The sequence below is a fragment of the Bacteroides faecis MAJ27 genome, from assembly GCF_900106755.1.
Classification (GTDB): Bacteria; Bacteroidota; Bacteroidia; order Bacteroidales; family Bacteroidaceae; genus Bacteroides; species Bacteroides faecis.
The window spans coordinates 1-57671 of record NZ_FNNN01000015.1 but is presented as its reverse complement, the minus strand read 5'-3'; the positions used below and the strand labels follow the sequence as shown (position 1 = coordinate 57671).

The window sequence follows — 57671 nt, the reverse complement described above, 5'->3', positions numbered from 1 at the left end:
AGACTTTCAGCATGGTCCCTTTGGGATAAGTAGCAGCCGGATAATGATAAAGCTCACCGAACAGCCCATACGAGTCGGCTGAATAAGAAACAATAGTCGAACCGTCGGTAGAGGCATTTTTGCCGACAATCAGGTTCGTACAAGCGAAAGAATTCGCAAGAGCCGCCAAGGAGAGGACAGCAGATAGAATGATTTTCTTCATATATGATACATTTTATTAGTTTACCAAACAAAAGTCTCTTTCGAAACGGTCTGATTTCCACAAGCATCCGTAACGGTCATTTCTACGATATGCTTACCGCCTTTCTTCACATGCTTCGGGTCGAGTACACATTCCCAATAGGACTTAACAATATTAGGACGTCCGAAAAGTGCATATTCACCGTCAATCGTTCCATGATAGGAAGCAATCCCCGTTCCTTCATCTTTCAGTCGATAGACGATCTTCCCGTTTCGCCCCCACAGATTCTTATTAACAGGTATGATTTCCGGAGGAACCGTATCTACAGCCACCGTATAAGTTCCCAGTTCACGAATAGATGCTTTCATAAATCCATCTTCGTATGTTCCTCCTACACTGTATTTAGTCCCTTTCGGAGTCACGCGTGCCACATAATATTTCGTAGTATCCGCCACTGGCTTACGCCGCAGTCCGATTCGCAATTCACAGCCTGCGTGCAGTGAAACCGGCTTATCATTCAGCTGATAAGTAAATGCGACAGCCCCACTATCTGCTTTCACCTGATATTGAAGAGGCACATTGTCATATAGCATTCCTTTCGGAACAACGAGACTCAATCCCGGTTCCTGCAGATAATTTGTCTTATCCCAGGCAAAGTAATACTTCTCCCGATGATTTAACGGTTCAACCGGCTGTTTCTTGCCACGTACCGTAAAGTGATAGCGGGAAGTATTGCCAAAGGCATCCTTCAAAGTATACTGAAACTGATAATCCCGTTCTTCATCAATCGTAATCAGGCCCCGATTATTGTTCGACGCCTTCAACAGCCGCAACGTATTTCCCGGGTCGATAAACGATTTCATGTACTGGCCATGCGTCCAAGAGTTTATCATTCGGTTTTCTTCCTGCGAAAAACGGTCTACCGTACTTCGGAATACTTCGGTTCCATCCACCTCAAGCACTACAGAATATACTCCATAATGATTGCTTACCCCGTCCATATAGTCATACGCCTTGATGCCCGCACCGATGATTCCCCACGCTTCCACGGGCCGTTCAGTATTTGGAAGAATTGTTTTATTCTCCTGACTTCCGCTGACCACTCCTTTCCCCGGTTGAGGAAAAAGCATGATGCCATCCGCTTTCGGCGCACGGGTATCTTTGAGATTCTTTTTAAAGAAAGGCATCGGATCGATATAATCTCCCGTCTCTGTTTCGAACACATCCAGATGGAGATGCGGACCGAATGAATATCCGGTATTTCCACTTAAGGCAATCTTCTGTCCCGCCTTCACCGGATATTCACCGGGTTCGGGAATAATCTCCACCTCCCAGTTCTCATTTTCATATTGAAGTTTCTCTACCCTTTCGGCAATGGGAGAAAGAAAAGCGCTCAGATGGCGATTGATAGTAGAATAGCCGTTGTCGTAGCAAACATCAAGCACATAGCCCGAACCGTTGGTGACACGTACACGAGAAATATACCCGTCAGCAAGCGCCCGAACCGGTTTGCCGATCGTTCCTCCCGTCTTAAAATCTAATCCGCCATGAAAGTGATTGGAACGAATTTCTCCGAAGTTTCCACTCAATGTAAGGGGAAAGTCAAAAGGTGGCACAAAAGCAGTCTGCTTTGTTTCCTGTGCATACCCCTCCACGCAACAAGCCAACAAGAAAGCAGCAATATATCTTTTCATTATCTTCTTCACTTTTTTACTTCCGCAAATGTACATTATTCCAACTAGATTACGAAATATCCGGGAGAAATGATAAGCTAAGAAATGTTTTCAAACGACATTCTGCTCTAAAACATCTGTTGATGAATAACAACCTAAAGGGATTATTCGTACATTGGACCATGTTAAACTCTTAATATATAGCAATATGATCATCGGAGTACCCAAAGAAATCAAGAACAACGAGAATCGGGTAGGTATGACGCCTTCCGGAGTTGCCGAGGTGGTGAAGCAAGGTCACCAAGTATATATCCAGCATACCGCGGGTATCAATAGTGGTTTTCCGGATGAAGCGTATCTGTCTGCCGGTGCACAAGTGCTTCCGACAATAGAAGATGTCTATGCCACGGCAGATATGATTGTAAAGGTAAAAGAACCTATCGCCCCCGAATACAATCTGATCAGAAAGGGGCAGTTATTGTTCACTTATTTCCACTTTGCATCCGATAAGGAACTGACGCTGGCCATGATTGCCAACAAGTCCATCTGCCTTGCATATGAGACTGTAGAAAAAGCGGACCATTCATTACCTCTGCTTATCCCTATGAGTGAGGTAGCCGGACGCATGTCCATTCAGGAAGGAGCACGCTTTTTGGAAAAGCCGCAAGGAGGAAAAGGTATCCTTCTGGGAGGAGTCCCCGGTGTGAAGCCTGCCAAAGTATTGATTCTCGGAGGTGGTATTGTCGGAAGTAATGCAGCGCAGATGGCTGCGGGGATGGGTGCGGATGTTACAGTTGCAGATATTAATCTGTCACGCCTCCGCTATCTCAGCGAGACATTACCGAAAAATGTCAAGACACTGTACGCATCCGAATTAAGGATAAAGAAGGAATTGCCGGATGTTGATTTGGTCATCGGTTCCGTGCTGATTCCGGGGGATAAAGCACCTCATCTGATAACCAGAAAGATGCTTGCGATGATGCAGCCCGGTACGGTACTCGTGGATGTAGCAATAGATCAGGGAGGATGTTTCGAAACGTCTCATCCTACGACTCACAGTGCGCCTACTTATGTGATAGACGGTATCGTTCATTACGCCGTAGCCAATATTCCGGGAGCGGTACCTTATACTTCTACACTGGCTTTGACCAATGCTACTCTCCCTTATGTCATTGCTTTAGCAAATAAAGGATGGAAAAAAGCTTGTAAAGACGACCCGGCACTAGCACTCGGACTGAATGTAGTGGAAGGAAAAGTGGTATATAAAGCAGTAGCGGATGTATTCGATCTAAAATATGAACCTATAAACTGATTAAGCAGCCAACTTTCTGAAGTAGTTAAGTTCTGAAGTAGTTAAGTTTTTCCAAATCCGACTGCTTCAGAACTTCTTTTTCTATACATATTTCTTTTCCGCTGCCCGCTGCATAGCCTCCACCAATTCATTCATGACTTCCGCTACTGATTGCTGACGGGAAACAATAGCCGACACCTGCCCTATCTCCAGTTCACCTTCTTCCAGATCCCCTTCAAATATTCCTTTCTTCGCACGGCCTCTCCCAAGCAAAGTCCGCAACTCTTCGGCAGAAGCCCCACTATCTTCAGCTTTCTCCACAGCATCCCGGAAATTATTCCTTACGAGACGTGTCGGAGCCAGTTTCTTCAGTAATAATTTAGTATCTCCTTCTCCCAGGCTCAGACAGTATTCTTTAAAGACCGGACTTGCAGAACTCTCGTCTGTCAGTGCAAAACGAGTACCGATTTGTACTCCTTCCGCTCCCAGCACCATTGCAGCTAATATACCTTCTCCCGTACCGACGCCTCCCGCAGCGATCAAAGGCAAAGTGGTCGCATTGCGTACCGCAGGAATCAGACAGAAAGTGGTCGTTTCTTCACGTCCGTTATGTCCGCCGGCTTCGAAACCTTCAGCAACTACCGCATCCACTCCTGCCTCTTCACACTTCACCGCAAAACGGGAAGAGGAAACGACATGAGCCACGATAATTCCACGTTCGTGCAACCATCCGGTCCATGCCTTAGGGTTTCCGGCAGAAGTAAAAACGATCTTGACGCCTTCTTCCGCCACAATCGCCATAATCTCTTCTATCTGGGGATACATCAAAGGAATGTTTACGCCAAAAGGACGGTCTGTAGCCGCACGACACTTACGAATATGTTCGCGAAGAGTTTCCGGATGCATAGATCCTGCGCCAAGCAGTCCCAATCCTCCCGCATTACTTACCGCGGAAGCCAGACGCCAACCGCTGCACCACACCATACCACCTTGAATAATAGGATACTGAATACCGAAAAGAGAAGTAATTCTGTTCATAAATGAATCGTTTTTCAATGTGTTAATTCGCTAATATGGAACATGACACATGTCCACATTTAATAAAACAATTTCAACGGGCAATCTGTTCAATGGGACGGTTTATCAATACAGTTGTCGAATCTCCATAAGCTCTCAACACTTCCAGCGTACGTTCCCGACGCTCTTTTCCTTTTTTATCCCAGAAGTTTTTGGTGAAAACCGCCATCAGGTCAAGTCCGCCTATTGTTCCTCCATTTATATATACGCCGCTGCCTCCAAACAAAGGAATCGGACTATCCATCACCACCGAATTAACCATCATTCCGTTTGCCCGTTCGGTCAACTGGCGGAAACGCACCCCACTCGCCCGTATCTCTTCCAATGACTTACGGACACCACCTGCCATCGGGTTACGCGCCCAGTTACTGTATGATCTCTGGTGACGCATTTCGTAGTGAGGATCTCCACGCCATGTATTCTTATCCATTCTTATTTTCTTCTGAAAAACAGGGTCCCAATTATAAGGAGTGTTCGCTTTATAAGGCATCAGGCTCAGCACGACTTTCGGTTTGGGCAATGCTTCGGGAAGAGATTCGTCGGGCAGCATCCATTTTTTCTCCACCGACATGCGGGGCGTACCTACGGCACTGCCAAAATCAATCTGCTTGACCACATCCTGATTCAAATGCAGCTCCCGGTCACTGTCCAGCAACTTCCTCAGACGCAAGGAATCTTCCTTTGTCCATTCCTGCGCATATGCCAGCAAAGCTGTCAGACACAGTACGGTAGCTGTAATAAAACGTTTTATCAATTCACTCATCTTTTCACCTCTGTTTTCTATATTCCTCACGTACACTTGCTGTGCGTGCACGCATTCGCTTCTTTTTGGACATGGCACGCCCCCTGTCAGTAGTCCGAAGACTACTGATACAAATAAACGTTGCCTCATGTTTTTTAGTTTTTACGCCCCGAAGTTTTTTTCTTTTTTTACCACCATCGGTATCCAGTGCCACAGAGCGGTTCGTCATAGCACGGATCGATTGTCCAGGATGTCTTCGGATATTTCCGGCCTTCCCACCATCGGCGATAGCAGGCTGCTGCGTCCAGCACTTCGTCATCGGTCAGAAAAAAGATTGCTTCGTAATTGTCGGCATTTGCCAGTACCATTCTGCAACCCAATGACGGGGCTGTCCCCTGACGGATAGACTCTATTACCCAAAGCATACATTCGCCTAAACGGATTTTACCGTTATTGGTATTATAGACTGAGGGGAAAGAAGGAATAATAGTCAGATCTTCCGCATATTTCAATAGTTCGGGAATGTCCTCTTCTGTAAAGTGAGGAACTTCCACCACTCCTTTTTCATTCTTCATATTATATGTGCCTGCCTTCAACTGTTTCACAAAGAGGCTCACATTGGGATTTTCATAATCCATTTCTTCGCTGGTGCATCCTGCAAAGGATACTACCATCAGGCTAACAGCCATCCATAGCATTATAAGTGTTTTTTTCATTTTCATAAGGATTAATACGTCATACGAAGTCCGCAAAGTAAATTAAAGTTAGTTGGCCGTTTCGTGCGTACCGTAGCCAGTTTCGAATCTGTCTTGAAATGATGGGAAACACCTGGCTCGGCAAAAACTGCCAGTCGGTCATTAATCTTATAAGTGATTCCGATGCCGGCAGTCACTGCCAGCTGGATAGGCTCCTCTTTAAAACTGTTGTCCGGCGCACCGGCTATGCATTTATCTGCCACACCGCCTACTGTAGCGTAGAGATCGACTTTCTTCGTGTCCATCAAAGTGACGTTGGCTTTTAGCGGAATGCCCAGATAGTGCAGATGTTGTCCGGCTGAACGCAGGTTTGAATAGAGCAATCCGGTTTCTATTCCCAGATAGTCGTTCAGTTTCCGCTCTACAGTCACTCCCGCGGAAACAGGCATCTTGTAAGTACCGTCCTCAGCCGGAAGTGCGGTCCCCATCTGTGCTTTCAGAGCCCAGCGATGTTTCTTTACGTTTTTCACCGGAGCAGACATATCGGCCGTATATTTTTCTCCTTGCGCGTCAGCTGGTTCTGTGTTACCATTATTCGCCTGCCAGTAACCGTTGTGGCCCTGGTTACCGTATCGGTTACCATTCCCGGTAGTAGTCGTTGCCGAGAAGGAGAATGACATGGAGAATGAAATGGAAACTGAATCCCCTTCTTCCGGATACTGTGCTAACAATCCGAATGATTTAGGTGCCGGTTTCGGCAATACAGGTTCCATTGCCGTCGGCAATTGATTGGCACGTACCCCATCTCCATCCATTCTTCCGCTGTTTGCCACCACGATTTTGGTAAATGCCTCCTCCATCTCCTCCTTTGGAGAGAAATACCAGAAAGTAGCCGAGGATGCAGCCAATACCAGCAACACAGATGCTGCCGCTGCCACACGGAAGAATATCAACCGACGGCGATGTTGGCAAGCCACAGGGATGTCCTGCGAAAGCTCTTCCCAAAAGCCGTCCCGAACAGCCATCCCGGCATCAGCGAGACGTGTGCGAAACAGATCGGTTATTTCATCATTTTCTTTCTTCATGATTTCTATACTCTTTAATTCTTTTTGCTAACAAATACTTGGCCCGGTGCAACTGCGAAGTAGACGAGTGCTCTTTAATGTGAAGCATCTTGGCTATCTCCTTGTGCGGTTTCTCTTCAAACACATAAAGGTTGAAAACGGTTCGGCACCCATCCGGCAATTCGGCGACAAACGCCATTAATTGTTCTTCGGAGATCCCTACTCCTCCTCCCGACGAGGAAATATCCGGTATATCGGGAAGCTGCTCTTCATGCACTACCAACTGACTGACTCGTTTCTCCCGTCTCAGATAGTCGAGTGACTGTGTCACCATCACCCGCGTAATCCACGTACAAAGCGAGGATTCTCCCCGGAACGAAAAGTTGGTAAAAATCTTGATGAAACCGTCATGCAGTACATCGTGCGCCGCATCCATATCGCCCGTATAGCGGAAGCAAACCGCCAACATTTGTTTGGAATAGAGGGTATAAAGTTCCTTTCGGGCCGAATCCTTTCCTGCCCGACAGCCCTTTATCAGTTCTATCTCGTTTTCCAATGTCAATTGTCTTTTTAATCGAACGTATGTCTGCGCCGTTTGTCCTTTAGACGCAAGAATGTGAGGAATGCTGCAATGAATATTGCTAAAAGAAGTTAAAGAAACGATGATTCACAAAAAAGAAACGGTGAACACCTGCAGCACGATAGCAACAGTACTGTTCACCGCTTATTTTTAATCATTCATCGTTTGTGCGATCAGCATGCCTTGAAACTCATATCCAGTCCTTTCACCGAATGAGTCAAAGCTCCTACAGAAATAAAGTCTACACCACATTCGGCATAATCGCGCAGTGTATCGAAGGTAATGCCTCCGGAAGACTCGGTTTCATATTTACCGGCTACCATGTCAACGGCTTTCTTCGTCATTTCGGGTGTGAAGTTATCAAACATGATACGGTCTACACCACCCAGGTCGAGTACTTGCTGCAGTTCATCAAAGTTGCGGACTTCAATTTCTATCTTCAGGTCTTTGCCTTTTTCTTTGCAGTATTCCTTGGCGCGGTTGATTGCCTTATCGATACCTCCGGCAAAGTCTACATGATTATCTTTCAGCAGGATCATATCGAACAAGCCGATACGATGGTTGACTCCGCCACCGATTTTGACAGCCATCTTTTCGAGGATACGCATCCCCGGTGTTGTCTTGCGGGTATCCAGCACACGGGTGTGAGTGCCTTCCAGCTGTTTGGCATATTTGCGGGTCATGGTCGCGATACCGCTCATACGCTGCATCACGTTCAGCATCAGGCGTTCGGTCTGGAGCAGTGACTGCACTTTTCCTTCTACCACCATTGCTACGTCTCCCGGTTTCACCTCGGTTCCGTCGTTGATGAATACTTCCACTTTCATGGTGGGGTCGAAACGGTTGAAGATTTCTTTGGCTACTTCGATACCGGCCAGTACCCCGGCTTCCTTAATCAGTAGTTTTGATTTTCCCATCGCAGTGGCTGGGATGCAAGAAAGGGTGGTATGGTCACCATCACCTATATCTTCTGCAAAAGCAAGATCGATTAGTTTGTCGATCAGTTCTTTTTCCTTATTCATTGATCTTGTCAATTCTTATTTGATGTATTAAACATTGAGTCTGCACTTTCTTCAGGAAGCAGTTCACACGGAATTTTCCTTTGGTAGTTGTCAGCGTACCTATGACAAAACTGGATTCATCCCGTTTTCCCTGGTGATTCACGTCAAAACCATTGACCTTGTTTTCTGTGAAAAACTCCTGCATCATAGCTGTAGCTTTCTTCTTGTCAACGTTCGTCGAGTTGCCTTGGAGAACGAGGTTTACCTTGTCTCCCATGTACTTACTCAGCTCTTGCGAGCTTCCTCTTTTAAAGGCCGTAATCACTCCTGCCGGTATCTCCTGCGCCATCAGCAATGAGACAGAAAGAAGCAAAGCGGCCATTCCTAAAAGCACTCGTTTCTTCATAAATCCAAGCTTTTGGGTTGAAGTTTAAAGGATTAAACTTTCAACTAATGATAGGCAAAGGTAAGCATTAATTGCAGAATAACATAAAAAATGCCTATTTTTGTGCACGAATCAGAATGGTAGACGCATGAAAACAACTTTGCTCGTCGTTGGACGAACCGTAGAACAGCACTATATTACAGCGATTAATGACTATATTCAGCGTACAAAACGCTTTATCACTTTTGATATGGAAGTGATTCCCGAACTGAAGAATACAAAGAGTCTTTCGATGGACCTGCAAAAGGAAAAAGAGGGGGAACTGATACTGAAAGCGTTGCAGCCGGGAGATGTAATCGTACTGCTCGATGAACATGGAAAAGAGATGCGTTCGCTCGAATTTGCCGAATATATGAAGCGGAAAATGAATACGGTGAATAAACGGCTGGTGTTTATCATCGGCGGACCTTACGGATTTTCGGAGAAAGTGTATCAGGTGGCTAACGAAAAGATCTCAATGTCGAAGATGACTTTCTCTCATCAAATGATACGGCTGATCTTTGTAGAACAGATTTATCGGGCGATGACAATATTGAATGGAGGGCCGTATCATCACGAATAAAGAATATTGTTATCCTGTTAAAAGAGTTTAGCTATTTGGCAAATCTAAAATAAAACCCTTCCTTTGTAGAGGAATAAAGCAGAATTTTAATAAAATAATGTCGCAACAGGAAGAATATATATCAAAACTATCTCTCTATTTATTTTGGGATATAGACATAACAAAAGCAGATATGGATACCTGTCCGGCACAAATCATACAACGTGTATTAGAATATGGACAATGGGAAGATTGGCAATTAATTCGTTCCTATTATGGATTGGACAAAATCGTATCAATATGCAAGTCATTACGCACCCTTGATCCAAAAGCCTTAGCTTACATCTGCTGTATCTCAAACACCTCTAAAGAAGAATATCGATGCTATCATGAAAGTTTGCGGAATCCTACAATATGGAACACTGAATAATAATCAAAATATCAATACCTTAAATCCGCAACTAATTTAGAAACAATTCAAATAGTTTTTTAGCCACTTAAGGTCTCTTTTAGCTACTTATCTTCTCTCTTTTTCCTTATTTTCTACACAGTTGGTCGCACCTCCCCCCTTTCCCCTGCTAGGTAAAAGCGTAAGTAATCCCACAAACAGTTATTTTTATGAACTCCGAAGTAACTTGTATGGTTTGTCGGAATAAATATTGAGTACCCATTGTCTTCCTGACTTTATCCATTTTGCAGGAACTGTAATAAATCGAAAGAAAATCATTAGTGAATATCCCTAATAATTATACATCAAAAAACCATCCTCAAATACGGCTCCATTATAACCATATATAGTCCTGTTTGCTTCATCCACGTCAAAGGTATATAATAGGATGTCTAATTCGTATCTGGCAATAGAATGTCCCGAATAGTCATATACTTCTATAAAACACCCTCCTCCCTTTTTGAAGCACCTTATATAGAAATAGTGTTTACCCGCAACCAACTCACGCTGATGAAATATTGTTTCTTTGAAATTTCCCATTACTATATGAGGGATTACGGTATCGTCAACAAGCCTTTTGCAGAGTATCATGTCATTTATTCTATAAAAATCTATTTGTTTTTTATAGGTATAAGCATAGATTATCAGAGAATCGTTAGCTGCAAGATGTCCTCTGTTCTTATCGAAGAAATTTTCTTTGTGGTTTTCTTGTTCAATCAAAATTCGCCCTGTTATCTGCCGGGTGTTTAAATTGACTTTTTCTATATCAAGCTTATTGGGAACTGTACTGTATATCAATAAAGAATCATTGACCACATTCATGTGGTTGGGTATTTCGTCATAAACAGGTAATTCCAATTTTTTCTCAAGTGACAGATGGTTGTTGCTGTCCAATGTAAAACTTTTAATGAGGAATGGAGTGTATCCAAAAATATAGACTTTATCAGAAACAGTCTTGCATAATGTAGGAGAAATTTGGAATTCATCTTCTGCCCCTCCTTTTCTCCCTCCTTTGTAAATACATTGAAATTTTGGGAGTGAATATTGATACAACAAAGTGTCAGTACTTTTTAAATCTAGAGCAAAGATACTTCCCTTTTTTACCTTTATACCATCAAGGAAAAATACTTCATTTACTTTTATTTTCTCTGCTTGAAGGGATTTTTCTACAGGAAATGGCTCTATTTTTTCCTCTGATACTTGCTTTTGTGCAGTAACTTGTACTGTACATGCACTAAACAAGGCATAAGCCAGTAATAAATAAATGCTTTTTCCCATTATAAGATTATTTTTACAATCAGTTTATTTAATAGATTATTTGTGCCCCTGCACAATACAGAGAATTAATATGTGTGGTAGACTTCACTGTATAACATCCATAACATGTTGTAACATACTCTGCGGGGTAATCAGGTAATAAAGTTGTACTAGTAAATGTGTAACACTGTTTGAATCTTATAGGGTCAGCATAATCTGATTCATCTACTGCCAAGGCTTCTATATTGAGAAGCACCAAATCCGTTAATTGATGTTTAGTATTATACGTTGTATATGTGGCATAATAAGCCGCTGCCAAAACTAGGACAGCAAGTGTAACAAATTTTATTTTTTTCATTTTGATAATTTTTGATTGTTGTTTTATGTGCTTTTTACAAAGATAGTATTTAAAAAATATAAACGGAAAATCTGCTATATGTTATGCAGCAGATTATGTAGTCGTAACCCACATTGCACCCCACCCACTTCTGTTTTCCTGATAATCAGCATTGTTGTTTACATTTTTCCATTAGCCACACACACGAATTTTATCGTTTTGCAAGGTGCTACAAAGCGATTTCAGTTTTAGATGCTATTCTTTCTCCTGAATGGGAATATCACTTTTATGCCTATAATTCGCAATGGAGTGAAAATGAAGAATTTTGCAAATCTTATCAAGTCACTTCCATTCCCTTTACTTCCTTTCTGGAAGAAGAGCACTACCACTTAATCATACAAAAGCAAAAACGAAAAGATGCGCAGAGTAACCTTTAAACAATGGGGAAAGGGGAAATTTTGCCAGCATGTAAGATAGTTATATCGAAAAGGGGCTCAAAAAGACAAAAATCAGGAGAAGCAGCCAAACTAGAATCAATAAAAAGAAAACATACTAAAGATTGCGGATTTTAGGCAATATACTTTCTTCCTCATATAATTGATCAAACACCCTTCTTATTCTTTCCTCATTGGTAATCAACTGACGCAGCTCCGCCAACCGTCCGGCATTATCAGATTGGGGTATCCACAACTTCAGATACCCTCCTTCTGCATATTTATCGGCAAGATGTTTCCGGAAACGTTCATACTGATGCTCTTTATCCATCTCCGGATAATGAGACAAACCATATTGTACGGTACGGCGCAGTGTTATTTCCGGATCAATAATCCGGTCTGCCTCAGCAACAATTTTCCCGTAGATACTTCGCGGAGCTTGTTTATTGGAGGCACGATGATCTTCTATCGCTTCCTTCATCTGCAACATTTGATCATCGGTAAACCACTGCCACAAAGTTTCATCCGCAAACAGAATTTTCCCCGAAACGATATGATGAAACTCACGTCCCTCACATAAACCCAAATCATGGTAAGCGGCAATCGTATAAACCATTGCTGAATTGACTTCATAATGAAGAGCCAGCTTCATACTTTCTTCGATTACTTTTTCGACATGATCTATCCGGTGCGCCTTATCAAAGTTGACATATTGTGGGATAATCCTTTCGCGGATATGCTCGCATAACTTTATAGAAATATTCATTTTAAAATCGCTTTTCACTTTCTTATTTTATACGCAAAGATATCAAATTATTGGAAGCACAAGAAACTTTTCTTATATTTGCAATGTTCTTCATTTTAAAAGAAAGGAGATATTTATATGGATACAACATGGTCGGCTGACGAAATCTTCAATGATAAATTAGCCAATTTAGGAAATGAAGCAAAAAGGCGTTTAATCGAACTATTAGCAGCTTCCCTGACTTTTTCAGATAGCAAACAGGATGACGATCGTCTATTTGAAGAAATTTGTGGTTCATGGGCAGACGACGGTCTGACTGCCGAAGAAGAAATCAAAGAATTACAAACGGCTCGCCGGCAAGATACGACCCGTAATATAATTAATCTATAAATGAAGCAATATTTATTAGATACTAATATCTGTATTTATTTTCTCAAAAATCAATACGGAGTTGCTGAACACATAAAAGCTGTAGGCAACAAAAATTGTTTTATCTCAGACATCACACTAGCCGAATTATATTTTGGTGCTTCAAATAGCGGACAAAAAGAACATAAGATAAAAGGAGTAAAAGCCATAGAGAAATATTTCACAGTAATACCTATACAAAAAGCATTAGAATGTTATGGGGATTGCAAAGCTGTACTAAAGAAACAAGGCAAACTGATTGATGACTTTGATTTACTTATCGGAGCAACCGCAGTGACTTGTAATTTAATAATGGTTACAGAAAATGTAAAGCACCTCGCCCGCATCCCCAATATTAACATCGAAAACTGGATAAAAAAATAAGGGCTGTAAAGTATCACTCCCGATTCATCAGCCGATGTTCCGCCATCTGTTCGAACTTCGTTCCCGGACGGCCATAATTGGCATACGGATAAATCGAAATACCGCCACGTGGAGTAAAGATACCCGTAACCTCGATATATTTGGGATTCATCAATTTTATCAGATCCTTCATGATGATGTTCACACAGTCTTCATGAAATGCACCATGACTACGGAAGCTGAACAGATAGAGTTTCAAACTCTTGCTTTCCACCATTTTGATGTCGGGGATATAGCTGATACGTATTTCTGCAAAGTCCGGTTGCCCGGTTATGGGACACAGGCTCGTAAATTCGGGACAGTTGAAACGTACCCAGTAATCATTTTCCGGATGCTTATTATCGAAAGCCTCCAATACTTCAGGAGCATAGTCTTGTTTATACTCCGTTTTTCTTCCTAATAAGGAAAGTTGGTCTTTTAATTCAGCCATTGTTTAATGTAGTTTTAAACTCTCTACACACAGAAAAAAACGCAAAACATCTTTCACCTGTCACCATGTTCACTGAAACGGCTTATCCATCGATAGTTCAGTGATGAAAGATTGATTATTGCAATCTATCACCGATCTTTCACCATCCGGTACTCCTATTATCAAAACGACCGTTGCTTTTAGTCATTTCCTATAAAGGAATGAAGTGTTTCACTAGGATGAAACTCTAGTTTCAAAGCCTTGAAACTAAAAGTTTCTAGCGTATGAAACTATGGTTTCAAGTAATAGAAACTAGAGTTTCAAGCGTATGGAACCAAAGTTTCAACCGCTTGAAACTTCTTGAAACAACCGGCAATGACTCTTTACCCTTGTACATCTTGAAATGAAATGAACGCCAATAATACAATGGCAAGCATCTGTCAGTCACAATGAAGGTGACAATAAAAAAGCATTCATTAGTTATTATCACCCTATTATCACCATCTATTATCACCGATTATTCATTCGTAATCAATCAGTTAACCCTCAAAAGTGACAAGTGACAATAAAAAAACACGTTTTTAGTCTCTATGTAGAGATATTATTGATTCTTATTTTTCAAATACTTTTCCAGCCCCTCACGGCGTAACGTACAGGCAGGACAATGCCCGCAGCCATCCCCCTGAATGCCATTATAGCATGTCAAAGTCTCGTTACGAATCAAATCCAGCACTCCCAGTTCATCTGCCAATGCCCATGTTTCCGCTTTATCAATCCACATCAGAGGGGTATGGATCACAAATTGTTCATCCATTGCCAGATTCAACGTCACATTCAAAGACTTGATAAATGCGTCCCGGCAATCGGGATATCCGCTAAAGTCGGTCTGCGAAACTCCCGTGACCAAATGGCTGATACCACGTTCGCGGGCATACACTGCTGCAATACTCAGAAAAAACAGGTTACGTCCCGGGACAAATGTGTTGGGTACGCTACCTGCCGGTTTTTCCTGATCCATTACCATGGCAGTATCAGTCAATGAATTATGCCCCAATGTCCCAATGAAAGACACATCCATGACCTCAAATTCTACTTCCGCCTTTCGGGCTATTTCTCTGGCAAGTTCCACTTCCTTCTGATGCTTCTGACCATAAAGGAAACTCAAAGCATATACTTTCTTAAAGTTGCGTTTCGCCCAAAACAGGCAAGTAGTGGAATCTTGTCCGCCACTGAACACAACCAATGCAGCCTCTCTGTTCATCATAAAATACTCTTTATACTCTCAGCCTTCGAAACAGGCTTGAAGAAGTTGTTATATTAGATATCTTTTACTTTCAGCACGTTATAAGAAATGTCGGTATCATATACGTCGCTGCCGTCTATCTTCTTGATGACTTTTACCACACGGATCGTCACCGGAAGAATGATAACTTCGTACATAGATTTCAGAACTATCTGAAGTCCCATCATGATTAGTAGTTCTTTCCAGGCAATGATGCCTCCGAAAGCTACCGGGAAGAAGATCAGTGAGTCAGCAGTCTCGCCGACAAGCGTCGACAAAATAGCGCGGGCAGAAAAGTTCCGGCCCTGACTGGCTATCTTCATCTTGCTCATCACATATGCATTGAGGAATGAACCGACAAGGAAAGCCATCAAACTGGCTGCCACGATGCGGGGAGCCATGCCGAATACAAAATCGAAATGCTCTTCACCTTCCCAAAAAGGAGCGGCAGGTATCGCAACGGCTATCAAACCAAGTCCTACCACAAAGAAGTTCATGGCAAAACCGCTCCATATAATAAGGCGCGCTTTCTTGAATCCCCAGACTTCGGCGATACAATCGTTGATAATATAGGAAATAGGAAAAACCAATAATCCGGCTGTCACGGTCAAACTACCGATCTGGATGACTTTCGTCTCGAGAAGATTGGCTGCAATGAGGCATACATTAAAAAGAATGCCCAGCAACATAAAAGGTACTGATACTTTTTCTTTCATAACTCCTGTTTTTTACGTGGTGTTCTAGAATACACGACCGCTATTCACGGTATCATACGTCTTTTCTTTATTCTTTCGGGGTGCAAAGGTAGAGGAAAAAAGTGAAAAGGCAAAAAGAAACGTAGCTAAAGTATAGGCTTACTATCTTTTATAGCCCCGAAAGATACTCTTTCAGCGTCTCCACATACTCCTCCATCGCTTTCCGCCCGTCCTTAGTGATCCGGCAAGCGGTTCGCGGCCTTTTGCCCACAAAACTTTTCTCGACTTCGATATACCCCGCTTCGCTTAGCTTATCCAACTGTACACTCAGGTTACCGGCTGTCGACTGAGTTTTCTCTTTCAGATAGACAAATTCCGCCTCCTCAACCGTGAGAAGAATAGACATAATAGCTAGACGAAGCTGTGAGTGCAATATTGGATTCAGTTCTTTAAACATTGTTTCTTCATCTGTTTATTCATTATATGCCCCGGGATTATCATCATCACTATAAAGATAGCGGCAAACACCAGATATACTCCGCTTCCATGAATAAAAAGCATGGAAAAAGAAAGGGCGATACCAATGATTCCTGCTATGCTAAGTGGCTTGTACTTACATACCAAACCAGTGAGAGTAGCTCCCATCCCCATCAGTAAGGAAACGACAAACAGAATATCAATACGGACAACAAATGCCATGCAGGACAGGCAGAAACCCACTACTCCAAACACAGTCCATATCTGGGCGGTCACCCGGTCTATATAATTCTTCGCTCCTTTATTCTTGTCCTTCCTATTAAAGAAGATTGTCAGCGGTCCGGCAATAGCAGGCAAAGCAAACCAGAGATAATTGATCTGCCACATTCCCGTCTGCAAATAAAAATACCACACCACAAGCGATACGATAACAGTAGTATACCCCCATATCAACAACGGATAGGCTGCATAACGGGCTGCATTGTCCTGTGTCTCCCGAATCATACGGGCAATCAGTTCCAAACTCTCTTTCTCGGAAATTCTCTTGTCTTCCATGTTCTATCAATTTTGTTTCAAAAATAATATTGTTTACGTAATAAACCAAAAATACCTGTTTATTTTCCTTCGATACGGCTTCTTTCGCTTGCCGATTTCTTTTCTACAGTCACTGCACCCGATTTCTTTCCATGATTGAAATTCCAGGTGAATGTGAGTTTCATCAGCCTTCCGCTCGAAGCCAGCTCAAAACGGTTCTGCGATGAATAACTCGGTACATTGCTGAAATAAGAATTATATCGGTTGAAGATATTGTCTACTCCCAAAGTGGCTACGTAACGCCCGTCTTTCCATTTCTTGCGCAGATGCAGGTTGAATGTATGACGAGGATCGATCCCGCTATTGCCGGAATACAACTGGCTAACTCCGTTATATTGTGCTTCCAACGAATAGTCCGACGGTAAAAGGACTGTAGCATTGGCATTGGCAAAATAAAGGAAGTGCCCAAAGTAATCGCCCTCCCGATACATGCGGATATCTTGTCTTACTCCAATAAAGCTGGCATTCAGATTCAGCCAGTTGAGCGGCTGCCAGGGAGCAGTAACAGCTACGAACCAATGGTTCTCACGATTGTGATTCTCGTTGATAACGTACGATATATCCGAATTTTCCGCATCTTCTTTACCAAACTGACGAATCAGGTCATGATGTAAATTACCGCCAATAGTCAACGTATACCGGAAGTTATAGACCAGTGTGATACTAAACTTATTAATATAGGTAGGGCGCAACATCGGGTTACCGACCAGATAACTGTATTCGGAAGTCTGAATCCGGTTCGGATTGAGAGCCGAGAAAGTCGGACGCTCTATATATCGCCCATATTGCCCAATAAGCATCCACTTATGGATTTCATCAAAATAGAAACTTCCGTCGATATGCGGAAACCAGTCCCAGTATCTTCTCGTCTGACGTTCCGTTTCATTGGAGGTCTGCATATATTCTCCCCGAAGCCCAATATGGACAGCTCCTCTTTTCATATCCAAAGAATAAGTGCCGTACAAAGCACCGATATTCTCATGGTAATCGAGCTCATATCCATAAGCAGCATTGGGTTTCCAACTTTCGTCAGGTTCCAGCCCTTCGTAACAGGCATCATCCTTCATTCCCGTATAGGTATATTTCATTCCTACCTGAAAAAACGATTTCTTATGCAGTTGTTGTTTCCACGACAGATCGGCAGTCGCAATCTGATAAGTGGCATTAGAGCGGGAGCGATAAACGGTATCTTTATTTAAAGTACCTATCTCCTGAAAAATCTGATATTGATTTCTGCCATGCAGATCCTTAGAAATATAATCGGTGACAAGTTTCAGCACAGAACCGTCCTTATCCAGTTTATGTATGTAGTTGGCAGTAGCCGTATACATATTATAAGTCTCTTTCTGACGATACACACCCTGACTTTCCATCCCCAGCGGTCCGACAGACAGAGTAGAGTAACTCTGAGACGGCCAGATATATCCGCGACGAACATACTCCAGTTCTACTCCCAAACTATTGGAAGAATCCATCGTATAGACTGTTCCCATCCGAATCGTCCCGTAACGGGAAGGCTGCTTCATACGGGTCAGACTGGAAAAACCTTTGTCTCCCGCTGCATAATCACGAGTAACGTATAAATCTCCTTTATTCTGCGGAATCAACGTGCCGGAAGCAAATCCATACGTATCCCACTTCCCACTGTGATAATTCAAGCTTCCACTAGGCTGATAAGATTGCAAGGAAGAAGCAAAAGAAGCATTCATTGAAAGATTTCCCTGAAATCCTTTATCTGTATGACGTCTCATTATAATATGTATAGCACCTCCCTGAGCATCGGCATCCTTATCGGCTCCCGCCATCGGAAGCACTTCAACACGGGCAATATCGTCCGACTTCAAAGAACGGAGATAGCCTATCAGCATTTCTCCGGTAAGTTTTATCTCCCGATTATCTACATACACCTTCGTGCCGGAAGAACCATTAATGGAAATCCGCTCGTCGGACAACCATACTCCGGGTGCTTGCTGAAGGAGTTCCACTCCGTCTTTGTTCTGTGCAGGAGGAACGGACAGGATAAAGCGGTCCGCCTTCCGCTTCACGGGACTTGTACGTACTACTACTTCCTGCAACGCATAAATGGAATCTTCTGTCAAAGTATCATTGGCAGCCGTTGGATGAGCAGCCACTGGAGTCTGTCCCCAAGCAGCAATTCCGGCAAAGCCGGTCAGTATCGAAAATATCAGGCGTCTCATGCTGTCAGTCATTTACCGGATAATACATTTTCACCTTAACGGTGGCCGAAGCTTCCAGCTCTTTCTTGCATTTTTCTCTGGCATATCCTTCTACCGGTATCCCCTGCTCATTCTTATCGAGTTCCCAGTTTCCGTTCTCATCATGAAAAAGAGAGATCAAAAACTTTTCCCACGGCACATCTTTCAAAACAACAGTCACTGTATCTTTAACAGCAGTTGCCATCGCATATACCGGCTTTGATTCCGAATCCTGTTGAGCCATGACCATAATGGCACCTTTTGCGCTACGAATACCCCGAACTTCTACTTTTACTTCTTGTGCAAAAGTAACAACGTGGTAACAAATAATCCCTAAAGCAATGAGTAACAAGCGTTTCATCTTTTTCTTCCTCCCGATCAATTAGTTGATGTTATTAAATTAGTTTATTTTATAAACCATATATGGATTAAAAAAAGTAAGGAGCTGCGCATCTCTCTTACTCGATGCAAATATAAATAGGTTTATTTTATAAACCAAATATTTCGGAAGAATATTTCAAAAAAACAAGCCTTCCTGTCATTCGTCGTAGTTTGACAGGAAGGCTCTACTTTGACCTTAAAACACATCACTCAATTAGAAAGTGCATCAGGAGAAGTCTTTCAGTTCTTCTTTCAGACGCTTACGGATAAAGAACAAACGGCTCTTTACTGTCCCCATCGGCAATCCTAATTTTTCGGCAATTTCCCTATATTTAAATCCAGCGACAAACATCTGGAAAGGTACTTTCATATCTTCGGGGATGGAATGTATCACTCGATACAACTGCTTCATATCATAAGCAAACTCAAAACGGTCGCCATCTTCATCTTCTATCATACTCTGCTGATTGATAGAGTAGGTATCATCAATGAGATTCATCTCACGAACAGTGCGACGGTAGTTGTTGACAAAAATATTGCGCATGATGGTAAACATCCATCCTTTCAGATTCTTGGCATGCGTAAACTTCTCATGATTATCTAATGCCTGCAATACACAATCCTGAACTAAATCGTTGGCTGATTCACGGTCTGAAGTCAACTTATATGCGAAACGATGCAGGTCTGACTCCATCGCCAATATTCCTTGAGTAAAATCTACTTTTTCCATTCTCGTATTTTATTTATCTAATTAGTACGGTACAAAGATCTGCTTTTTTAGAACGATTATAAATAGCAATTCTTCCGATAAGTTTGGCAATTTTTCCTTAGCCCCCCTCAACCATTTCTTTTTTTAGTTGTTCATTGGGCATTCACCTAAAACTTAACTGATAATGAAAACAAGCTTTAAAATGGTAGCTATGCTACTGGGGATTGGAATTTTCCCCGTTTGTGCCCATGCACAAAAGAAAGTAGTCATCGAAGATGAGGAACCAAATTCCATCATGTTTGTCTCACGGGACAAAGCCGGTGATGAAATCATCCGGATTATGAACGACCGTTCGCAAATGCGTTTCCATGATCCGAATGCCCCCCGCTTCTTGCTGACTGACCAGAAAGGGAAATTCGCCCTGGGTATCGGAGGCTATGTACGTGCTACGGCAGAATATGACTTCGGTGGCATTGTAGACGATGTAGATTTCTATCCGGCATTGATTCCACAACGTGGTAGTGGCAATTTTGCCAAGAATCAATTTCAGATGGACATCACCACTTCTACCCTATTCCTTAAATTGGTAGGCCGAACTAAACATCTGGGAGACTTTGTAGTTTATACCGCCGGTAACTTCCGTGGCGACGGGAAGACTTTTGAACTACAGAATGCGTATGCGCAATTTTTAGGTTTCACCATCGGATACAGCTACGGTTCATTCATGGACCTTTCGGCTCTGCCGGCTACTATCGACTTCGCCGGCCCCAACGGTTCCGCCTTCTATCGTACTACTCAGCTGAGTTACATGTGCGATAAACTGAAGAACTGGAAATTCGGCGTTGCTATGGAAATGCCTTCAGTAGATGGTACCACAAATAGTGATGTATCTATCAGCACTCAGCGAATGCCGGATTTTGCAGCTTCTGCACAATATAACTGGAATAGTAACAGCCACATTAAACTGGGAGCAATCGTACGCAGCATGACTTATTCAAGCAACGTACACGATAAGGCATTTTCTACTACAGGATTTGGTCTGCAAGCCTCTACTACATTTAATGTCACCAAGAAGTGGCAAGTGTTCGGACAGCTTAATTATGGAAAGGGAATCGGTTCTTATCTGAATGATTTAAGTAATCTGAATGTAGACATTGTTCCCGACCCAGACAATGAAGGAAAGATGCAGGTCCTCCCGATGCTGGGATGGTATGCGGGCTTACAGTATAATATTTGCCCGAATGTCTTTGTATCCGGAACATATAGCCTGTCCAGACTTTACTCTGAAAACAACTATCCGAGTGCTAACCCGGAAGCTTATCGGAAAGGTCAGTACTTTGTTGCAAATGCCTTTTGGAATGTAACTAGTAATATGCAAGTGGGTGTTGAATATTTGAGAGGCTGGCGCACAGACTTCAGTTCTTCCACCCGTCATGCAAACCGATTGAATATGCTGGTACAATATTCTTTCTAACCTAATATAATATATCATATGAGAAGCCGCCTCAAAACAATGTTTGAGACGGCTTCCTTTTATATAAAATCGTAACGGATTTTAAGATCAGAATTTGTAGTCAACGCCCAAGCCGAACACTTTATTTGTACGACTATATGTAGTTGATCCAGTTGCGGTTATTTTATCATAGTCACTATAGTTTGTCCAAAAATAAGCAACATTCATCGTCAAATGCTTTGTCATCTTGATTGCGGCACCGAAACCAAGTGAATAAGAATCACACGAGAAGCTAATATCACTTTGGAAATCATCAGCCAAGCCATAATCAGTACGTTGGAAACCGCCACTAAGAGTCAGTTGTTTTGTTACATCCCATTCTGCACCTACCAAAAATTCATGTGTACCATGCTTCAAAGCTTTCTCCTTACCACCTGCCATACCAGCAGCTTTATCAAAGAAATGGTGATATTCAACAGATGCACGAAGAGTAGGAAGGATTTCATAACCAACAGCAGCAGTCAGTAATGCAGGAATATCACTTGGAGTGTTTACACCGTCTTTAAAACTAGCCAATGGATTAAGTTCGTTATCCGGCATTACAACTCCACTAGCACGTACTTCCGCCTTCCTAGTCTTATTTTCGAGATTCAAATTTGTCAGAAACTCATACTTCAAACCAATATTCCATTTACCAAGTTTCACGTCAGCACCTAGAATAGGAGTGATTCCCCAACCTGTCTGATCACAGTCTAGTTCGATGGCAGCCAATTCAGTACCACCTAAGTTCGGTATATTACTGTTTACAGTTGCAGTCAGAAATCCTTCATAACCACCGCTGAAATAGTTCATACGCCCACCTGCAAAAACGCTCAACCAATCGTTTATTTTATATGATAAACCCAATTGTACACCATAAATAAACTGGCTGCCATCCATTGCGCTATTAATCGAATACATACTGGGAGTTATTTGTCCACCTGAAGCTTGGCTAATATTTCCCATAATCATTGAGTCGAACATACCTAAGCCATCATCAAAAGACGCTTTTCCACCGCCACCTACAACAGCGAAACTACCGGAAATAGTCCAGTCACCTTTTTTATATGCACCTTGGAAACTAGGTATAAAAGGAGCAGAAGCTGTACCCTTATAATAACGTCTGTTTCCTTCTTCTGGGAAAAGTGGAAATGTAGTGCTTATATTACGCGTTTGATAGGCGCTTTGTCCGTTCAAAGAAAGATAAAGACCGTCACCCGGCAAGAAAGCCAAACCGGCTGGATTAGAGTAAACACCGTCAATATCAATGGAAGCGCCACGTGCCAACATTCTAAGGAAAGATACGTGTTGATTAGTATTTGTCAGAAGACCTCCGGCAAAAGTTGGAATTGAAACGATTAACATTACAAATCCAATCAAGGAAATTTTTCTCATCTAAATCTTTTTTAAATTATTTCGGGCGCAAAGATACAATATTCCTGCACACGCAATATATATTTGTGCATTTATTTTCGCTTACCCCTCCATTTTAATTGAAAATTAAAACTGTTTCTAATGAAACAATCTATATTTAAGACAAGACAAAGGATAAACAAATCACTTCACTTTTACGTTTATTAATAAGAATAAAAACTGAAAAGATTATGGCCTATACAATTGCATTTTTCGGGACAAAGCCCTATGACGAAGCGTCCTTCAATGATAAGAACAAAGAGTTCGGATTTGAATTCCGTTATTATAAAGGACATCTGAATAAGAATAATGTGTTATTAACACAAGGTGTAGACGCTGTCTGCATTTTTGTCAATGATACAGCCGATGCTGAAGTAATCAACGCTATGGCAGCCAACGGAGTAAAACTTCTGGCACTCCGATGTGCCGGATTCAACAACGTAGACCTGAATGCAGCTGCCAATGCCGGAATCACCGTTGTGCGCGTTCCTGCCTATTCGCCTTATGCCGTGGCCGAATATACCGTAGCCCTCATGCTCTCTCTCAACCGGAAAATTCCACGTGCTTCGTGGCGTACGAAAGACGGCAACTTTTCTCTTCATGGTCTGATGGGATTTGATATGCACGGTAAGACAGTTGGTATCATCGGCACAGGAAAAATCGCCAAAATACTGATTCATATATTAAAGGGATTCGGAATGAACGTACTGGCTTATGACCTGTATCCTGACTACAACTTCGCACGCGAAGAACAGATAGTCTATACTTCTCTGGATGAACTGTACCATAGCTCCGATATCATTTCCTTGCATTGCCCGCTTACCGAAGCCACTAAATATCTGATCAATGACTATTCTATCAGTAAAATGAAAGACGGAGTCATGATTATCAATACCGGTCGCGGACAGTTGATCCATACCAATGCCCTGATCGAAGGTTTAAAAAACAAGAAAATCGGCTCTGCCGGATTGGATGTATACGAAGAAGAAAGCGAATACTTCTATGAAGACCAGTCCGACCGCATCATTGATGATGATGTACTTGCACGTCTGCTCTCATTCAATAATGTGATTGTCACTTCGCACCAGGCCTTTTTCACGCGGGAAGCAATGGGAAATATTGCAGTAACAACCCTGCAAAACATCAAAGACTTCATCAACCACAAGCCTCTGCTAAATGAAGTGAAGAGATAGAACTTTTACGTAACTTCCCTTGTTACAGAAGTATATAAACAATTAGAAAAGGAGAAAATAATGAAGAAAGTAATACATAAAGCAGATACAAGAGGACATTCCCAACATGACTGGCTGGATAGTTATCATACTTTCAGCTTTGACGAGTACTTTGATTCTGACCGTATCAACTTCGGTGCCCTTCGCGTATTGAACGACGATAAGATTGCTCCCGGAGAAGGTTTCCAGACGCATCCGCATAAAAATATGGAAATTATTACCATCCCATTGAAAGGACATCTGCAACACGGTGACAGCAAAAAGAATAGCCGGATTATCACTGTCGGAGAAATTCAGACAATGAGTGCCGGAACCGGAATCTTTCATAGCGAAATGAATGCCAGTCCTGTAGAACCGGTAGAAATCCTGCAAATTTGGATTATGCCGAAAGAACGGAACACGCACCCCGTCTACAAAGATTTCAGCATCAAAGAGCTGGAACGTCCCAACGAACTGGCAGTAATCGTATCACCCGACGGCAGTACGCCCGCTTCACTTTTACAAGATACCTGGTTCTCTATCGGAAAGGTAGAAGCCGGAAAGAAACTCGGCTATCACATGCATCAGAGTCACGGAGGTGTATACATCTTTTTGATTGAAGGAGAAATCGCAGTAGACGGAGAAGTACTGAAACGTCGTGACGGAATGGGTGTCTATGATACGAAAAGTTTCGAACTGGAGACATTGAAGGACTCACATATCTTACTGATAGAAGTACCGATGTAAACTCTTTAAAATTTAAAAATAAGAATTAGATATTGCTTGATACGTATATGGTAAAAACAAATATTGCTGATATCCGGCAAGAATACAGTAAAAGCGGGTTGAGGGAAAGCGAACTTCCCGGCGACCCGCTTTCGCTTTTCAGTCGCTGGCTGCAGGAAGCCATTGACGCAAATGTAGAAGAGCCGACCGCCGTCATCGTAGGCACCGTATCTCCCGAAGGCAGACCCTCTACCCGCACCGTATTGCTGAAAGGGCTGCATGACGGAAAGTTTATTTTCTACACCAACTACGAAAGCCGCAAAGGAAAACACCTGGCACAGAATCCATACATATCCCTTTCCTTTGTCTGGCATGAACTCGAAAGACAAGTACATATAGAAGGAGTCGCCACGAAAGTTCCTTCCGAAGAATCAGACGAATACTTCCGAAAACGTCCTTATAAAAGCAGAATCGGTGCACGCATTTCACCGCAAAGCCAACCGATAGCGAGCCGGATGCAACTGATACGCGCCTTCGTCAGAGAAGCTGCCCGATGGATTGGAAAGGAAGTGGAAAGGCCTGATAATTGGGGAGGATATGCCGTCACCCCCACCCGAATGGAATTTTGGCAAGGACGCCCCAATCGGTTACATGATCGCTTCCTGTATACACTAAAGACGGACGGAAAATGGGAAATCAATCGACTTTCTCCTTGATTTCACTGATTTTTCTTGCCAACTCCAACTAGAATACGTAATATTGCAACTGTAAAAATAATCAGCCTACTATGACACTGGATTATATTTATCACAGCGGTTTCGCCATTGAAACAGAAGGCGTGACCGTCATCATCGATTATTACAAAGACTCTTCGGAAACTGAACATAACCGGGGAATCGTACATGACTACCTCCTGCAAAGACCGGGTAAACTCTATGTATTAGCTACCCACTTCCATCCCGATCACTTCAACCGTGAAATATTGACTTGGAAAGAGGAACGTCTTGACATCCGGTATATTTTCTCCAAAGATATTCTGAAAAGTCACCGGGCAAAGCCCGAAGATGCCATTTATATAAAAAAGGGAGAAATCTACGAAGACGACGCCATCCGCATCGAAGCATTCGGTTCGACTGATGTCGGCAGCTCATTCCTTATTCATCTGCAAGATTGGAGTATCTTCCATGCAGGAGACTTGAACAACTGGCACTGGAGTGAAGAATCAACCGAAGCAGAGATACGAAAAGCCAACGGAGACTTCCTGGCAGAAGTTAAATATCTAAAAGAAAAAGCGCCTGAGATTGATTTAGCGCTATTCCCAGTGGACCGCAGGATGGGAAAAGATTATATGAAAGGTGCAAAACAGTTCATCGAACAAATAAAAACTACTATATTTGTACCCATGCACTTCAGTGAAGACTACGAAGGCGGAAATGCCCTCCGTGATTTTGCCGAAAATGCAGGATGCCGGTTTATCAGCATCACCCATCGGGGCGAAAGTTTTGAAATAACCAAATAAACACAATAATAATTATGAATAAGTTAACAATCCTGTTTCTTACCATGCTTCTCACATGCCTGCCAATGGCTATGAGAGCTGATTCGCACAAAGAAAAAAGAGATGATACCAGATACCTTGCGGGAGCTGTTCCGGTAGTGGATGGTAAAGTAGTATTTTCCAAGGAATTCCAAATTCCGGGAATGAGTCAGAAGCAAATCTACGACACTGTAATGAAGTGGATGAACAAACGTCTGAAAGAGAATAACAATCCGGACAGCCGCGTCGTTTTCAGCGATGAAGCACAAGGAACAATCGCCGGTGTAGGTGAAGAATGGATCACATTTTACTCCAGTGCATTATCATTAGACCGCACTTGGGTTAATTATCAAATTACCGTTACCTGCAAACCGGGCAGCTGTCTGGTAGAACTGGAGAAAATCCGTTTTACCTATCGCGAAACAGAAAAATATAAAGCAGAAGAATGGATCACAGACGAATACGCGTTGAACAAGTCAAAAACCAAACTGGTACGCGGCCTGGCTAAATGGCGTAGAAAAACGGTAGACTTTGCCGACGATATCTTTATGGATGTAGCTGTAGCCTTCGGTGCTCCCGACACTCGTCCGAAATCAGAGAAGAAGAAAAAAGAAGAAGAAGCACAGAAACCATCAATCGTTGCTGCTGCCGGTCCGGTGGTGATCGGGCAAGGTGGTAAAGTGACCACAACAGAACCGGCTCAAGCCACTGTTCCTGCTGCAACTCTCACTCCTGCAACTCCTGTCGGCAAGGCTTCGGCTGATATGCCGGGATATACAGAAATCGACCTGAAACAGATTCCGGGTGATGTATATGCACTGATGGGCAATGGCAAACTGGTAATTTCTATCGGCAAGGATGAATTCAACATGACCAATATGACGGCCAATGCAGGTGGCGCACTGGGCTATCAGAACGGTAAAGCTGTGGCTTACTGCACACTGTCTGCCGATCAGCCTTACGAAGCTATAGAAAAAGCTGATACTTATACGCTGAAACTATATGCTCCGAACCAAACGGCTCCTTCAGCTGTTATCGAATGTAAGAAACTGCCTTCACAAACGGCCCCGCAAGCGGGACAACCCCGTACATACGTCGGAGAAATCGTAAAGCTACTGATGAAAAAATAACAAGATAGCAATCATGGAAATTAAAAGTAGATTTGATCACTTTAATATCAATGTAACGAATCTGGAGCGAAGCATTGCTTTTTATGAAAAGGCGCTTGGCTTAAAAGAACATAGTCGGAAGGAAGCTTCCGACGGTTCTTTCATCCTGGTCTACCTGACGGACAACGAAACAGGTTTTCTGCTGGAACTGACCTGGCTGAAAGACCATACCGCACCCTATGAACTGGGTGAAAACGAAAGCCATCTGTGCTTTCGCGTAGCCGGTGATTATGATGTCGTCCGGCAATATCACAAAGAAATGAATTGTGTATGTTTTGAAAATACAGCCATGGGGCTTTATTTTATCAATGACCCGGATGATTATTGGATCGAGATACTCCCACAAAAGAAGTAACTTCATAAAAATAGCCGGCAGGATGATGATCCTACCGGCTATTTTTATATAAAGGGTTATCAGTTACTAAACAAATAACACATTCCTAAAATACCTGATAATATAAAAAAAGATCCGGGAACCAATGAAGACATAAGCAATCGTGTTACTTTCATTCTGCGCTGAACAAACATAGATGTTTCATTATCCGGGTTATACCAGATTGTCACTTTATCGCCTACATGTATATTGTCCGGAGAAAATACGATATCCGCTTCCGGAACAGGACCTTTCACATCTATATTAGGATTAATATATTTACAACACGTTTTATCTTTCCCTTTCCATAGGTATTCTACAGTCGGACGCATCAGAGTCCTTCCTTTTCTATCAACATCCTCCTTGATATCAACCACTTTTCCATATATTTTCTTAGGATATTCTTTCTCTATTCTCCAAATCATGAGAGAAATCACAAACGAATACATCACCATACCACCTCCACGAAAAAAGAGCAGCAGTGATAATATGAAAACGATTACTCCCATTTATTTTTTATGTCTATTAGCTCTTTTTTTTCTAATATCCGCTTTCATCTTCGCAGCTCCGGAACCATGCTGTCCACGAATATACGTCGCCTTTTTTGCTTTTGTTTTTACTTTTTCCTCTTCCCGGGGCTTATCTTTCTTACCTTTAAAGACGATTCCACCCATTATTGCATCTTCTATACTCATATATCATTTTGTTAGTATTCACATTTCTGACTACAAAGATAAGGCTTTTCTATGGAATTGCTTATCTTTGTCAACTAAAAACAATACGAAACCCTCAAAATGGCAACAACAATTCTTCCTGCAGAAAAAGACCCGATGGGAGCTGCAATCTCCGATTATTTCAATCATCACAGAGCTGACCGCTTACGAGTATTCTCTTCTCAGTTTGAAGAAGATGAAATTCCCGTCAAGGAATTATTCCGGAGCTTTCAAACGATGCCTGTACTGGAACGTACCGCACTGCAAATAGCTACAGGAAAAATATTGGATGTAGGCGCCGGAAGTGGTTGCCACGCACTGGCACTACAAGAAATGGGAAAAGAAGTTTGCGCCATTGATATCTCTCCACTCTCCAACGAGGTTATGAAACAACGTGGAGTGAAAGACTCCCGCCTCATCAATCTGTTTGATGAAACATTCACTGAAACATTCGATACGATTCTGATGCTAATGAATGGTTCCGGAATCATAGGAACCTTGGATAATATGCCCGTCTTCTTCCAGCGAATGAAACGCATACTCCGCCCCGAAGGGTATATTTTGATGGATTCCAGCGACCTACGCTATCTTTTCGAAGAAGAGGACGGCAGCATGCTGATCGATCTGGCAGGAGATTACTATGGAGAAGTTGATTTCCAAATGCAATACAAGGATATAAAAGGAGATACATTTGATTGGCTATACATAGATTTCCAGACACTTAGCCTATATGCTTCCGAATATGGATTCAAAGCGGAATTAATTAAGGAAGGAAAGCATTATGACTATCTGGCAAAACTGAGTCTTGCATAACAAAGTATTATTTCAAGTCGAAAAAAAACTCTATTTAGGATAGTGACGGTATCCTATCGGGATAGTGTAACCATATGAACCATATAGCGTCACTATCCCAACGTGATAGTGACACTATATGAATTGCCTCCAAATACGGTTCAGAGACCTGCTACGTGCACTTATTTCAGCATTTCATTGATCTGCTGAACAAGAGAAGAAAATTCCTCTTCGTTATACAGACGAGTCAGTTTGACAATTTTCCCATCGCGGTCTATCAGCACATTCCGTGTGATTCCGGCATCGCGCAACGCATATTTTGCGAAAATATCTGCTCCCGGGTCCAGCCCCAGCGGATAAGTCACTCCGGTGGACTTAGCAAAGGCAAGTACTTTATCAAGCGGTTCATCACGGTCGATACCTATCAACGCAAAATCTGCATTATCCTTATGCTTCAGCCAAATGTCTTTTTCTATAAAAGGCATCTCCTTGCGGCATACTCCACACCAACTCGCCGTAAACTGTAACATGACAACTTTTCCACGAAGCGACGACAAAGTTACTTGCTTGCCATCTGTCAATGTTATCGTAAAATCAGGAGCCATCTCTCCTACTCTGACGATATATCCTGTACTATCGGCCTGCACTGCCATCACATCATCCGTAACCTTCACCGTATCAGAAGTACCCTCAGTAACTTCCGCTCCTTTTTTCTGACCCGAACAAGCCAATAAGCTTATGGCTAAAAAAAACACACCACATACATTCATAATTTTCTTTTTCATCTTCTTTATAACCATTAGTGAGACTGCAAATATAAAAAAAGTACACGACGTATTTGCATTTTTAAAATAAATTCATACCTTTGCACCCGCAAAACAGAAAACGCCTCTTTAGCTCAGTTGGCCAGAGCACGTGATTTGTAATCTCGGGGTCGTTGGTTCGAATCCGACAAGAGGCTCACTCAAATAAAATGCCGCTATATGCGGCATTTTTTATACCCTTTCTTTTCGGTGTTCACGATACACAACGATACTCACGGCTACCAGAATCAATAATATTCCGATAAATGTATTCAGCGTAAAAAGTTCATTAAAAACAAAGACACCGATCACAACTGCTGTCAGCGGCTCCATCGCCCCCAAAATAGAAGTGAGAGTAGGCCCTGCATTCTTTATTGCCTGTACCAGAGTTATATTGGAAATAGCGGTAGCCGGTAAGGCTAACCCTAAAATAATCAGCCAGACATAACTATCTGTCACCATACGAAGCCCGGATGTGCAACAAGCTCCTGCTATATAAAAAAGTGCTCCCAAACTCATGACATAACAAGTAAGCACCGTAGAGTTAATCTTCACAACTCTTGTATTACGCACTCCTATAATATAGGCAGCATATGAAAAAACAGAAACACAAGCTGACACCAATCCAATCGACACATTTCCATCCTTCACGTCTGCTCCTCCCAATGAAAGTACAGATGCTCCGGACAAGGACATCAACACGGCAACAATCACCCACACCGACCTTTTCTCCCGGAAAACAAACATCATAACCAATGCAACAGCCAGCGGATACATGAAATGAATCGTAGACGCTACCCCACTGGCAATGTTCTGATATGCAATGATTAAACTGAAAGAGGTGATCGCCCTCAATAGACTCAAGGCAAAAACTACCGCAAAATCCTTTCTTTTCAATCGAAAGTCACAACCGGAAAATAATCCGAATATAATTAATACGACCGAAGCTATCCCCCAACGGTAAGAAAGTACCTCAAAAGCTGAAAAACCAATCAGCAACAAAGTGATAGAGAAAAACGGAGCCAGTCCAAAAGTGGAAGAGGAAACCGCTGCATAAAGTATACCTTTTATACGACTCATGAATATATCCAACTAAAATCCGACTAAAAGTTATCAAAGTATCAAACATTATTTCACAACTCAGTGATCACAGCAACCGGCAACCCTGTACATTCAGCTATCACATCATCCGATACCCCTTTCTGCTTAAAGTTACGGGCTATCTCTGTCTTTCGGAGGAACTCCCTACCAAATAAAAGAAGTTAAGTTCACAGTCAAAGACACAACCGGAATAAACACAAACAAAAAGATAACAAAAGAGAACAATATTATGACGGTCTTCACAGCTACCGCAATTTTCCTCTTAATTATCTGGTTATTGGCCCGCTTCTTATTTCATAAACAAAAGAAATAAAGAGATGAAAAGCAGAGAATAATCCTATCGCATTACTCCCGTATCACCTGTCTTTTTTATTTTTTGAGTATTCTCTTTAAATGTTCGACATCTAAAAGTAAATTCACTGTCTCAAAATTCCCTTTATAAAAAACACCCCAGTTATTGAAAACACAAGGTAAGTTTTTCGCTTTTTCTAGTGTATCCACTTGAATTAAAGATACAGGAACGTTATTTATTTCACAATATTGTTTTACCATTTCAATCCTTTGATAGATATAAGGACATTGCATATCATAATAAATGGTCAGTTCTTCGCTTTCAACTTTCATCTTCTTAGCATTTTGCGCAAACTTTGGTATTGTTCCATCAAAAGAAAGCGCAAGCAGATCATATCCATTATCGGTTGTATCAACAACTTCAAAACCAAATTTCTTTGCAAACGATTGGTCGGAAAGCCAGTTCTTTTGTTTTTTTGATCCGAGCATACAAACACCTGATTTACCTTTTTCTTTGGCATCTGCCAAGCAATACTCCATCAGAGCTCTTCCATATCCGTTCCCTTTGGATCCCCCTAAAACCCATAAACAATAAAGATAATAATAGTTATCACCCATGACAGGAACCCAGGCTGTCTCAAGAGGAGCATACTCTATAAAAACCGTAGCCTTTGCATTGAGCTTTCTAAAAACATGGCCTTCATTGAGTCTGTCGGAAAGCCATCGTCGCTTAGCGTCAATACCCGCATGAGGCTTTTTACTACGAATAATGCAGCATAAATGCTCATCATTAAGGTTCTCGGTTGTTAAGTTCACAAAATCTGCATTCATATATGTATCCTCGCATTAAATTAGATATTATCAATCCATTGACTTTAATAATATCGCTGTACTCCCATTGTGATAGGCAAATATTTGATAATTCTTATATGGTATAATCATATTTCTTGTTATTTATGAAAGAACTGTTTCATGAAAGATACTGATTTAGCACTAGAATTCTCTTTAAATCTTTCTCTCTGCCAAAAAGAGATAAAATTCTTTTCTGTTCTTCCATTGTCGGTATTCTGATAATCAAATCCCCGATGAAAATCTCTCTATATTCTTGCACATAAACAAACTGCCAAACATTGTTTTTCTTGATTTGAAGATTCCCCATGACCTCTACGTCCATTAAAGGAAGATTGAATCTGGCAAAATTAGAAGAAAATAAACCATCCTCTTTTGTTTCCGGAGCAATTTCCATATATGCTTTTAATGAACACTGTAGTTTGAGCGAATTCATTTCAGTTGTCAAAATATCAATATCTGAAGTTTCCCCAATCTCTATATCTGACAAAATCATAGCAGATGCACCTATGATATAGAAATCAGGACCTATTTCTAACAATTCAGCAGTCATACTTGCAAGAGTCTGAACTATTTTATCTTTAATCTTCATATTTCTAATAATTCATATGTAGCAAAAATACAAAATATATTTCAGAATGATTACCGGAGAACTGAATATTATAACTTAAATGCAATCCAATATGGAAAACAAAGATTATGATCTGAAACTGGCAGGATATATATGGTCAATTTTAAAGATACACCCCATTATAGTAATGTCATGAGGAATAGATATGGATACAGTAAGAGCGATTGAAGGAGAAATGAAATTTCATGTGCAGGGATTCAAGCATACGGGGATATGAGAATGGTACATTACAGTATATTGAATAGAGTTTTCCGACACGTTGGTTAGCTCCATTCTGCATGTTTATCCATCCTTATGTAAAAATTGAAAAGAATATAGTCCAACAGTAAGTTATCAGTATAAAACTTCAAGAATATATTAAACATATATAAATAATACAGGATTGTTTTTTTACGTCACTTTTTTTATCTATATTAAAGGTCAGAGAATAAGCTAACAATTTTAAATACTTTAAAGAGAGCCAAGCAAATAACAAAAACATATTTTACACAACGCCTTAAAGTCTAAAAATAGTGACATTACTTAAAATCCAGTAGTTATGAAAACAATTAATTATTTTTCCGGCTCATTGTCAGTATTATTATTTTATGCATTATTTGTTGCATGTAATGATGATCTGCAAACTATTTCTGTCACTGAAATAAAAGGAATAGAACAAACTTCCTTAAACGAAAGTAATGCTTTAATGAGTTCAGATGTAGTAACAGATAGTACTATGCTTGGTAAAGGCAACACAATATCCAACTCAACGTCTGCTACTAATGCATTCTTCACTAAACAAGAATATGAAGAGGGAATGGATTGGTGGAAAGATAGAGAAGGTGCGCTACCTGCTCTATACGAATATCAGGTATCCTGTCGTGATTTTCCTTCTGGACATGGTCCTGATACTTGCGTATATTATATGACCATTATTTGGACTTGCTATCCTCCTATTACAGAAGCTAATTGGATGGATTATCAATATATGCAAGTACAACATAGGCTAATAAGTGGTACTACTGCATTTCCTTGGCATTATTTAGGTGAAAGTGGTCCGGGAAATTATAATTTTGGAATAGTAAAAGTCAATGGATTTCAAGATCCTATGGATTTAAATGCTACACATTTGCCTACTAGCGTTCAACTTAGATATAGATTGTTGCATAAAGATTTCCCAGGGAAAGCAGATAAGAGTATTGATGATAAAGAAAAATGGTACGATAAAAACCTTGCAACTGGATGGTATTATAAAGATTACAATCAGCCAACTTATAATAACCCTTATGGTTATAATTCACAGGATTTCAACAATATGGAATCACTAAAATTCATAATCAATGATCCTAAGTGTGGCTCATTTTTTTCTGTAAGAGTGCTTGTTGACGGATATTTAGTTTTCCCCCAATTAGTAGGCGGAAGATATGAAGTTACTGTTCCAAAATTTAGGAAGATTGGAGAATATCTCATAACAGCTGAATACGCAGGTAATGTTTCGGAAAGATTTAAAACTGCAAAACTGCAGTGCGACATGGCATCTACCAAGAATATACAAGCAAAGAAATTCATATTATGTTTAGTTGCAGTGAGTTTAGCTATGATTAACAACCTTACATATCACAATAATGAAACGAATACTTTTAATTCTATTTTGCAGTCTACATAGCATTTTGTTTCTCCGTTCACAGAACGCTAGCAGCGACATCATCTTCAAACAGTTCTTCGATAATGCCGTTGCTTTTGCTGACGCATACCCACGTGAGAAGGTATACTTGCATTTTGATAATAGTAGTTATTATGTAGGAGATACTATATGGTTTAAAGCCTACACGGTATATGCTGAGAACAATATGCCAAGCACCATCAGCAAACCTCTTTATGTAGAGATGCTCGACCAGACAGGGCATATCACCCAACGCCAAATCATTGAATTGAATAGCGGTGAAGGACATGGACAGATAATCCTGAATGAAAGTACCATGTCCGGCTATTATGAAATCAGAGCTTACACTCGCTGGATGCTTGCATTCAGCGAGCCTTCTTACTTCTCACGTACATTCCCCATCTATCAGTCTGCACAAGGAGAAAGACCTGAACGGAGGATTTCTACCTATAATCTGAATCCTTCCATGAAACAGCGACCGAAAAATGTGACAGATAAACTTGCCATCCAGTTCTTTCCCGAAGGAGGAACACTCGTGAAAGGCATCTCTTCTCGTGTGGCATTTAAAGCTGAAAGTAGAGAAGAAGGTAATGTTATTCTTGAAGGTGCCATTTATACGAAAGACGGGGAAAAGCTGACGGAAATTAAAACCCTACATGACGGAATGGGAATATTCGCTTATACACCCGAAGAAAAACCGGCAGTAGCAAAAGTTGTTTATAAAGAGAAAGAATATCAATTCGATCTACCGGATGCTCTTCCCGCAGGATATGTATTGAACGTGAATAATTCAAGCGGCGCTATTGTAGGCAACGTATTAAGCAATAGGGATACTCCGGATGCAGACATTGTAGCATTCATAAGTCACGAAGGTCGCCCCTATTCGTATTGGGTACTACGAATGAGATCAGGTGGAAATCAAACTTTCTTACTTAAAACACGCGATCTTCCCGGAGGCATATATCAAGTCAGTCTATTAGACAAATTCGGGAATACGCTATGTGAACGGTTTACATTTGTGCAACCCAATAAATTGAATTCAATACAAGTAGATGGAATTAAAGACATTTACCAACCTTTCGAACCAATTCGCTGCGAAATACAAGTAACAGATCAAAAAGGAAATCCTTTACAAGGTTCTTTATCCATATCAATACGCGATGCTATACGTTCGGATTATACAGAATATGATAATAGTATATTTACTGATATGTTATTAACATCCGGGTTAAAAGGGTATATTGATCAACCGGGGTATTATTTTGCAGATATTACGCTTCGCAAATTACAAGAACTTGATGTCTTGCTCATGGTTCACGGTTGGCGTCAATATGACTTATCACAACTTATTTCCGGCAAAAATGAAGAGCTGATTCAACAGTCAGCTGAAAAAGAGTTATTACTACAAGGGCAGATTCGTTCTTCTCTATTAAAAAAAGAAATGAAAGATATGGAGGTAAGCGTCATTGCTAAAGTAGACAATACATTTGTAGCAGGACATACGTTTACAGATGAAAACGGAAACTTTCAACTTCCAGTTACTAGTTTTGAAGGAGAAGTAGAAGCGGTATTCCAGATACGACGTCGGGGATCTAAACATAAAAAAGATGCTTCTGTTATGCTCGACCGTAACTTCGCCCCTGCCCCACGTGCCTTCAGCTATGAAGAAGAACATCCACAGTGGATGGACAAAAACTCATGGATCACCCTTTCCGACCATGTAGACTCGCTATATGCGGATTCTATCAGCAAAACTGACAATACCTATTTATTGAGCGAAGTGGAAATAGCAAAAAAAAGAAAAAATAAGAACATCACTACTCAAGTATTCGAGAAAAGCGTAGACGCATATTACGATGTAGCGCGATTGGTTGATGAATTACGCGATCAGGGAATAGTAATTAATACTATACCCGACTTGCTTAGTAAAGTGAATCCTAACTTTTCATACGATGTGCAAGACGGAAGCTCACGATATAAAGAGAAAACAATCTGTCTCATTGTTGGTAAACAAGTACTTGATACTTTAACTGCTTGGACATTGTGGAATGAGATAGATGGTATAAAACAGATTATGATATGCGAAGGAAGCAATTCGTATACTGATGAAGTGCTTAATTCAATACACGGTTCAAATATGACAAAAGGACAAAATGTAAAAGACATGATGACAGCAATGAATCCCCCACGTACCTTTGATGACAGTTTCTATCTTTATGGAGATGCTGCAAAGAAAAAAATATCGTTAGACGATACTGAAAAGGCCAAATCAGAACCCCTTTTTAGAAAGAAATCATCAGGAATCAACAATAATGTAAACGTCAATATCGATTTTTCAAGATTCGGACAATATGCTTTATTCTACATAACTCCGCATTTTAACTCCAATTATAGCAGATTAACGCAAAAGTCAATGAAGGCTGCCCATGGAACACGTCGTACAATAATCCAAGGATATTCTCGCCCATTAGCTTTCTATTCTCCTGTCTACAAAGACAAAATACCGACTGCAAATGTCAACCATCGTCGCCGTACACTTTATTGGAATCCTACTATACAAACCGACAAGAATGGTAAAATTAGCATAGAATGTCAGAACAGTATGTATGCCAATCCGATCATTCTTCACGCAGAAATGCTGAAAGGTGGAATCCCATGCAGTATTACGATTATTGGAGAGAAGAAAAAAATAAACCAGTAAATATCTCTAAAGTCCCTTTTAGAATTTCAAATTAGATGAAATACCGCCACTTCTGACAAATTCCCCTAATGATGTCAAGGTTCGGTCAAGGGTAAAATGTATTTTTTGATAATCCTCATGATCTATAACTCCAAACAACCGTTATTTGGAACTAGCGCACTACAAGGATTTTTTCGGTCATTATACACGTGTACAAAACAATGAGGTTATAACCATAAATAACCCATATTCTACTATTCATTATAAACTTCTTGAATGAAAGATATTCATATATCAAAAAATTTTGTAGCTTCGTGAATATTACAAAAAAACAATAGTGAGACAACCGGAGTACATGAAACAGATATTCAATGAAGAACAAATAAATAAAGCTGTATTCATCATCGAAAGCCCTTTATCAAAGCTTTCGGAACTTTATCATAGTGAGGTTGAGAATCTTGCTATTTTATGGTGCTACTATTCTGGAAAGATAGAAGGCAATGGTTACACTTATGTTGAAACAGAGACACTCTTAAAAAACGGAATCACTCCATCAAAGAAGTATGAAGATGCCGAAATGCTAATCAATCTACACAATACATTCACCGAAGAATTGAAACATATCAAAGGGGAAAATAGTAGAAGAATAGATAAAAGCACTTTATTCAGAGTATATCAATCCATATCTTCTGATTTAGTTCCTGATGAAAAATCAGGGTATTTAAGAAATAGAACTGTTTGTGTTAGTGGCATAGAGTACACACCGACAAAGGAATTACACAAGATCCGAGAAAAACTAGACGAAATACTCTATCAACAGGAACAGTATACCAATCCATTGGAACGAGCCGTTTATCTTCATTGCAATATCGCCCAGTTACAGCCTTTCACTAGTGAGAACAAACACGCTCCCCGAATAATAGAAAGTTTTGTACTGATGCATGCTGATATCATTCCTGTTTATTCTTTAAGAGATGCTGATGTATTGAACTACAAAAAAAGACTAATATCTTTTTGCAAAACTGGAGCATATTCTCTGTATGCTGACTACTTCCTGAATAGACAAATTGAAAGAATAAAAGAAATAGAAGAATAAAAACAGTCTTTCCTTAAAACACCATCCTGATATCATGTTTTTGTAGTACCAATGTAGTACCATTTCAGTTAGGAGCAAAGAAAAACCCCTCTAGAATTTAATCTAAAGGGGGTTTTATGAGGTTCCTGGCGGATTCGAACCGCCGTACACGGTTTTGCAGACCGCTGACTAAGCCACTCATCCAAGGAACCATTTTTTCTCGTTTGCGGTTGCAAAGGTAGTACAAATTTTGAAACTACCAACTATCCACAGCAATTTTTCTTTGTACTTTTTTTCTTTACACCGCACTCTTGACGTTTCTTTTCCATCATATCCTTTAAATCACAGCCACTTACGCAACTATCACAAGGATTCTCACTTTCGCGCGTACGACGAAAAAAAAGATAAATTCCATATATTACACGGGCAATGCAGAGTACAATCAGTACTCCGACTACCCATTCCTGCCAATTATTCATACAAACAACCCTCCAATCTGATAAACTGAAAATGCCACCAGCCAAGCCAGCCCTGTTGTATAGCAAGCTGCAAACAACGCCCACTTCCAACTGCCGGACTCCTGCTTAATAGCTGCTAATGCCGCAATACAAGGGAAGTAGATCAACACAAACAGCATATAACAGAACGCCACTAAAGGTGTGATCGGAATCCGCTCTGCCAAACTAGCCTCATCGGCTTCCGGATTATCCACATACAAAACTCCCAGTGTACTAACAACCAGTTCCTTCGCACCTACTCCGGAAATCAAACCGATACCCAGTTTCCAATCAAATCCCATCGGCTTTATTACCGGCTCTATAGCCCGTCCCAACTGACCGATATAAGAATTTTCCTGTTGTTCAGCTACCGTCTCGTATGCCTCATGATTCGGATAATATCCGAGGAACCAGATGATAATAGAAGCAATCATAATAATTCCTCCCATTTTTTTCAAATATTGTGCTCCTTTCTCCCAGGTATGACGGAAAATAGATTTTGCCGTCGGCATTCGATAAGGCGGAAGTTCCATTACAAAAGGAGTATCGTCACCTTTCACCAAAAACTTGCTGAACAGTCGAGCCAACAATACAGCCAGAAAAATCCCGATCGCATAAATACTTAACAACACCAAACTCGCATTGTTCGGAAAGAAAGCCCCTACCAGCAACAAATAAATGGGCAAACGCGCACTACAAGACATCAACGGATTAATCAGCATCGTAATCAGACGGCTTTTCCGGTTCTCAATAGTACGGGAAGCCATGATTGCAGGCACATTACATCCGAATCCCATAATCAACGGAATAAACGACTTTCCGTGTAAGCCCATCTTATGCATGATTTTATCCATAATAAAAGCTGCACGTGCCATATATCCGGAGTCTTCCATCAGCGAAATACAGAAATACAGAATCAGAATATTGGGCAAAAAGACGATAACACCGCCTACACCACCTACAATACCGTCAACCAACATATCCTTCAACGGTCCTTCCGACATATTGTTGCGAATCAAATCACCAATTTGTCCTACCAGCCATTCAATTCCCATCATCGGATATTCTCCAAGCACAAACGTCCCTTCGAACATCAGATACATAAAAAGGAAAAAGATTGGATATCCCCAGATACGATGAGTAACGATCGCATCCAGCACCTTCGTAGTCTGTGCCTGCTCCAGATGATTGTCAGTGAATGTCTCTTTCAACGCACCACTGATAAAACCATATTTGGCATCTGTAATAGCAGATTCGCAATCTTCATTCATTGTTTCCTGAACACGCTTAGCCATCTTGTCACGGATACGGAAAATCTCTCCCGCATTCGGCAGTGTACGCACAAAACTCTCTATATCAGGATCGTTTTCCAATAACTTGATAGACAAAAAACGAGTGGAATATTTATGGCGGATAAATTCATTCTTGGATACCTCCTCTTTTACAGCGTCAATCGCTTTTTCCAGATCGGGTCCATGATTAATATGGATGTGCCGGAATACACGACCCGTTTTTTTATGTTCACGCACGTAATCTTCCAAATGTTCTTCCTCATGATTCTTCCGGTCTTCCAAAGAATCGTGCCATTCGGTCAGATCCTTCAGAACCTCCGGATTCATATTCCCGTGTTTATCAAAGAAGTCTACACCTTCATAAAGGTTGATAACTACATGAAACAAGGTATCCAATCCACGATTCTTCTTGCTGACAGTAGGCAGCATCGGTACTCCGAACAATTTACTCAGCAAATGATAATCCAATGTATTACCACTGGATTCCAGTTCGTCGTAAATATTCAAAGCCACCACCATACGAACATTCATGTCAATCAACTGGGTAGTCAGATACAGATTCCGTTCCAGATTTGAAGAATCAACGACATTGATGATAACATCCGGCGTTTCATCAATAATATGACGGCGGACATAAATTTCTTCCGGCGTATAAGCCGATAATGAATAAGTTCCCGGCAAATCAACAATGCGGAAGTGATAACCTTCGAAATCGAAATACCCTTCTTTGGCGTCTACGGTCACACCGCTATAGTTTCCTACATGCTCGTGAGCACCGGAAGCTAGATTAAAAAGAGAAGTTTTGCCTGAGTTCGGATTCCCGACCAAAGCAACGTTGATGGTACGACGCTTACCTAACGCCAACCGTTTCATATCTTCTTCTTTTACAGAAACGTCTTCGGGCAGTCCTTCATGATATATAGTTTCTTCGGCTTGCTTTTTTGCCTCTTCCTCGCTTACCACTTCAATCATTTCCGCTTCCTGACGACGAAGAGAAATTTCATAACCTAAGACTTTATATTTAATGGGGTCTTTCAGTGGAGCATTCAGCAATACTTCAACAGTTTTACCTTTTATAAAACCCATCTCCACAATACGTTTACGAAAGCCGCCGTGTCCCAATACCTTAACGATGACACCTTTTTCACCTGTTCCTAATTCGGATAAACGCATAACTATCTTAATTTTCGGCAAAGATAATTCATAACTTCCGAGCACGCAAATTATTTAGAATGTTTTTAAATAGCAGACTTTTCATATGCCGACAGTAGCTAAATTAACTCATTAAAAGTTCAGGTTCCGACGGCTAAGTTTTTTTAGCCTATCCTGACTGACTTTATATGCAAAAACTTATCCGTCTCACTATAGTGGAACACAAGAATCGCTATAGTTCCCTTTGCGTCCGACATAGTGGCACGAAAGAGAAACTAGAGTAGGACGAATTAGATATTGCGAAAAAAGAAATTGATTTATAGGAATTTTTCTCCTAGTTAGTCCGATAAAAACAATTAGCATTCACTTGAGATAGCTCAATAAACTATTATCTTTGCAGATATGATACAACAACGGGTTATACAATATATAGAGAAGGAGCATTTATTCTCATTAAATGATAAGATTCTGGTTGCCCTGAGTGGTGGAGCAGACTCTGTTGCTTTGTTGTGTGTTCTCCATACAGCAGGTTATCCATGTGAAGCTGCCCACTGCAACTTTCATTTACGTGGGGAAGAGTCAAATCGGGATGAGCTGTTTGTACGGCAACTTTGCCGAAAATACGGGATTCATCTGCATACTATCGACTTCAACACCACTCAGTATGCAACAGAAAAACGGATTTCGATAGAAATGGCAGCCAGAGAACTTCGCTATAACTGGTTCGAAAAAATAAAAAAAGAATGTAAAGCCAATGTAATCGCCGTAGCTCATCATCAGGACGACAGTGTAGAAACGATGCTGCTCAACCTCATTCGTGGAACAGGCATCACCGGCTTATTAGGAATCCGTCCCCGAAACGGAGCAATCGTACGCCCACTGCTTTGCATCAATCGGGAAGAAATCATCCGCTACCTACAACAGATCGGACAAGACTTCGTAACAGACAGCACCAATCTGGAAGATGAATACACCCGTAATAAAATCCGTCTCCATCTGCTCCCACTGATGCAGGAAATAAATCCATCAGTCAAAAACAGCCTGATAGAGACAAGCAATTATCTGAATGATGTTGCTACTATATATAATAAGGTAATAGACGAAACCAAAAAGAAGATTATCACTCCGGAAGGTATCCGAATCGACGCTTTATTGGACGCCCCCACTCCCGAAACCCTTTTATTTGAGACGCTGCATCCACTAGGATTTAATTCGGCACAAATCAAAGATATAGCAAACTCCCTCCACGGGCAACCGGGAAAACAATTCATCAGCAAAGAATGGAGAGTTATCAAAGACCGTAATTTGCTCTTATTGGAAAGTATCCGCCCGGAAGATGGAACCACTCTTCCTTATCAATTAATAAAGGAAGAAAGAGAATACTCTCCCGATTTCCAGATTCCACAGGATAAAAAGACCGCTTGTTTCGATGCCGATAAATTAACAGAGGAAATACACTGTCGTAAATGGCGGACAGGCGATACATTTATTCCCTTCGGCATGAAAGGCAGGAAAAAAGTAAGCGATTATCTGACCGACCGCAAATTCTCTATCAGCCAAAAGGAACGCCAATGGGTACTCTGCTGCGGCGAACGCATAGCATGGCTGATAGGTGAACGGACAGATAACCGCTTTCGTATAGACGAAACGACCAAACGGGTGATAATCTATAAGATAGTCTGAGGTAGTTTCTGTTTCTTGAAACACTCGGAAAGCAGAGACGCGAAAGGAGTATCATACACCCTTGCCTTCTTCGCACAAGCTTTCACACAGGCACAACATTTAATACATTTTTCCGCATCTGTGTTTACTTCATCCCCTCTGGTGATTGCTCCAGCCGGACAACGAGCCGCACAGATACCGCAATGAGTACACAAGCTCTCATCCTCTATCCAAGGGGTACGAGGGAGCGGAGTACCGCTTTTGCGCAACTTGATCACTTTTCTCAAAAAGCGGAATAAAGGGAAAAATGGCTGACTGGGGCGTTTTATAGCACGTACATCGATCTGATAGAGAGTCTCTTCTCCAGCAGCCGCTTGTATTTTCTCCATTATTTTTCTTCCGAAATCTTCCGCATAATTCAAATCCGATTCATTCGGACGCCCGTCTGCAATCGGGCATTTATCGGTGCTATATGAATGTTCACCTATAAAGGTTGCTCCGGCAATCACTTTCATCCCGTGGGGAATAGCAAAAGCATCCAGTTCCATCAATGCCTTTTCGTAAGCACGATTTCCATAAACCACGACCAACACAGTAGGAGTATCCAGTCCACGAATATTTTCCAGACGTTCCATAGCTAAAGGAGCCACATGACCTCCATATACAGGAACTACGATAACAGCCAATGCAGAAGTGGGAATAACGGTTTCCTCGACAGTCTGCAATGTGAGATTCATCGGAACGACATTTTTTATACCAGTTCCGTGAACAATTGCTTCGGCTACTTGTTTTGATGTGTGTGTAGGCGAAAAATAAATTAAACGAGCTTCATTTACTGTCATACTATTTTCTTTTATACAGCAAAGATACGTTTTTACGCTGAAAAAAGTGTCTGATTGTTCATGAAACCAAAAATATTTATTATCTTTGCCCCGTTGAAACATTCTACGATTCAACATATACATCCCTAATTCATAATTAAAAACAAAACATATGCTCGCATATCTGCGGTTATTACGCTGTAGTAATGCTGTCCATATTTCATCAAGACAGAAATTTTAATAACTTACCATACTATATGTATAACATTATCCAATTGAACGACAAAAATCTGTCGGAACTTCAAATTATTGCCAAAGAGCTAGGCATCAAAAAAGCAGACTCATTTAAAAAAGAAGAACTTGTTTACAAGATACTCGATGAGCAAGCCATAGCCGGAGCCACTAAGAAAGTTGCCGCAGAGAAATTAAAAGAAGAACGCAAAGGAGAGAAAAGCAAGCGTTCGCGCACAGCCGTACCGAAAAAAGAGGAAAAAGCAGCACCCGCGCCGAAAAACGCTGAAGTAGCTAAAAATAAAGAAAATGCTCCTGTAGCCAAAGTTCAGCAACAGCCTAAAGAAGAAGCTGCCAATAAAGCCAAAGAGGCTCCTGCTGCTGAACCGAAAGCGGAAAATGCTGCTCCAAAACGCAAAGTAGGCCGTCCACGCAAAGACGCCAACACCACTGAAAAAGCAGAAAGCAAGGAAGTGGAAAATGCAAAACCGATAGTGAAAGCAACAGAAGAAAAAGCGGTTGCAGAAAAAACGGTAGTTGCACCTGCTGAAAAAGCTGCTCCGGTACAAGAGACAGAAAAGAAAGTAAAGGAAAACAAGCCGGCTATTGCAGAAAAACCAGTAATCGCCAAACCACAAAAGAAATCGGCACCGGTGATCGATGAAGAAAGCAATATCCTGTCCAGCGACGACGATGATGACTTTATCCCAATCGAAGACCTGCCTTCTGAAAAAATAGAGCTTCCTACCGAACTCTTCGGCAAATTTGAAGCTACAAAAGCAGAAACGGCACAGGCAGCCCCCGAACAGGCTCCACAACCACAGCAACAGCATTCTCAACCGCAACAACGCCAGCGTATTGTCCGTCCACGCGACAACAACAATAATAATAACAATGCCGGCAACAACAATGCCAATGCTAACGCCAACAACAATAATAATTTCCAGCGTAATAACAATAACAATCAGCGTCCTCCGATGCAGCAACGTCCTGCACCACAGCAGAATAATGTTGCCGAGAGCGTTCCTCCTGTACAACAACAGCCGGAACGCAAAGTGATTGAGCGTGAAAAACCCTACGAATTTGATGATATCCTCAGCGGAGTAGGCGTTTTGGAAATCATGCAGGACGGATACGGATTCCTCCGTTCTTCTGATTACAATTATCTTTCTTCTCCGGACGATATTTATGTATCACAGTCACAAATTAAGTTATTTGGTCTTAAGACCGGTGACGTGGTAGAAGGCATCATCCGTCCACCCAAAGAAGGAGAAAAATATTTCCCGTTAGTGAAGGTATCAAAGATCAACGGACGTGATGCGGCATTCGTTCGCGACCGTGTTCCTTTCGAACATTTGACTCCGCTCTTCCCTGACGAGAAATTCAGACTCTGTAAAGGCGGGTATTCAGATTCCATGTCTGCCCGTGTTGTAGACCTTTTCGCCCCGATCGGTAAAGGACAGCGTGCACTGATCGTTGCACAGCCCAAAACAGGTAAAACGATCTTAATGAAAGATATCGCCAACGCTATCGCAGCCAATCATCCGGAAGTATATATGATTATGCTACTGATCGATGAACGTCCGGAGGAAGTAACCGATATGGCACGCAGCGTCAATGCAGAAGTTATCGCTTCTACTTTTGACGAACCGGCAGAACGCCACGTCAAAATCGCAGGCATCGTACTGGAAAAAGCAAAAAGGCTGGTAGAATGCGGCCACGACGTAGTAATCTTCCTCGATTCTATCACCCGTTTGGCACGTGCGTACAATACAGTATCTCCCGCATCCGGCAAAGTACTCTCCGGTGGTGTGGATGCCAATGCGCTTCACAAGCCCAAACGTTTCTTTGGTGCTGCCCGTAACATCGAAAACGGCGGTTCACTGACTATCATTGCTACTGCACTGATCGACACCGGTTCCAAAATGGACGAAGTTATCTTCGAAGAATTCAAGGGTACAGGTAACATGGAGTTACAGCTCGACCGCAACCTGTCCAACAAGCGTATCTTCCCTGCTGTCAACATCACTGCATCCAGCACTCGTCGCGACGATCTGCTGCTTGACAAGACAACACTCGACCGCATGTGGATATTACGCAAATACCTTGCAGATATGAACCCTATCGAAGCAATGGATTTTGTAAAAGACCGTCTGGAAAAAACAAGAGACAACGACGAATTCCTGATGAGCATGAATAGCTAATCAAGAATAAGTGAGCAACAAATAATGAACGGTGGATAAACTGGAACGATGAATAATCGCAGTTTATCCACCGTTCTTTCTATAGCCCACTGTTCACGATTCATCGCAAACATCCGCCGTTCTCCACAAATCGTTCATCGCATCTTTCATTTTTGTACAAATTAGTTTCATTTACGTCCAAAAGCACTTCCCTGCTCTTTTTTGCTTTTTGTTTTTTCCTACTTTTGCTACAAAATCAATCACTTAATTCTAACCAAGAATGAAAACAATTTATCCATTCATGGGATTGGCCCTTTGTGGCGCAGCGGCTCAGGCACAAGAAAAGCCTAACTTTCTGATTATCCAGTGCGACCATCTGACACAACGTGTAGTAGGTGCTTACGGGCATACACAAGGCTGTACACTTCCCATTGACGAAGTTGCATCAAGAGGAGTGATCTTCTCTAACGCTTATGTAGGCTGCCCCCTCAGTCAGCCTTCACGTGCAGCACTATGGAGCGGCATGATGCCCCATCAAACTAATGTACGTTCAAATTCCAGCGAACCCATCAACACACGCCTGCCGGAAAGCGTGCCGACACTGGGAAGCCTTTTTTCCGAAAGCGGCTATGAAGCTGTACACTTCGGAAAGACTCATGACATGGGCTCACTGAGAGGTTTCAAACATAAAGAACCGGTAGCCAAGCCATTTACCGATCCCGAATTTCCGGTCAACAATGACAGTTTTCTAGATGTAGGTACCTGTGAAGATGCAGTTGCCTACCTCAACAATCCGCCTAAAGAACCCTTTATTTGCATTGCGGATTTCCAAAACCCACATAACATTTGCGGATTCATCGGTGAAAACGCAGGTGTACACACAGATCGCCCCATCAGCGGTCCCCTACCCGAATTGCCGGACAACTTTGATGTAGAAGACTGGAGTAATATTCCTACTCCCGTGCAGTATATCTGTTGCAGCCACCGCCGCATGACACAGGCTGCCCACTGGAGCGAAGAAAACTATCGCCATTATATCGCTGCTTTCCAGCATTATACCAAGATGGTATCCAAGCAAGTAGAGAGCGTACTGAAAGCCCTTTACTCCACCCCTGCCGGAAAAAACACCATTGTCGTAATCCTGGCAGACCACGGCGACGGTATGGCATCTCATCGCATGGTGACCAAACATATCAGCTTCTATGATGAAATGACCAACGTTCCGTTTATCTTCGCAGGTCCCGGCATCAAACAGCAGAAAAAGCCTGTAGATCATCTTCTGACACAACCTACATTAGATCTCTTGCCTACCCTTTGCGATTTGGCAGGCATTGCAGTTCCGGCAGAAAAAGCCGGCATCAGCCTTGCACCGACTCTAAGAGGAGAGAAACAACAGGAAAGCCATCCTTACGTTGTTTCCGAATGGCACAGCGAATATGAATACGTCACTACTCCCGGACGTATGGTGCGTGGTCCCAGATACAAATACACACATTATCTGGAAGGAAACGGAGAAGAACTATATGACATGAAAAAAGACCCGGGTGAAAGAAAAAATCTTGCCAAGGACCCTAAATACTCTAAAATACTCGCCGAGCACCGTGCTCTGCTGAACGATTATATCACACGTTCCAAAGATGATTACCGCAGCCTGAAAGTAGATGCCGACCCTCGGTGCAGAAACCACACTCCCGGCTACCCCAGTCACGAAGGTCCTGGAGCACGTGAAATCATCAAAAGAAAATAATTCTATAAAAAAGAGTGAAGATTCCTTGCCAGTCTTCACTCTTTTTATTTCTTTTGCACATCACCATACGAACAAACAAAATAGTGAACAGTAATTTACAGCATATATCAGCAACAATTGCAGCCATATTTATATCGGCGGCTCTCCATGCAACAAACCTGAATAAAGAACGATTAGCCTCACTGCAACCACTTGTCGATTATGACCTTTCTTTCTATACAGATATCAACATTACCACAGACAGCATCATTTTATGGGAAAAGCTTTTAAGTCCTGAATTAGAAAAGCGGCAAGAATACCATATTCTGTTTCCACTGAAAATGATGGCAGTTCAGGCATTAGTCACAGAAGGCAATATCAGCCTGGCAATCAACAACGCAAATTCGATGTATCAGCAAGCCAAAACAATAGATTATCCTTTCGGAACAGCACTGGCACTGCGCGCTCTTGCAGATACCTATCAAAGCTCAGGAAATTTTCAATCTGCCATGGAGTCTTATGAAGAATCTCTGAAAATAATGCAGAAAATTCCCGCAAGCAATTCATACCTTAAAACAAGTATGTTCTATTTGATTCTGAGCGAACTCAATTTTAAACCAATGGCAGATATCCAGAAAGATTTTTCATACCTGGAATCCCTCTACCACAAGGAATCCGGTTTGCCTAATGACTTTTATCTGCCTTGTAGCTATGCATATTATTATATCCAGACCAATATGCTCCCGAAGGCATTAGAGTGTCTGAAACAATTAGATACAATCTGCAAGCAATATCCATATCCATACTATTTTTCGATTTCCAGCTATATGTACGCCAGCTATCATATTGAATCAAAAGAATATGATAAAGCACTGAAAGAATATGATGAATTACTTGCAATAACAAAAAAGTCCGCTTTATTCAGGCACGTTCAGTTATTGCAGGAACGTGCCAAAGTTTTAGCACTTATGGGTGAAAAGCAAGAGGCATGCAAGGTGTATGAGGTAATAAATAATCTCAAAGATTCATTGGATGCCCAAAGCTATCTCAGACAGATAAACGAACTGCATACCCTATATCAGATAGACAAAAGTGAACATAACTATATAAACATACAAAAAAATCTTTATTACTGGAGTCTCTCCGTTATCTTGATTATTGTAGTACTGATCATCAGCGCCATTTTCCATATCAAGCGTAACAACAATCGCCTTTTGCAGTCGCAACGGGAGCAGGAAGAAGCAAAGAAACAAGCAGAAAAGTCTATCCATACCAAAAGTCTTTTCCTCTCCAACATGAGCCATGAGATTCGCACTCCTCTTAATGCATTATCCGGTTTTTCGTCCATTCTGACAGAAGAATCCATTGATAATGAAACGAAACAGCAATGCAATGATATCATCCAGCAAAACTCGGAATTACTACTCAAACTGATTAATGACGTGATCGATTTATCCAGCCTTGAAATCGGAAAAATGAAATTCAAATTCAAGGAATGTGATATTGTAGCTTTGTGCAGAAATGTCATTGACATGGTTGAAAAAATAAAGCAGACTCAGGCAGAAGTACGCTTTTCCACCTCTCTCAGTTCGCTGAAACTGACAACGGACAGTGCCCGCCTCCAACAAGTATTAATCAACTTACTCATCAACGCTACGAAATTTACGACACAAGGCACGATCACACTGGAACTGATAAAACAAACGGAAGACACAGCACTCTTCTCCGTCAGTGATACCGGTTGCGGAATCTCCAAGGAGAACCAGAATAAGATATTCAACCGCTTCGAGAAACTCGATGAAAACGCACAGGGCACAGGACTCGGATTGTCCATCTGTCAACTCATTATCGAACAATTGGGAGGCAAAATATGGATTGACCCGGGCTATGACAAAGGAGCACGTTTTCTGTTCACACACCCGATTCGCCAAGGGCAGATAAAAGAGGAGGAAACCAGATGAAACGACTCATACTACTGATGATTACTTGTTACTGTCTGTTGCCGGGTCATGCAAACACCGACATAGCCTCAGACAGTTTACTACAAGTGTTGCAGACACTGCCGCATGACACAACCCGTCTCTCTACCCTGAATGATATTATTAAGATAGAGCAAAACAACTACAAATGTATCCAATATTCAGATACGCTGATGCAGGAAGCATTAAAACTAAAAAATGACAAATATGCCAGTTTAGCCGCTTATTATCATCTATTGTATTATTACAATCGCAGTGAACAGGATAGTGTAGCCAAATGGATAGTACGAATGGAACCGTATGTCCAGAGATCCGGTCTATGGGATTATTTTTTCGATGCTCAACGCTTCCAAATTGATTTATATACTTTTACCGAACAATATGAGCTCGCCATCAGCGAAGCGAACAAAATGAAGCAGAAAGCCCTCAACACCAACAGCAACCGAGGCACCGTAGCTGCTTACCAATGTCTGTCCAATGCTTATATCGGTAGCCAGCGCTGGGACGAAGGTCTTAAAGCACTGGAAGAAGCATACAGGCTGCTTCCGAAAAAGGGCAATGCAGTAGTCCATATTTCCGTATTGTCTCAGCTCATATCCGTAACCAAAGAAATGAAAGACAATAACAGGCAACTGAAGTACCTGCAAGAACTGGAAAGTGTACTCCGCAAATTCATCATCGACAACCCATCTTTAAAAGACGGTTTTGCTGACGTATTCATTTTCAATGAGATTTTCTACGCACATTATTATCTGAATACCAATCAACCCCTACTAGCCTATTCACATATAGAAAAATCTAAAAAGTATCTGACTGAAAATACCTATTTCATGTATAAGGTGCTCTACTACGACATCTATGCAGAATACTATCAGAGTATCAAGCAATACCAGCAGGCATCAGCCTATATCGATACTACATTAACTATGCTGAAGAAGGATTTTACCAGCGACTATGCCGAACAACTGCTAAAACAGGCTAAAATATGGGTAGAAGCTGAAGACTATAACAAAGCTACGACTCTCTATCAGCAGGCACTAGCCATCAAAGACTCAGCTGCTATGGCACTCTCCAACACCCAAATGGAGCAAATCAAAAAAAGCTACAATCTGGACAAGATAGAACTGAAACAACAAAAACAAACCAATCAGATCCGCCTGACCAGCCTGGTGGCAATCACTGCCATTCTGATTGTATTGTTCATTTCCCTGTTTCGGCTCTTCAAAATTCGAAAAGCCTTGAAATACTCAGAAAGCGAAATACGCAAAGCAGCGGAAACAGTACGGGTGACCAATGAAATCAAGAACCGCTTTCTGTCAAATATGAGCTATAACATCCGGACTCCGCTCAATAATGTAGTAGGATTCTCACAACTCATAGCCAGCGAACCAAACATAGACGAAAATACAAGAGAAGAATATTCAGCAATTATCCACCAAAGTTCAGAGAAATTAATGCGACTTGTCAATGATGTACTCGATTTGTCACGCTTGGAAGCCAAAATGATGAAATTCCAGATACAAGACTATGACGCTGTCGCACTTTGTAACGAAGTATGCTACATGGCACGCATGAATAATGAAAAGACAGGTATTCAAATCCGATTCACTTCGGAAGTAGACTCACTTTCCCTTCATACGGATACAACCCGATTGGGACATGCATTACTCAGCACTCTGACCTATCCGCAAGAATATGAACCGGAAGAACAACCGGAGGAACGAATCATCTACTTTACAGTGAGCCGGAATGGCGGAATGCTTCAGTTCCGTATTCTCAATTCTCCATTGGCAGACGAGAATTTCACCTCACAGGAGAGCATTATCCGGCATGAAATCAACCAGTTACTGCTGGCTTATTTCGGAGGAATCTATCAAGTTAATGCACAAGGAACAGAAGGTTCGGAAATTGTTTTCGCCTATCCCATTGCTTCAGAATCGGAATAAAGCACTATCTTTGCAAACTGTAAACTTAAACGCTTAATTATGTATACCAACAAACAGATTTGGAGTGTCAGTTATCCGATACTACTTAGCTTGCTGGCGCAAAATGTCATCAATGTCACCGATACCGCCTTCCTGGGACACGTGAGCGAAGTGGCTCTGGGAGCTTCGGCCATGGGTGGACTATTCTATATATGTATATTTACTATCGCTTTCGGATTCAGTACAGGCTCACAGATCGTCATTGCACGACGCAATGGAGAAGGACGTTACAGTGATGTAGGACCGGTAATGATTCAAGGAGTCATGTTCCTTCTGTTGATAGCCATCTTGATGTTCGGCTTTACCAAAGCGTTCGGAGGAAATATCATGCGGTTACTGGTTTCTTCCGAATCCATCTACGAAGGCACAATGGAATTTTTGGACTGGCGTATTTACGGATTCTTCTTCTCGTTTATCAATGTGATGTTCCGTGCACTATACATCGGTATCACCCGTACCAAAGTACTGACCATTAATGCCGTCGTCATGGCATTGACCAACGTAATACTGGACTATGCACTGATTTTCGGTAAATTCGGTCTGCCGGAAATGGGTATCAAAGGAGCCGCCATCGCTTCCGTACTGGCAGAAGCTTCCTCCATCCTTTTCTTCCTGATTTATACGTATATCAGTGTCGACCTGAAAAAATACGGTCTGAACCGTCTCCGCTCATTCGATCCGGCATTGCTGATGCGTATTCTCAGCATCTCATGCTTCACCATGCTTCAATATTTCTTGTCGATGGCAACATGGTTCGTGTTCTTTGTTGCCGTAGAACGGCTGGGACAGCGGGAACTGGCAATCGCCAACATCGTCCGCAGTATCTATGTCGTACTGCTGATTCCGGTAAATGCACTGGCAACGACGACTAACAGCCTTGTCAGCAATGCGATTGGTGCAGGAGGTATCCAGTACGTCATGCCGCTTATCAATAAAATAGCCCGATTTTCGTTCTTTATTATGCTCGGATTAGTAGGGTTGTCGGTTTTGTTTCCACAGTTCCTGCTCTCCGTTTATACCAGCGAAGCAGCGTTAATCACAGAATCCGTACCTTCGGTATATGTCATCTGTTGCGCCATGCTCATAGCATCAGTAGCCAATGTCGTATTCAATGGTATCTCCGGAACAGGAAATACACAGGCAGCCTTATTGCTCGAAACAATCACGATTGCCATTTATGGTTCCTACATCGTTTTTGTCGGAATGTGGCTCAAAGCACCGATCGAAATCTGCTTTACGATTGAGATTCTGTACTATACCTTACTGCTGTTAACAAGCTATATTTATCTCAAAAAAGCAAAATGGCAGAATAAAAAGATATAAATACAAGAGATTTTTGTACATTTGCAGGCTCAAATATTAATTCGTAATTAAACAACTATGTTCGATAATTTAAGTGAAAGACTAGAACGGTCATTCAAGATTCTGAAAGGTGAAGGCAAAATCACCGAAATTAACGTGGCGGAGACGCTGAAAGATGTACGTAAGGCATTGCTTGATGCCGACGTTAACTACAAGGTTGCGAAAACTTTCACTGACACGGTGAAAGAAAAAGCCATCGGTCAGAATGTACTTACGGCTGTGAAGCCAAGCCAGTTGATGGTGAAGATTGTGCACGACGAACTGACTCAGTTAATGGGTGGTGAAACTGTAGAAATCAACCTCGAATCCCGTCCGGCAGTTATTCTGATGTCAGGTCTGCAAGGTTCGGGTAAGACCACTTTCTCCGGTAAGTTGGCACGCATGCTGAAAACAAAGAAGAATCGCAAGCCATTACTGGTAGCCTGTGACGTTTACCGTCCGGCAGCTATCGAACAATTGCGTGTGCTGGCAGAACAAATCGAAGTTCCGATGTACTCAGAGCTGGACAGCAAAAATCCGGTAGAGATTGCACAACATGCTATCCAGGAAGCTAAAGCCAAAGGATATGACCTCGTAATCGTCGATACAGCCGGACGTCTGGCTGTAGATGAGCAGATGATGAACGAGATCACCGCTATCAAGGAAGCTATCAATCCGGACGAAATTCTGTTCGTAGTAGACTCCATGACAGGACAGGATGCCGTAAATACTGCCAAAGAATTTAACGAACGACTTGACTTTAACGGTGTAGTACTGACTAAACTGGATGGTGATACCCGTGGTGGTGCAGCTCTTTCTATCCGTTCGGTAGTCAACAAACCGATTAAGTTTGTAGGTACAGGTGAAAAGCTGGATGCTATCGACCAGTTCCATCCGGCACGTATGGCAGACCGTATCCTTGGTATGGGTGACATCGTTTCATTGGTAGAACGTGCTCAGGAACAGTATGACGAAGAAGAAGCAAAACGTTTGCAAAAGAAGATTGCCAAGAATCAGTTCGATTTCAATGACTTCCTCAGCCAGATTGCACAAATCAAGAAGATGGGTAACCTAAAAGAACTCGCTTCCATGATTCCGGGAGTAGGTAAAGCAATCAAAGACATCGATATTGACGATAATGCTTTCAAGAGCATCGAAGCTATTATCTATTCCATGACTCCGGCAGAACGTTCTAATCCGGAATTACTGAATGGCTCACGTCGCACACGTATCGCCAAAGGTAGCGGAACGACTATTCAGGAAGTAAATCGTTTGCTGAAACAATTCGACCAGACTCGCAAAATGATGAAGATGGTGACCAGCAGCAAAATGGGCAAGATGATGCCGAAAATGAAAAAGTAAGAAAGAATTTTATTCTGTTTCAGATAGAAGGAGGAAGTACAAACTTCCTCCTTTATTTTTGCAGTAGAGTAAGGATACGTAAATATTGCACATACCTCTATAAAAACATATTCTGAATGAATAAAGTAAAAGATTCCATTTTCCTGACCAATAAACCAGACTGTATCGCAGTCTATTTTTCGCTCGTCACCAACTCCCCCTCAACACATTCCAAGCCTCATCTCCTGACAAAAACTCCAATCCTTTTGGAGAGTTCAGTTATTTATTTTACTTTTGTCCATCACCAATAAATACTCTGAAAATATGACTCTGATAGACGGAAAAGCCATTTCCGAACAAGTAAAACAAGAGATTGCAGCTGAAGTAGCCGAAATTGTAGCTCGTGGCGGCAAACGCCCGCATCTGGCAGCAATTCTTGTGGGACATGATGGCGGCAGCGAAACCTATGTAGCTGCCAAAGTAAAAGCCTGCGAAGTTTGTGGATTCAAATCCTCTCTGATCCGTTATGAAAATGACGTGACCGAAGAAGAACTACTCACAAAAGTACGCGAACTGAATAATGACGACGACGTAGACGGATTTATCGTACAGCTCCCGTTGCCGAAACATATCTCCGAACAGAAAGTCATCGAGACGATCGACTATCGTAAAGATGTAGACGGATTCCACCCTATCAATGTGGGACGTATGTCTATCGGACTTCCTTGCTACGTATCTGCCACTCCTAACGGTATTCTCGAACTGCTGAAACGTTATCAGATAGAAACTTCCGGAAAGAAATGTGTAGTACTCGGTCGCAGTAACATAGTTGGCAAACCAATGGCCTCTCTGATGATGCAGAAAGCGTATCCGGGTGACGCAACCGTTACTGTATGCCACAGCCGTAGCAAAGATCTGATAAAGGAATGTCAGGAAGCAGATATTATTATCACCGCTTTGGGACAACCTAATTTTGTGAAAGAAGAAATGGTAAAAGAAGGCGCAGTAGTTATCGACGTAGGTACTACCCGCGTTCCGGATGCCAGCAAAAAATCCGGTTTCAAGCTGACAGGGGATGTTAAGTTTGACGAAGTAGCACCCAAATGCTCTTTCATCACTCCTGTACCGGGTGGTGTGGGACCGATGACAATTGTATCGCTAATGAAAAATACACTTTTAGCCGGCAAAAAAGCTATTTATAAGTAATACATGGAAGGACAGTGAAGTAACTTTCACTGTCCTTCTCTCCCTTAAATCTGACTACTATGAAAAGAACTACAATCTCCCTCTCCCCTTCTGTTTACTATCCGTTCAGGTAAAATTATTCTCGAAAAGACACAATAACCCCTCTTGAATCCATGAAAAAACTATTAGTATCCCTTCTTTTGGTTACACAATTCTCCTGCATCGGCAAAGCACAAGAGAATACCATTGCCATACAAATACCGACAACAGACAGTCTGAAAACAGATACTCTTTCGCTTCTTTTCGTAGGAGACCTCATGCAACATCAAGGACAAATAAATGCTGCACGCACCACAGAAGGAGGATACGATTATTCGTCCTATTTTGAATATGTCAAAGAAGAAATAAGCAGAGCCGACTTTGCGATAGCTAACCTGGAAGTAACCCTCGGAGGAAAGCCATACAAAGGCTACCCTGCTTTCAGCGCTCCCGATGAATATCTGACGGCCATCCATAACGCCGGTTTCAATGTACTGATAACCGCTAACAACCACAGTCTCGACCGTGGCAGAAAAGGTCTGGAACGAACCATACAGCTTATAGATTCCTTGAATATTCCACATGCCGGAACATACATCAACTCTGAAGAACGTGAAAACAAATATCCCCTTTTATTAGAGAAAAACGGATTCCGTATTGCCATGCTCAACTATACGTACGGCACCAATGGAATCGTTGTCACTCCCCCCAATATTGTCAATTATATTGATACAATAATCATAGCTAAAGATATCGAAGCAAGCAAAGCACTGAATCCCGACGCAATTATTGCCTGTATGCATTGGGGAATCGAATACCAGTCACTCCCTAGCAAAAAACAGAAGTTTTTAGCTGACTGGCTGCTTCAAAAAGGAGTGGATCATGTTATTGGTTCTCATCCCCATGTCGTACAACCTATTGAAGTTCGTGAAGACAGTCTTACAAAAGAGAAACATCTTGTAGTTTACTCATTGGGAAATTATATTTCCAACATGTCTGCCCGTCGCACAGATGGCGGCTTGATGGTCAGAATGGAATTAGTAAAAGATAGTACCATCCGACTCAATCATTGTGAATATAGTTTAGTATGGACAGCCCGTCCGATTCAATCGGGAAAAAAAAATCATCAATTACTACCCATCAATCTCCCCTCTGACTCCATTCCCGTTAATGCTCGTAACTCTCTGAGAATCTTCACAAATGATGCGCGAACCCACTTCAACAAGCATAATCAGGGAATAAAAGAATATCTTTTTTATAAAAAAAAGTAGCAGAATCTTTTGGAGATTTAAAGATAATATCTATCTTTGCACCGCGTTAGAGAAACGCAGACATGGTGGATGTAGTTCAGTTGGTTAGAGCGTCAGATTGTGGTTCTGAATGTCGCCGGTTCGAGTCCGGTCTTCCACCCCCCCCCTTATAAGTTAAGTACTTATGAGGGGTTTCTTTTTGTTGGTAGTGGTTATTTGGAGACTGAAATCATGCTAAATATTGCTTAATCTTCCTTGTTGTTGACCTATTGTTGACCCCCAATTAATAGGATCAATGAATAAATCTGAGGGATGAAATTACAAATTCTTATCTTTGCCTTCAAATTTATAGAAAATGGAGTTAAATGTTTATCGTCTTCTTCT

Annotated in this window: 55 protein-coding genes and 3 tRNA genes (1 of these 58 running past the window's edge); 27 read left to right on the top strand and 31 right to left on the bottom strand. The window is 41.7% G+C overall.

Translation table 11 applies throughout. The features are described from left to right. Together BLW31_RS13960 and BLW31_RS13955 are read right to left on the bottom strand one after the other, a co-directional pair. Nucleotides 1–202 carry the beginning of a C69 family dipeptidase gene (locus BLW31_RS13960; protein ID WP_074759588.1) on the bottom strand. 1433 nt of this gene lie to the left of the window's left edge, so the window shows 202 of its 1635 coding nt (coding positions 1–202); its start codon is at nucleotides 200–202; its stop codon lies beyond the left edge, outside the window. Between the two features lie 20 nt (nucleotides 203–222). Continuing rightward, nucleotides 223–1875, bottom strand: a complete 1653-nt coding sequence (locus tag BLW31_RS13955; protein ID WP_010538806.1) for a M23 family metallopeptidase — start codon at nucleotides 1873–1875, stop codon at nucleotides 223–225. Between the two features lie 187 nt (nucleotides 1876–2062). On the opposite strand from BLW31_RS13955, the gene ald reads away from it, so the two are divergent. After that, on the top strand, nucleotides 2063–3166 hold the full coding sequence (gene ald, locus BLW31_RS13950; RefSeq protein WP_010538807.1) for an alanine dehydrogenase: 1104 nt from the start codon (nucleotides 2063–2065) through the stop codon (nucleotides 3164–3166). Between the two features lie 81 nt (nucleotides 3167–3247). On the opposite strand, the gene BLW31_RS13945 is transcribed toward ald, so the two are convergent. The 7 genes from BLW31_RS13945 to BLW31_RS13915 form a co-directional block, all read right to left on the bottom strand. Then, nucleotides 3248–4183, bottom strand: coding sequence for an NAD(P)H-dependent flavin oxidoreductase (locus tag BLW31_RS13945; RefSeq protein ID WP_010538808.1), 936 nt, complete (start codon nucleotides 4181–4183; stop codon nucleotides 3248–3250). 73 nt (nucleotides 4184–4256) lie between these two features. Further along, on the bottom strand, nucleotides 4257–4985 hold the full coding sequence (locus BLW31_RS13940; RefSeq protein ID WP_010538809.1) for a DUF4858 domain-containing protein: 729 nt from the start codon (nucleotides 4983–4985) through the stop codon (nucleotides 4257–4259). A 167-nt stretch (nucleotides 4986–5152) separates the two neighbouring features. Continuing rightward, nucleotides 5153–5680, bottom strand: a complete 528-nt coding sequence (locus tag BLW31_RS13935) for a DUF4943 family protein (protein WP_022301931.1) — start codon at nucleotides 5678–5680, stop codon at nucleotides 5153–5155. Nucleotides 5681–5691: 11 nt separating this feature from the next. Continuing rightward, a complete protein-coding gene (locus tag BLW31_RS13930; RefSeq protein WP_010538811.1) occupies nucleotides 5692–6744 on the bottom strand; it encodes a putative outer membrane beta-barrel protein in 1053 nt (350 codons plus the stop codon). Next, nucleotides 6728–7279, bottom strand: a complete 552-nt coding sequence (locus tag BLW31_RS13925) for an RNA polymerase sigma factor (RefSeq protein WP_022301930.1) — start codon at nucleotides 7277–7279, stop codon at nucleotides 6728–6730. Before BLW31_RS13925 ends, BLW31_RS13930 begins: the two co-directional genes overlap by 17 nt. Nucleotides 7280–7476: 197 nt before the next feature. Further along, the gene (gene nadC / locus BLW31_RS13920; protein WP_010538813.1) at nucleotides 7477–8325 is read right to left on the bottom strand and encodes a carboxylating nicotinate-nucleotide diphosphorylase; all 849 of its coding nucleotides are present in this window, start codon (nucleotides 8323–8325) and stop codon (nucleotides 7477–7479) included. Continuing rightward, entirely contained in the window at nucleotides 8318–8710 is a 393-nt protein-coding gene (locus tag BLW31_RS13915; protein WP_022301929.1) for a DUF4783 domain-containing protein, read from the bottom strand. The genes nadC and BLW31_RS13915 overlap by 8 nt, the downstream gene beginning before the upstream one ends. 127 nt (nucleotides 8711–8837) lie before the next feature. Between BLW31_RS13915 and rlmH the strand changes: the two genes are divergently transcribed. Together rlmH and BLW31_RS25170 are read left to right on the top strand one after the other, a co-directional pair. Further along, nucleotides 8838–9311 (top strand): 23S rRNA (pseudouridine(1915)-N(3))-methyltransferase RlmH, encoded by a 474-nt coding sequence (rlmH, locus tag BLW31_RS13910; protein WP_010538815.1) that lies wholly within the window; start codon nucleotides 8838–8840, stop codon nucleotides 9309–9311. Nucleotides 9312–9408: 97 nt separating this feature from the next. Further along, nucleotides 9409–9720, top strand: coding sequence for a DUF6922 domain-containing protein (locus BLW31_RS25170; RefSeq protein ID WP_010538816.1), 312 nt, complete (start codon nucleotides 9409–9411; stop codon nucleotides 9718–9720). A gap of 309 nt (nucleotides 9721–10029) precedes the next feature. Here BLW31_RS25170 and BLW31_RS13900 read toward each other — a convergent pair whose 3' ends face one another. From BLW31_RS13900 to BLW31_RS13890, 3 genes are all read right to left on the bottom strand, one after another. After that, the gene (locus tag BLW31_RS13900; RefSeq protein WP_010538817.1) at nucleotides 10030–11016 is read right to left on the bottom strand and encodes a TolB-like 6-bladed beta-propeller domain-containing protein; all 987 of its coding nucleotides are present in this window, start codon (nucleotides 11014–11016) and stop codon (nucleotides 10030–10032) included. Between the two features lie 28 nt (nucleotides 11017–11044). Beyond that, nucleotides 11045–11353: an NVEALA domain-containing protein gene (locus BLW31_RS13895; RefSeq protein ID WP_010538818.1), complete on the bottom strand. Its 309-nt coding sequence runs from the start codon at nucleotides 11351–11353 to the stop codon at nucleotides 11045–11047. Between the two features lie 531 nt (nucleotides 11354–11884). Continuing rightward, nucleotides 11885–12532 (bottom strand): HD domain-containing protein, encoded by a 648-nt coding sequence (locus BLW31_RS13890; RefSeq protein WP_010538819.1) that lies wholly within the window; start codon nucleotides 12530–12532, stop codon nucleotides 11885–11887. A gap of 117 nt (nucleotides 12533–12649) precedes the next feature. Between BLW31_RS13890 and BLW31_RS13885 the strand changes: the two genes are divergently transcribed. Further along, nucleotides 12650–12901 (top strand): hypothetical protein, encoded by a 252-nt coding sequence (locus tag BLW31_RS13885; RefSeq protein WP_010538820.1) that lies wholly within the window; start codon nucleotides 12650–12652, stop codon nucleotides 12899–12901. Continuing rightward, nucleotides 12902–13303, top strand: coding sequence for a type II toxin-antitoxin system VapC family toxin (locus BLW31_RS13880; protein WP_010538821.1), 402 nt, complete (start codon nucleotides 12902–12904; stop codon nucleotides 13301–13303). It begins immediately after the preceding gene. Nucleotides 13304–13316: 13 nt separating this feature from the next. On the opposite strand, the gene queF is transcribed toward BLW31_RS13880, so the two are convergent. The 8 genes from queF to BLW31_RS13835 form a co-directional block, all read right to left on the bottom strand. Continuing rightward, on the bottom strand, nucleotides 13317–13772 hold the full coding sequence (queF, locus tag BLW31_RS13875; RefSeq protein WP_008767949.1) for a preQ(1) synthase: 456 nt from the start codon (nucleotides 13770–13772) through the stop codon (nucleotides 13317–13319). A gap of 580 nt (nucleotides 13773–14352) precedes the next feature. Next, nucleotides 14353–15012, bottom strand: a complete 660-nt coding sequence (gene queC, locus BLW31_RS13865) for a 7-cyano-7-deazaguanine synthase QueC (RefSeq protein WP_010538822.1) — start codon at nucleotides 15010–15012, stop codon at nucleotides 14353–14355. A gap of 56 nt (nucleotides 15013–15068) precedes the next feature. Next, on the bottom strand, nucleotides 15069–15749 hold the full coding sequence (locus BLW31_RS13860; RefSeq protein ID WP_010538823.1) for a queuosine precursor transporter: 681 nt from the start codon (nucleotides 15747–15749) through the stop codon (nucleotides 15069–15071). Between the two features lie 148 nt (nucleotides 15750–15897). Next, nucleotides 15898–16185 (bottom strand): winged helix-turn-helix domain-containing protein, encoded by a 288-nt coding sequence (locus tag BLW31_RS13855; RefSeq protein ID WP_010538824.1) that lies wholly within the window; start codon nucleotides 16183–16185, stop codon nucleotides 15898–15900. Continuing rightward, nucleotides 16170–16760, bottom strand: coding sequence for a hypothetical protein (locus BLW31_RS13850; RefSeq protein WP_010538825.1), 591 nt, complete (start codon nucleotides 16758–16760; stop codon nucleotides 16170–16172). Before BLW31_RS13850 ends, BLW31_RS13855 begins: the two co-directional genes overlap by 16 nt. 59 nt (nucleotides 16761–16819) lie before the next feature. After that, nucleotides 16820–18997: an outer membrane beta-barrel protein gene (locus BLW31_RS13845; RefSeq protein ID WP_022301925.1), complete on the bottom strand. Its 2178-nt coding sequence runs from the start codon at nucleotides 18995–18997 to the stop codon at nucleotides 16820–16822. Between the two features lie 4 nt (nucleotides 18998–19001). Beyond that, the gene (locus BLW31_RS13840; protein ID WP_010538827.1) at nucleotides 19002–19376 is read right to left on the bottom strand and encodes a DUF2141 domain-containing protein; all 375 of its coding nucleotides are present in this window, start codon (nucleotides 19374–19376) and stop codon (nucleotides 19002–19004) included. Between the two features lie 246 nt (nucleotides 19377–19622). Further along, nucleotides 19623–20126, bottom strand: coding sequence for an RNA polymerase sigma factor (locus tag BLW31_RS13835; protein ID WP_010538828.1), 504 nt, complete (start codon nucleotides 20124–20126; stop codon nucleotides 19623–19625). Between the two features lie 163 nt (nucleotides 20127–20289). Here BLW31_RS13835 and BLW31_RS13830 point away from each other — a divergent pair, with 163 nt between their 5' ends. Further along, nucleotides 20290–21579 (top strand): DcaP family trimeric outer membrane transporter, encoded by a 1290-nt coding sequence (locus tag BLW31_RS13830; protein ID WP_022301922.1) that lies wholly within the window; start codon nucleotides 20290–20292, stop codon nucleotides 21577–21579. Nucleotides 21580–21666: 87 nt separating this feature from the next. On the opposite strand, the gene BLW31_RS13825 is transcribed toward BLW31_RS13830, so the two are convergent. Beyond that, complete coding sequence (locus tag BLW31_RS13825; RefSeq protein WP_010538830.1) at nucleotides 21667–22992, bottom strand: OmpP1/FadL family transporter; 1326 nt, start codon at nucleotides 22990–22992, stop codon at nucleotides 21667–21669. Between the two features lie 209 nt (nucleotides 22993–23201). Here BLW31_RS13825 and BLW31_RS13820 point away from each other — a divergent pair, with 209 nt between their 5' ends. The 6 genes from BLW31_RS13820 (at nucleotide 23202) to BLW31_RS13795 (ending at nucleotide 28008) form a co-directional block, all read left to right on the top strand. Next, nucleotides 23202–24203, top strand: coding sequence for a 2-hydroxyacid dehydrogenase (locus BLW31_RS13820; protein ID WP_010538831.1), 1002 nt, complete (start codon nucleotides 23202–23204; stop codon nucleotides 24201–24203). 60 nt (nucleotides 24204–24263) lie between these two features. Continuing rightward, entirely contained in the window at nucleotides 24264–24968 is a 705-nt protein-coding gene (locus BLW31_RS13815) for a pirin family protein (RefSeq protein ID WP_010538832.1), read from the top strand. A gap of 47 nt (nucleotides 24969–25015) precedes the next feature. After that, the gene (gene pdxH, locus BLW31_RS13810; protein ID WP_029425638.1) at nucleotides 25016–25663 is read left to right on the top strand and encodes a pyridoxamine 5'-phosphate oxidase; all 648 of its coding nucleotides are present in this window, start codon (nucleotides 25016–25018) and stop codon (nucleotides 25661–25663) included. 71 nt (nucleotides 25664–25734) lie between these two features. After that, nucleotides 25735–26466 (top strand): MBL fold metallo-hydrolase, encoded by a 732-nt coding sequence (locus BLW31_RS13805; RefSeq protein WP_010538834.1) that lies wholly within the window; start codon nucleotides 25735–25737, stop codon nucleotides 26464–26466. Between the two features lie 14 nt (nucleotides 26467–26480). Further along, a complete protein-coding gene (locus BLW31_RS13800) occupies nucleotides 26481–27614 on the top strand; it encodes a DUF4468 domain-containing protein (RefSeq protein ID WP_010538835.1) in 1134 nt (377 codons plus the stop codon). Nucleotides 27615–27627: 13 nt separating this feature from the next. Next, nucleotides 27628–28008, top strand: coding sequence for a VOC family protein (locus tag BLW31_RS13795; protein WP_010538836.1), 381 nt, complete (start codon nucleotides 27628–27630; stop codon nucleotides 28006–28008). A gap of 59 nt (nucleotides 28009–28067) precedes the next feature. Here the strand turns inward: BLW31_RS13795 and BLW31_RS13790 are convergent, their stop codons facing one another. Together BLW31_RS13790 and BLW31_RS13785 are read right to left on the bottom strand one after the other, a co-directional pair. Further along, entirely contained in the window at nucleotides 28068–28535 is a 468-nt protein-coding gene (locus BLW31_RS13790) for a DUF3592 domain-containing protein (RefSeq protein WP_010538837.1), read from the bottom strand. Further along, nucleotides 28536–28721, bottom strand: a complete 186-nt coding sequence (locus tag BLW31_RS13785; RefSeq protein WP_010538838.1) for a hypothetical protein — start codon at nucleotides 28719–28721, stop codon at nucleotides 28536–28538. It abuts the gene before it with no gap. A 99-nt stretch (nucleotides 28722–28820) separates the two neighbouring features. On the opposite strand from BLW31_RS13785, the gene BLW31_RS13780 reads away from it, so the two are divergent. Continuing rightward, the gene (locus BLW31_RS13780) at nucleotides 28821–29552 is read left to right on the top strand and encodes a class I SAM-dependent methyltransferase (protein WP_010538839.1); all 732 of its coding nucleotides are present in this window, start codon (nucleotides 28821–28823) and stop codon (nucleotides 29550–29552) included. Nucleotides 29553–29713: 161 nt separating this feature from the next. Here BLW31_RS13780 and BLW31_RS13775 read toward each other — a convergent pair whose 3' ends face one another. After that, nucleotides 29714–30316, bottom strand: a complete 603-nt coding sequence (locus tag BLW31_RS13775; RefSeq protein ID WP_010538840.1) for a TlpA family protein disulfide reductase — start codon at nucleotides 30314–30316, stop codon at nucleotides 29714–29716. A 102-nt stretch (nucleotides 30317–30418) separates the two neighbouring features. On the opposite strand from BLW31_RS13775, the gene BLW31_RS13770 reads away from it, so the two are divergent. Beyond that, nucleotides 30419–30492: transfer RNA gene (locus BLW31_RS13770), tRNA-Thr, on the top strand. Nucleotides 30493–30526: 34 nt separating this feature from the next. On the opposite strand, the gene BLW31_RS13765 is transcribed toward BLW31_RS13770, so the two are convergent. The 3 genes from BLW31_RS13765 to BLW31_RS13755 form a co-directional block, all read right to left on the bottom strand. Then, nucleotides 30527–31414 carry a DMT family transporter gene (locus BLW31_RS13765; protein ID WP_010538841.1) on the bottom strand — a complete coding sequence of 296 codons (888 nt, stop codon included), beginning with the start codon at nucleotides 31412–31414 and terminating at the stop codon, nucleotides 30527–30529. 390 nt (nucleotides 31415–31804) lie between these two features. Next, the gene (locus BLW31_RS13760) at nucleotides 31805–32557 is read right to left on the bottom strand and encodes a GNAT family N-acetyltransferase (protein ID WP_010538842.1); all 753 of its coding nucleotides are present in this window, start codon (nucleotides 32555–32557) and stop codon (nucleotides 31805–31807) included. A 139-nt stretch (nucleotides 32558–32696) separates the two neighbouring features. After that, the gene (locus BLW31_RS13755; RefSeq protein ID WP_010538843.1) at nucleotides 32697–33167 is read right to left on the bottom strand and encodes a hypothetical protein; all 471 of its coding nucleotides are present in this window, start codon (nucleotides 33165–33167) and stop codon (nucleotides 32697–32699) included. A gap of 577 nt (nucleotides 33168–33744) precedes the next feature. Between BLW31_RS13755 and BLW31_RS13750 the strand changes: the two genes are divergently transcribed. From BLW31_RS13750 to BLW31_RS23805, 3 genes are all read left to right on the top strand, one after another. Continuing rightward, nucleotides 33745–34851 (top strand): hypothetical protein, encoded by a 1107-nt coding sequence (locus BLW31_RS13750; protein ID WP_022301914.1) that lies wholly within the window; start codon nucleotides 33745–33747, stop codon nucleotides 34849–34851. Further along, nucleotides 34811–37549, top strand: a complete 2739-nt coding sequence (locus BLW31_RS13745; RefSeq protein ID WP_022301913.1) for a hypothetical protein — start codon at nucleotides 34811–34813, stop codon at nucleotides 37547–37549. Before BLW31_RS13750 ends, BLW31_RS13745 begins: the two co-directional genes overlap by 41 nt. 334 nt (nucleotides 37550–37883) lie before the next feature. Continuing rightward, entirely contained in the window at nucleotides 37884–38624 is a 741-nt protein-coding gene (locus BLW31_RS23805) for a Fic family protein (protein ID WP_010538846.1), read from the top strand. 119 nt (nucleotides 38625–38743) lie between these two features. Here BLW31_RS23805 and BLW31_RS13735 read toward each other — a convergent pair. From BLW31_RS13735 to feoB, 3 genes are all read right to left on the bottom strand, one after another. Then, nucleotides 38744–38815 (bottom strand) — tRNA-Cys (locus BLW31_RS13735). Nucleotides 38816–38866: 51 nt separating this feature from the next. Beyond that, nucleotides 38867–39082: a hypothetical protein gene (locus tag BLW31_RS13730; protein WP_008762135.1), complete on the bottom strand. Its 216-nt coding sequence runs from the start codon at nucleotides 39080–39082 to the stop codon at nucleotides 38867–38869. Further along, nucleotides 39079–41565 (bottom strand): ferrous iron transport protein B, encoded by a 2487-nt coding sequence (gene feoB, locus BLW31_RS13725; RefSeq protein ID WP_010538847.1) that lies wholly within the window; start codon nucleotides 41563–41565, stop codon nucleotides 39079–39081. The genes BLW31_RS13730 and feoB overlap by 4 nt, the downstream gene beginning before the upstream one ends. Nucleotides 41566–41946: 381 nt before the next feature. Here feoB and tilS point away from each other — a divergent pair, with 381 nt between their 5' ends. Further along, on the top strand, nucleotides 41947–43227 hold the full coding sequence (gene tilS / locus BLW31_RS13720; protein WP_010538848.1) for a tRNA lysidine(34) synthetase TilS: 1281 nt from the start codon (nucleotides 41947–41949) through the stop codon (nucleotides 43225–43227). Here tilS and BLW31_RS13715 read toward each other — a convergent pair. Beyond that, nucleotides 43212–44048, bottom strand: coding sequence for a 4Fe-4S binding protein (locus tag BLW31_RS13715; RefSeq protein ID WP_010538849.1), 837 nt, complete (start codon nucleotides 44046–44048; stop codon nucleotides 43212–43214). The two genes, tilS and BLW31_RS13715, sit on opposite strands and share 16 nt — an antisense overlap. A gap of 236 nt (nucleotides 44049–44284) precedes the next feature. On the opposite strand from BLW31_RS13715, the gene rho reads away from it, so the two are divergent. From rho to BLW31_RS13670, 9 genes are all read left to right on the top strand, one after another. Beyond that, nucleotides 44285–46462 (top strand): transcription termination factor Rho, encoded by a 2178-nt coding sequence (gene rho / locus BLW31_RS13710; RefSeq protein ID WP_010538850.1) that lies wholly within the window; start codon nucleotides 44285–44287, stop codon nucleotides 46460–46462. A 259-nt stretch (nucleotides 46463–46721) separates the two neighbouring features. Continuing rightward, nucleotides 46722–48188 (top strand): sulfatase family protein, encoded by a 1467-nt coding sequence (locus tag BLW31_RS13705; RefSeq protein WP_029425639.1) that lies wholly within the window; start codon nucleotides 46722–46724, stop codon nucleotides 48186–48188. Between the two features lie 83 nt (nucleotides 48189–48271). After that, nucleotides 48272–50128, top strand: a complete 1857-nt coding sequence (locus BLW31_RS13700; protein WP_010538852.1) for a tetratricopeptide repeat-containing sensor histidine kinase — start codon at nucleotides 48272–48274, stop codon at nucleotides 50126–50128. Further along, entirely contained in the window at nucleotides 50125–52092 is a 1968-nt protein-coding gene (locus BLW31_RS13695) for a tetratricopeptide repeat-containing sensor histidine kinase (protein WP_010538853.1), read from the top strand. The genes BLW31_RS13700 and BLW31_RS13695 overlap by 4 nt, the downstream gene beginning before the upstream one ends. A 39-nt stretch (nucleotides 52093–52131) precedes the next feature. Further along, nucleotides 52132–53454: an MATE family efflux transporter gene (locus BLW31_RS13690; protein ID WP_010538854.1), complete on the top strand. Its 1323-nt coding sequence runs from the start codon at nucleotides 52132–52134 to the stop codon at nucleotides 53452–53454. A gap of 57 nt (nucleotides 53455–53511) precedes the next feature. Next, nucleotides 53512–54834, top strand: coding sequence for a signal recognition particle protein (gene ffh / locus BLW31_RS13685; RefSeq protein WP_010538855.1), 1323 nt, complete (start codon nucleotides 53512–53514; stop codon nucleotides 54832–54834). A gap of 303 nt (nucleotides 54835–55137) precedes the next feature. After that, nucleotides 55138–56019, top strand: a complete 882-nt coding sequence (gene folD, locus BLW31_RS13680; RefSeq protein ID WP_010538856.1) for a bifunctional methylenetetrahydrofolate dehydrogenase/methenyltetrahydrofolate cyclohydrolase FolD — start codon at nucleotides 55138–55140, stop codon at nucleotides 56017–56019. Between the two features lie 152 nt (nucleotides 56020–56171). Further along, nucleotides 56172–57308 (top strand): CapA family protein, encoded by a 1137-nt coding sequence (locus tag BLW31_RS13675; RefSeq protein WP_022301904.1) that lies wholly within the window; start codon nucleotides 56172–56174, stop codon nucleotides 57306–57308. A 64-nt stretch (nucleotides 57309–57372) separates the two neighbouring features. Continuing rightward, nucleotides 57373–57448 (top strand) — tRNA-His (locus BLW31_RS13670). Nucleotides 57449–57671 lie beyond the last annotated feature (223 nt).

Excerpts from the sequence above, each read along its gene's own strand:
- BLW31_RS13955 (WP_010538806.1), bottom strand. The coding sequence starts at position 1,875 with ATGAAAAGATATATTGCTGCTTTCTTGTTGGCTTGTTGCGTGGAGGGG.
- ald (WP_010538807.1), top strand. The coding sequence starts at position 2,063 with ATGATCATCGGAGTACCCAAAGAAATCAAGAACAACGAGAATCGGGTA.
- BLW31_RS13945 (WP_010538808.1), bottom strand. The coding sequence starts at position 4,183 with ATGAACAGAATTACTTCTCTTTTCGGTATTCAGTATCCTATTATTCAA.
- BLW31_RS13940 (WP_010538809.1), bottom strand. The coding sequence starts at position 4,985 with ATGAGTGAATTGATAAAACGTTTTATTACAGCTACCGTACTGTGTCTG.
- BLW31_RS13935 (WP_022301931.1), bottom strand. The coding sequence starts at position 5,680 with ATGAAAAAAACACTTATAATGCTATGGATGGCTGTTAGCCTGATGGTA.
- BLW31_RS13930 (WP_010538811.1), bottom strand. The coding sequence starts at position 6,744 with ATGAAGAAAGAAAATGATGAAATAACCGATCTGTTTCGCACACGTCTC.
- nadC (WP_010538813.1), bottom strand. The coding sequence starts at position 8,325 with ATGAATAAGGAAAAAGAACTGATCGACAAACTAATCGATCTTGCTTTT.
- BLW31_RS13915 (WP_022301929.1), bottom strand. The coding sequence starts at position 8,710 with ATGAAGAAACGAGTGCTTTTAGGAATGGCCGCTTTGCTTCTTTCTGTC.
- rlmH (WP_010538815.1), top strand. The coding sequence starts at position 8,838 with ATGAAAACAACTTTGCTCGTCGTTGGACGAACCGTAGAACAGCACTAT.
- BLW31_RS25170 (WP_010538816.1), top strand. The coding sequence starts at position 9,409 with ATGTCGCAACAGGAAGAATATATATCAAAACTATCTCTCTATTTATTT.
- BLW31_RS13900 (WP_010538817.1), bottom strand. The coding sequence starts at position 11,016 with ATGGGAAAAAGCATTTATTTATTACTGGCTTATGCCTTGTTTAGTGCA.
- BLW31_RS13895 (WP_010538818.1), bottom strand. The coding sequence starts at position 11,353 with ATGAAAAAAATAAAATTTGTTACACTTGCTGTCCTAGTTTTGGCAGCG.
- BLW31_RS13890 (WP_010538819.1), bottom strand. The coding sequence starts at position 12,532 with ATGAATATTTCTATAAAGTTATGCGAGCATATCCGCGAAAGGATTATC.
- BLW31_RS13885 (WP_010538820.1), top strand. The coding sequence starts at position 12,650 with ATGGATACAACATGGTCGGCTGACGAAATCTTCAATGATAAATTAGCC.
- BLW31_RS13880 (WP_010538821.1), top strand. The coding sequence starts at position 12,902 with ATGAAGCAATATTTATTAGATACTAATATCTGTATTTATTTTCTCAAA.
- queF (WP_008767949.1), bottom strand. The coding sequence starts at position 13,772 with ATGGCTGAATTAAAAGACCAACTTTCCTTATTAGGAAGAAAAACGGAG.
- queC (WP_010538822.1), bottom strand. The coding sequence starts at position 15,012 with ATGAACAGAGAGGCTGCATTGGTTGTGTTCAGTGGCGGACAAGATTCC.
- BLW31_RS13860 (WP_010538823.1), bottom strand. The coding sequence starts at position 15,749 with ATGAAAGAAAAAGTATCAGTACCTTTTATGTTGCTGGGCATTCTTTTT.
- BLW31_RS13855 (WP_010538824.1), bottom strand. The coding sequence starts at position 16,185 with ATGTTTAAAGAACTGAATCCAATATTGCACTCACAGCTTCGTCTAGCT.
- BLW31_RS13850 (WP_010538825.1), bottom strand. The coding sequence starts at position 16,760 with ATGGAAGACAAGAGAATTTCCGAGAAAGAGAGTTTGGAACTGATTGCC.
- BLW31_RS13845 (WP_022301925.1), bottom strand. The coding sequence starts at position 18,997 with ATGAGACGCCTGATATTTTCGATACTGACCGGCTTTGCCGGAATTGCT.
- BLW31_RS13840 (WP_010538827.1), bottom strand. The coding sequence starts at position 19,376 with ATGAAACGCTTGTTACTCATTGCTTTAGGGATTATTTGTTACCACGTT.
- BLW31_RS13835 (WP_010538828.1), bottom strand. The coding sequence starts at position 20,126 with ATGGAAAAAGTAGATTTTACTCAAGGAATATTGGCGATGGAGTCAGAC.
- BLW31_RS13830 (WP_022301922.1), top strand. The coding sequence starts at position 20,290 with ATGAAAACAAGCTTTAAAATGGTAGCTATGCTACTGGGGATTGGAATT.
- BLW31_RS13825 (WP_010538830.1), bottom strand. The coding sequence starts at position 22,992 with ATGAGAAAAATTTCCTTGATTGGATTTGTAATGTTAATCGTTTCAATT.
- BLW31_RS13820 (WP_010538831.1), top strand. The coding sequence starts at position 23,202 with ATGGCCTATACAATTGCATTTTTCGGGACAAAGCCCTATGACGAAGCG.
- BLW31_RS13815 (WP_010538832.1), top strand. The coding sequence starts at position 24,264 with ATGAAGAAAGTAATACATAAAGCAGATACAAGAGGACATTCCCAACAT.
- pdxH (WP_029425638.1), top strand. The coding sequence starts at position 25,016 with ATGGTAAAAACAAATATTGCTGATATCCGGCAAGAATACAGTAAAAGC.
- BLW31_RS13805 (WP_010538834.1), top strand. The coding sequence starts at position 25,735 with ATGACACTGGATTATATTTATCACAGCGGTTTCGCCATTGAAACAGAA.
- BLW31_RS13800 (WP_010538835.1), top strand. The coding sequence starts at position 26,481 with ATGAATAAGTTAACAATCCTGTTTCTTACCATGCTTCTCACATGCCTG.
- BLW31_RS13795 (WP_010538836.1), top strand. The coding sequence starts at position 27,628 with ATGGAAATTAAAAGTAGATTTGATCACTTTAATATCAATGTAACGAAT.
- BLW31_RS13790 (WP_010538837.1), bottom strand. The coding sequence starts at position 28,535 with ATGGGAGTAATCGTTTTCATATTATCACTGCTGCTCTTTTTTCGTGGA.
- BLW31_RS13785 (WP_010538838.1), bottom strand. The coding sequence starts at position 28,721 with ATGAGTATAGAAGATGCAATAATGGGTGGAATCGTCTTTAAAGGTAAG.
- BLW31_RS13780 (WP_010538839.1), top strand. The coding sequence starts at position 28,821 with ATGGCAACAACAATTCTTCCTGCAGAAAAAGACCCGATGGGAGCTGCA.
- BLW31_RS13775 (WP_010538840.1), bottom strand. The coding sequence starts at position 30,316 with ATGAAAAAGAAAATTATGAATGTATGTGGTGTGTTTTTTTTAGCCATA.
- BLW31_RS13765 (WP_010538841.1), bottom strand. The coding sequence starts at position 31,414 with ATGAGTCGTATAAAAGGTATACTTTATGCAGCGGTTTCCTCTTCCACT.
- BLW31_RS13760 (WP_010538842.1), bottom strand. The coding sequence starts at position 32,557 with ATGAATGCAGATTTTGTGAACTTAACAACCGAGAACCTTAATGATGAG.
- BLW31_RS13755 (WP_010538843.1), bottom strand. The coding sequence starts at position 33,167 with ATGAAGATTAAAGATAAAATAGTTCAGACTCTTGCAAGTATGACTGCT.
- BLW31_RS13750 (WP_022301914.1), top strand. The coding sequence starts at position 33,745 with ATGAAAACAATTAATTATTTTTCCGGCTCATTGTCAGTATTATTATTT.
- BLW31_RS13745 (WP_022301913.1), top strand. The coding sequence starts at position 34,811 with ATGAAACGAATACTTTTAATTCTATTTTGCAGTCTACATAGCATTTTG.
- BLW31_RS23805 (WP_010538846.1), top strand. The coding sequence starts at position 37,884 with ATGAAACAGATATTCAATGAAGAACAAATAAATAAAGCTGTATTCATC.
- BLW31_RS13730 (WP_008762135.1), bottom strand. The coding sequence starts at position 39,082 with ATGAATAATTGGCAGGAATGGGTAGTCGGAGTACTGATTGTACTCTGC.
- feoB (WP_010538847.1), bottom strand. The coding sequence starts at position 41,565 with ATGCGTTTATCCGAATTAGGAACAGGTGAAAAAGGTGTCATCGTTAAG.
- tilS (WP_010538848.1), top strand. The coding sequence starts at position 41,947 with ATGATACAACAACGGGTTATACAATATATAGAGAAGGAGCATTTATTC.
- BLW31_RS13715 (WP_010538849.1), bottom strand. The coding sequence starts at position 44,048 with ATGACAGTAAATGAAGCTCGTTTAATTTATTTTTCGCCTACACACACA.
- rho (WP_010538850.1), top strand. The coding sequence starts at position 44,285 with ATGTATAACATTATCCAATTGAACGACAAAAATCTGTCGGAACTTCAA.
- BLW31_RS13705 (WP_029425639.1), top strand. The coding sequence starts at position 46,722 with ATGAAAACAATTTATCCATTCATGGGATTGGCCCTTTGTGGCGCAGCG.
- BLW31_RS13695 (WP_010538853.1), top strand. The coding sequence starts at position 50,125 with ATGAAACGACTCATACTACTGATGATTACTTGTTACTGTCTGTTGCCG.
- BLW31_RS13690 (WP_010538854.1), top strand. The coding sequence starts at position 52,132 with ATGTATACCAACAAACAGATTTGGAGTGTCAGTTATCCGATACTACTT.
- ffh (WP_010538855.1), top strand. The coding sequence starts at position 53,512 with ATGTTCGATAATTTAAGTGAAAGACTAGAACGGTCATTCAAGATTCTG.
- folD (WP_010538856.1), top strand. The coding sequence starts at position 55,138 with ATGACTCTGATAGACGGAAAAGCCATTTCCGAACAAGTAAAACAAGAG.
- BLW31_RS13675 (WP_022301904.1), top strand. The coding sequence starts at position 56,172 with ATGAAAAAACTATTAGTATCCCTTCTTTTGGTTACACAATTCTCCTGC.